General features: G+C 63.9%; 54 protein-coding genes, 1 tRNA gene and 1 pseudogene (2 of these 56 cut by a window edge). 27 read left to right on the top strand and 29 right to left on the bottom strand.

Features of this window, described 5'->3' with window-relative positions; translation table 11 throughout:
• The 7 genes from AC3EMP_RS00315 to AC3EMP_RS00285 form a co-directional block, all read right to left on the bottom strand.
• A protein-coding gene (locus tag AC3EMP_RS00315; RefSeq protein ID WP_023671668.1) for a 3-hydroxybutyryl-CoA dehydrogenase crosses the window boundary here: on the bottom strand, positions 1-856 show its 5' portion. 23 nt of this gene lie to the left of the window's left edge; 856 of the gene's 879 nt are visible here — the first part of the coding sequence; its start codon is at positions 854-856; its stop codon lies beyond the left edge, outside the window.
• A gap of 120 nt (positions 857-976) precedes the next feature.
• Positions 977-1906 carry an electron transfer flavoprotein subunit alpha/FixB family protein gene (locus AC3EMP_RS00310; protein WP_023737457.1) on the bottom strand — a complete coding sequence of 310 codons (930 nt, stop codon included), beginning with the start codon at positions 1904-1906 and terminating at the stop codon, positions 977-979.
• 20 nt (positions 1907-1926) lie between these two features.
• Positions 1927-2676: an electron transfer flavoprotein subunit beta/FixA family protein gene (locus AC3EMP_RS00305; protein ID WP_023737458.1), complete on the bottom strand. Its 750-nt coding sequence runs from the start codon at positions 2674-2676 to the stop codon at positions 1927-1929.
• Between the two features lie 216 nt (positions 2677-2892).
• Complete coding sequence (locus tag AC3EMP_RS00300; protein WP_023737459.1) at positions 2893-3693, bottom strand: rhomboid family intramembrane serine protease; 801 nt, start codon at positions 3691-3693, stop codon at positions 2893-2895.
• 29 nt (positions 3694-3722) lie between these two features.
• Positions 3723-4304 (bottom strand): cob(I)yrinic acid a,c-diamide adenosyltransferase, encoded by a 582-nt coding sequence (locus AC3EMP_RS00295; protein WP_023671672.1) that lies wholly within the window; start codon positions 4302-4304, stop codon positions 3723-3725.
• Positions 4305-4323: 19 nt separating this feature from the next.
• The gene (locus AC3EMP_RS00290; RefSeq protein ID WP_023671673.1) at positions 4324-4515 is read right to left on the bottom strand and encodes a twin transmembrane helix small protein; all 192 of its coding nucleotides are present in this window, start codon (positions 4513-4515) and stop codon (positions 4324-4326) included.
• Between the two features lie 24 nt (positions 4516-4539).
• Complete coding sequence (locus tag AC3EMP_RS00285) at positions 4540-5406, bottom strand: SDR family oxidoreductase (protein ID WP_023671674.1); 867 nt, start codon at positions 5404-5406, stop codon at positions 4540-4542.
• Positions 5407-5466: 60 nt separating this feature from the next.
• Between AC3EMP_RS00285 and AC3EMP_RS00280 the strand changes: the two genes are divergently transcribed.
• Entirely contained in the window at positions 5467-6318 is an 852-nt protein-coding gene (locus AC3EMP_RS00280) for a YihY/virulence factor BrkB family protein (RefSeq protein ID WP_023671675.1), read from the top strand.
• Here the strand turns inward: AC3EMP_RS00280 and AC3EMP_RS00275 are convergent.
• Positions 6315-7190 carry a DMT family transporter gene (locus tag AC3EMP_RS00275; protein ID WP_023671676.1) on the bottom strand — a complete coding sequence of 292 codons (876 nt, stop codon included), beginning with the start codon at positions 7188-7190 and terminating at the stop codon, positions 6315-6317. The genes AC3EMP_RS00280 and AC3EMP_RS00275 overlap by 4 nt on opposite strands.
• 219 nt (positions 7191-7409) lie before the next feature.
• Between AC3EMP_RS00275 and AC3EMP_RS00270 the strand changes: the two genes are divergently transcribed.
• Positions 7410-7697, top strand: coding sequence for a hypothetical protein (locus AC3EMP_RS00270; RefSeq protein ID WP_023671677.1), 288 nt, complete (start codon positions 7410-7412; stop codon positions 7695-7697).
• Here AC3EMP_RS00270 and gluQRS read toward each other — a convergent pair whose 3' ends face one another.
• Positions 7698-8573, bottom strand: coding sequence for a tRNA glutamyl-Q(34) synthetase GluQRS (gene gluQRS, locus AC3EMP_RS00265; protein WP_352713327.1), 876 nt, complete (start codon positions 8571-8573; stop codon positions 7698-7700).
• 74 nt (positions 8574-8647) lie between these two features.
• On the opposite strand from gluQRS, the gene AC3EMP_RS00260 reads away from it, so the two are divergent.
• The gene (locus AC3EMP_RS00260) at positions 8648-9289 is read left to right on the top strand and encodes a DNA-3-methyladenine glycosylase family protein (protein WP_352713325.1); all 642 of its coding nucleotides are present in this window, start codon (positions 8648-8650) and stop codon (positions 9287-9289) included.
• A 128-nt stretch (positions 9290-9417) separates the two neighbouring features.
• Positions 9418-9975, top strand: a complete 558-nt coding sequence (locus AC3EMP_RS00255; protein WP_008874122.1) for an HNH endonuclease — start codon at positions 9418-9420, stop codon at positions 9973-9975.
• 267 nt (positions 9976-10242) lie between these two features.
• On the opposite strand, the gene AC3EMP_RS00250 is transcribed toward AC3EMP_RS00255, so the two are convergent.
• Together AC3EMP_RS00250 and AC3EMP_RS00245 are read right to left on the bottom strand one after the other, a co-directional pair.
• Complete coding sequence (locus tag AC3EMP_RS00250) at positions 10243-10761, bottom strand: disulfide bond formation protein B (protein ID WP_023737462.1); 519 nt, start codon at positions 10759-10761, stop codon at positions 10243-10245.
• Positions 10762-10823: 62 nt separating this feature from the next.
• On the bottom strand, positions 10824-11408 hold the full coding sequence (locus AC3EMP_RS00245) for a YqaA family protein (protein ID WP_023673756.1): 585 nt from the start codon (positions 11406-11408) through the stop codon (positions 10824-10826).
• Positions 11409-11613: 205 nt separating this feature from the next.
• Here AC3EMP_RS00245 and AC3EMP_RS00240 point away from each other — a divergent pair.
• A tRNA-Leu gene (locus tag AC3EMP_RS00240) sits at positions 11614-11698 on the top strand.
• A 188-nt stretch (positions 11699-11886) separates the two neighbouring features.
• Here the strand turns inward: AC3EMP_RS00240 and AC3EMP_RS00235 are convergent.
• The 6 genes from AC3EMP_RS00235 to AC3EMP_RS00210 form a co-directional block, all read right to left on the bottom strand.
• A complete protein-coding gene (locus AC3EMP_RS00235; RefSeq protein WP_023673757.1) occupies positions 11887-12462 on the bottom strand; it encodes a cation efflux transmembrane domain-containing protein in 576 nt (191 codons plus the stop codon).
• 139 nt (positions 12463-12601) lie between these two features.
• Positions 12602-13753: a YncE family protein gene (locus tag AC3EMP_RS00230; protein ID WP_023754192.1), complete on the bottom strand. Its 1152-nt coding sequence runs from the start codon at positions 13751-13753 to the stop codon at positions 12602-12604.
• Between the two features lie 75 nt (positions 13754-13828).
• Positions 13829-15109, bottom strand: coding sequence for a GNAT family N-acetyltransferase (locus AC3EMP_RS00225; protein ID WP_352713320.1), 1281 nt, complete (start codon positions 15107-15109; stop codon positions 13829-13831).
• Positions 15109-16512, bottom strand: coding sequence for a lipopolysaccharide biosynthesis protein (locus AC3EMP_RS00220; protein ID WP_352713318.1), 1404 nt, complete (start codon positions 16510-16512; stop codon positions 15109-15111). Before AC3EMP_RS00220 ends, AC3EMP_RS00225 begins: the two co-directional genes overlap by 1 nt.
• 264 nt (positions 16513-16776) lie before the next feature.
• Complete coding sequence (locus tag AC3EMP_RS00215) at positions 16777-17280, bottom strand: hypothetical protein (RefSeq protein WP_352666217.1); 504 nt, start codon at positions 17278-17280, stop codon at positions 16777-16779.
• 441 nt (positions 17281-17721) lie between these two features.
• A complete protein-coding gene (locus tag AC3EMP_RS00210) occupies positions 17722-17994 on the bottom strand; it encodes a DUF4242 domain-containing protein (protein WP_023673765.1) in 273 nt (90 codons plus the stop codon).
• A gap of 244 nt (positions 17995-18238) precedes the next feature.
• Between AC3EMP_RS00210 and AC3EMP_RS00205 the strand changes: the two genes are divergently transcribed.
• A complete protein-coding gene (locus AC3EMP_RS00205) occupies positions 18239-20827 on the top strand; it encodes a helix-turn-helix transcriptional regulator (RefSeq protein WP_352713316.1) in 2589 nt (862 codons plus the stop codon).
• A 216-nt stretch (positions 20828-21043) separates the two neighbouring features.
• Here AC3EMP_RS00205 and secA read toward each other — a convergent pair whose 3' ends face one another.
• Positions 21044-23776 (bottom strand): preprotein translocase subunit SecA, encoded by a 2733-nt coding sequence (secA, locus tag AC3EMP_RS00200; RefSeq protein ID WP_023672992.1) that lies wholly within the window; start codon positions 23774-23776, stop codon positions 21044-21046.
• 244 nt (positions 23777-24020) lie between these two features.
• On the opposite strand from secA, the gene AC3EMP_RS00195 reads away from it, so the two are divergent.
• Positions 24021-24941, top strand: coding sequence for a peptidylprolyl isomerase (locus AC3EMP_RS00195; RefSeq protein ID WP_023804562.1), 921 nt, complete (start codon positions 24021-24023; stop codon positions 24939-24941).
• 44 nt (positions 24942-24985) lie between these two features.
• On the opposite strand, the gene AC3EMP_RS00190 is transcribed toward AC3EMP_RS00195, so the two are convergent.
• A complete protein-coding gene (locus AC3EMP_RS00190; RefSeq protein ID WP_352713358.1) occupies positions 24986-25573 on the bottom strand; it encodes a TetR/AcrR family transcriptional regulator in 588 nt (195 codons plus the stop codon).
• A 133-nt stretch (positions 25574-25706) separates the two neighbouring features.
• Positions 25707-26936, bottom strand: a complete 1230-nt coding sequence (locus tag AC3EMP_RS00185; protein ID WP_352623486.1) for a caspase family protein — start codon at positions 26934-26936, stop codon at positions 25707-25709.
• A 169-nt stretch (positions 26937-27105) separates the two neighbouring features.
• On the opposite strand from AC3EMP_RS00185, the gene argJ reads away from it, so the two are divergent.
• From argJ to AC3EMP_RS00160, 5 genes are all read left to right on the top strand, one after another.
• The gene (gene argJ / locus AC3EMP_RS00180) at positions 27106-28347 is read left to right on the top strand and encodes a bifunctional glutamate N-acetyltransferase/amino-acid acetyltransferase ArgJ (RefSeq protein ID WP_023727008.1); all 1242 of its coding nucleotides are present in this window, start codon (positions 27106-27108) and stop codon (positions 28345-28347) included.
• Positions 28348-28376: 29 nt separating this feature from the next.
• Positions 28377-29126 carry a GNAT family N-acetyltransferase gene (locus AC3EMP_RS00175; RefSeq protein ID WP_023713717.1) on the top strand — a complete coding sequence of 250 codons (750 nt, stop codon included), beginning with the start codon at positions 28377-28379 and terminating at the stop codon, positions 29124-29126.
• A complete protein-coding gene (gene mutT / locus AC3EMP_RS00170) occupies positions 29123-29539 on the top strand; it encodes an 8-oxo-dGTP diphosphatase MutT (protein WP_023685791.1) in 417 nt (138 codons plus the stop codon). The genes AC3EMP_RS00175 and mutT overlap by 4 nt, the downstream gene beginning before the upstream one ends.
• A gap of 97 nt (positions 29540-29636) precedes the next feature.
• Positions 29637-29945 (top strand): hypothetical protein, encoded by a 309-nt coding sequence (locus AC3EMP_RS00165; protein WP_023694000.1) that lies wholly within the window; start codon positions 29637-29639, stop codon positions 29943-29945.
• Between the two features lie 127 nt (positions 29946-30072).
• Positions 30073-30255: a Flp family type IVb pilin gene (locus AC3EMP_RS00160; RefSeq protein ID WP_023672984.1), complete on the top strand. Its 183-nt coding sequence runs from the start codon at positions 30073-30075 to the stop codon at positions 30253-30255.
• A 12-nt stretch (positions 30256-30267) separates the two neighbouring features.
• On the opposite strand, the gene AC3EMP_RS00155 is transcribed toward AC3EMP_RS00160, so the two are convergent.
• Complete coding sequence (locus tag AC3EMP_RS00155) at positions 30268-31140, bottom strand: class I SAM-dependent methyltransferase (protein WP_352713312.1); 873 nt, start codon at positions 31138-31140, stop codon at positions 30268-30270.
• Between the two features lie 72 nt (positions 31141-31212).
• Between AC3EMP_RS00155 and AC3EMP_RS00150 the strand changes: the two genes are divergently transcribed.
• From AC3EMP_RS00150 to AC3EMP_RS00135, 4 genes are all read left to right on the top strand, one after another.
• Positions 31213-31998, top strand: a complete 786-nt coding sequence (locus AC3EMP_RS00150; protein WP_196814971.1) for a ComF family protein — start codon at positions 31213-31215, stop codon at positions 31996-31998.
• 22 nt (positions 31999-32020) lie between these two features.
• Positions 32021-32302, top strand: coding sequence for a glutaredoxin 3 (gene grxC / locus AC3EMP_RS00145; RefSeq protein ID WP_023672982.1), 282 nt, complete (start codon positions 32021-32023; stop codon positions 32300-32302).
• 86 nt (positions 32303-32388) lie between these two features.
• The gene (locus tag AC3EMP_RS00140; RefSeq protein WP_023748462.1) at positions 32389-33255 is read left to right on the top strand and encodes a carbon-nitrogen hydrolase family protein; all 867 of its coding nucleotides are present in this window, start codon (positions 32389-32391) and stop codon (positions 33253-33255) included.
• Positions 33252-33677 carry a DUF1178 family protein gene (locus AC3EMP_RS00135; RefSeq protein WP_023672980.1) on the top strand — a complete coding sequence of 142 codons (426 nt, stop codon included), beginning with the start codon at positions 33252-33254 and terminating at the stop codon, positions 33675-33677. The genes AC3EMP_RS00140 and AC3EMP_RS00135 overlap by 4 nt, the downstream gene beginning before the upstream one ends.
• A 4-nt stretch (positions 33678-33681) precedes the next feature.
• Here AC3EMP_RS00135 and AC3EMP_RS00130 read toward each other — a convergent pair whose 3' ends face one another.
• Entirely contained in the window at positions 33682-34167 is a 486-nt protein-coding gene (locus AC3EMP_RS00130; RefSeq protein ID WP_023672979.1) for a MarR family winged helix-turn-helix transcriptional regulator, read from the bottom strand.
• 101 nt (positions 34168-34268) lie between these two features.
• On the opposite strand from AC3EMP_RS00130, the gene AC3EMP_RS00125 reads away from it, so the two are divergent.
• Positions 34269-35159: a DMT family transporter gene (locus AC3EMP_RS00125; RefSeq protein ID WP_488494576.1), complete on the top strand. Its 891-nt coding sequence runs from the start codon at positions 34269-34271 to the stop codon at positions 35157-35159.
• 84 nt (positions 35160-35243) lie between these two features.
• Here the strand turns inward: AC3EMP_RS00125 and AC3EMP_RS00120 are convergent, their stop codons facing one another.
• The 4 genes from AC3EMP_RS00120 to AC3EMP_RS00105 form a co-directional block, all read right to left on the bottom strand.
• Entirely contained in the window at positions 35244-35585 is a 342-nt protein-coding gene (locus AC3EMP_RS00120) for an MmcQ/YjbR family DNA-binding protein (RefSeq protein WP_352713308.1), read from the bottom strand.
• A 14-nt stretch (positions 35586-35599) separates the two neighbouring features.
• The gene (gene ubiG, locus AC3EMP_RS00115) at positions 35600-36349 is read right to left on the bottom strand and encodes a bifunctional 2-polyprenyl-6-hydroxyphenol methylase/3-demethylubiquinol 3-O-methyltransferase UbiG (RefSeq protein WP_023672976.1); all 750 of its coding nucleotides are present in this window, start codon (positions 36347-36349) and stop codon (positions 35600-35602) included.
• Between the two features lie 85 nt (positions 36350-36434).
• A complete protein-coding gene (locus AC3EMP_RS00110) occupies positions 36435-36734 on the bottom strand; it encodes an antibiotic biosynthesis monooxygenase family protein (RefSeq protein ID WP_023822812.1) in 300 nt (99 codons plus the stop codon).
• Positions 36731-38572 carry a CHASE3 domain-containing protein gene (locus tag AC3EMP_RS00105; RefSeq protein ID WP_352843060.1) on the bottom strand — a complete coding sequence of 614 codons (1842 nt, stop codon included), beginning with the start codon at positions 38570-38572 and terminating at the stop codon, positions 36731-36733. Before AC3EMP_RS00105 ends, AC3EMP_RS00110 begins: the two co-directional genes overlap by 4 nt.
• Before the next feature lie 245 nt (positions 38573-38817).
• On the opposite strand from AC3EMP_RS00105, the gene AC3EMP_RS00100 reads away from it, so the two are divergent.
• The 6 genes from AC3EMP_RS00100 (at position 38818) to clpB (ending at position 48484) form a co-directional block, all read left to right on the top strand.
• Positions 38818-40071: an aspartate kinase gene (locus AC3EMP_RS00100; RefSeq protein ID WP_023672973.1), complete on the top strand. Its 1254-nt coding sequence runs from the start codon at positions 38818-38820 to the stop codon at positions 40069-40071.
• A gap of 83 nt (positions 40072-40154) precedes the next feature.
• Positions 40155-42425, top strand: a complete 2271-nt coding sequence (gene ptsP, locus AC3EMP_RS00095; protein WP_023672972.1) for a phosphoenolpyruvate--protein phosphotransferase — start codon at positions 40155-40157, stop codon at positions 42423-42425.
• 8 nt (positions 42426-42433) lie between these two features.
• Positions 42434-43513, top strand: a complete 1080-nt coding sequence (prfA, locus tag AC3EMP_RS00090; protein WP_023672971.1) for a peptide chain release factor 1 — start codon at positions 42434-42436, stop codon at positions 43511-43513.
• The gene (prmC, locus tag AC3EMP_RS00085; protein ID WP_352597428.1) at positions 43506-44384 is read left to right on the top strand and encodes a peptide chain release factor N(5)-glutamine methyltransferase; all 879 of its coding nucleotides are present in this window, start codon (positions 43506-43508) and stop codon (positions 44382-44384) included. Before prfA ends, prmC begins: the two co-directional genes overlap by 8 nt.
• A 304-nt stretch (positions 44385-44688) precedes the next feature.
• On the top strand, positions 44689-45669 hold the full coding sequence (locus tag AC3EMP_RS00080; protein ID WP_023698975.1) for a DUF4167 domain-containing protein: 981 nt from the start codon (positions 44689-44691) through the stop codon (positions 45667-45669).
• Between the two features lie 208 nt (positions 45670-45877).
• Positions 45878-48484: an ATP-dependent chaperone ClpB gene (gene clpB / locus AC3EMP_RS00075; protein ID WP_488494575.1), complete on the top strand. Its 2607-nt coding sequence runs from the start codon at positions 45878-45880 to the stop codon at positions 48482-48484.
• Positions 48485-48773: 289 nt separating this feature from the next.
• Here the strand turns inward: clpB and AC3EMP_RS00070 are convergent, their stop codons facing one another.
• On the bottom strand, positions 48774-49418 hold the full coding sequence (locus AC3EMP_RS00070; RefSeq protein ID WP_352597426.1) for a glycoside hydrolase family 25 protein: 645 nt from the start codon (positions 49416-49418) through the stop codon (positions 48774-48776).
• Between the two features lie 25 nt (positions 49419-49443).
• Positions 49444-50046 (bottom strand): hypothetical protein, encoded by a 603-nt coding sequence (locus tag AC3EMP_RS00065; RefSeq protein WP_352597425.1) that lies wholly within the window; start codon positions 50044-50046, stop codon positions 49444-49446.
• A 207-nt stretch (positions 50047-50253) separates the two neighbouring features.
• Between AC3EMP_RS00065 and AC3EMP_RS00060 the strand changes: the two are divergent.
• The 4 genes and pseudogenes from AC3EMP_RS00060 to AC3EMP_RS00045 form a co-directional block, all read left to right on the top strand.
• Positions 50254-50642 (top strand): annotated as a pseudogene (locus AC3EMP_RS00060) (ATP-dependent chaperone ClpB); the annotation flags it as partial.
• A 71-nt stretch (positions 50643-50713) separates the two neighbouring features.
• A complete protein-coding gene (locus tag AC3EMP_RS00055) occupies positions 50714-51070 on the top strand; it encodes an MmcQ/YjbR family DNA-binding protein (RefSeq protein ID WP_023685771.1) in 357 nt (118 codons plus the stop codon).
• Between the two features lie 292 nt (positions 51071-51362).
• Positions 51363-52880, top strand: coding sequence for a L,D-transpeptidase family protein (locus tag AC3EMP_RS00050; protein WP_488494574.1), 1518 nt, complete (start codon positions 51363-51365; stop codon positions 52878-52880).
• Positions 52881-52982: 102 nt separating this feature from the next.
• Positions 52983-54542 carry an MFS transporter gene (locus tag AC3EMP_RS00045; protein WP_023743067.1) on the top strand — a complete coding sequence of 520 codons (1560 nt, stop codon included), beginning with the start codon at positions 52983-52985 and terminating at the stop codon, positions 54540-54542.
• A 172-nt stretch (positions 54543-54714) separates the two neighbouring features.
• Here AC3EMP_RS00045 and AC3EMP_RS00040 read toward each other — a convergent pair whose 3' ends face one another.
• Positions 54715-55851 carry the 3' portion of a M23 family metallopeptidase gene (locus AC3EMP_RS00040; RefSeq protein ID WP_352711802.1) on the bottom strand. The gene runs 834 nt beyond the window's last position, so the window shows 1137 of its 1971 coding nt (coding positions 835-1971); its start codon lies beyond the right edge, outside the window; its stop codon occupies positions 54715-54717.

Below are 55851 nucleotides of genomic sequence, written 5' to 3'. Positions count from 1 at the left end.
CGCCGCGATAATCGTAGAAGCCGCGCCCGGTCTTGCGGCCGAGCCAGCCGGCCTCGACATATTTCACCAGCAGCGGGCAGGGGCGATATTTCGAATCCGACAGGCCGTCATGCAGCACCTGCATGATCGACAGGCAGGTGTCGAGGCCGATGAAATCGGCGAGCTGCAGCGGTCCCATCGGATGGTTGGCGCCGAGCCGCATGGCGGTGTCGATGGCATCGACCGAGCCGACCCCCTCATAGAGCGTGTAGATCGCCTCGTTGATCATCGGCAATAGAATGCGGTTGACGATGAAGGCCGGAAAATCTTCAGAGACGGTGATCGTCTTGTCGAGCTGTTTCACATAGGCCTTGGCCGCCTCGAAGGTCTGATCCTCGGTAGCGATGCCGCGCACCAGTTCGACCAGCTTCATCAGCGGCACGGGGTTCATGAAATGTATGCCGATGAAACGCTCGGGACGGTCGGTCTGCGCCGCAAGCCGGGTGATCGAAATCGACGAGGTGTTGGTCGCCAGAATGGCTTCCGGGTTGAGCTGGGGACAGAGCTGCGCGTAAATCTTGCGCTTGACCGTCTCGTCCTCGGTCGCCGCCTCGATAACCAGATCGGCACCGGCGAGATCAGCCATGGTGGGGGCTGCGGAAATGCGCGCCATCGCTTCGTTACGCAGCTTTTCCTCAAGCTTGCCGGAGCCGACCTGACGGGCCATGTTGCCGCTGACCGTGGCAATGCCCTTCTCGATACGGTCGGGCGAGACGTCGTAGATCAGCACCTTGAAACCCGAAAGTGCTGATACATGCGCGATGCCGCCGCCCATCTGGCCGGCGCCGATGATGCCGATCGTCTCGATCTTGGCCATTTGCAGCGATCCCGTCGAAAAGGCCTTTGCGGCCTGCTTTTTGTGCAGTGCAAACTAAAAGGGTGGGGTAGCTTCGTCTACCCCACCCTTTCACAATTTAATACGCTTTGGCAGAGAGCGTCAAAGCGCCTTTTGCAGTTCCGGCAGGATGACGAACAGGTCGCCGACGAGGCCATAATCGGCAACCTGGAAGATCGGCGCCTCCTCGTCCTTGTTGATGGCGACGATGACCTTCGAATCCTTCATGCCGGCAAGGTGCTGGATGGCGCCGGAAATGCCGACGGCAATATAGAGGTCCGGCGCCACGACCTTGCCGGTTTGGCCGACCTGCCAGTCATTCGGGGCGTAGCCGGCGTCGACGGCAGCGCGCGAGGCGCCGACGGCTGCACCGAGCTTGTCGGCGACCGGCAGAATGACTTCCTGGAACTTTTCCGAGGAGCCGAGCGCGCGGCCGCCCGAAATGATGATCTTGGCCGAGGTCAGTTCCGGACGGTCGGTTTCCGACAGCCTGTTCTCGACGAAGGTGGACAGGCCCGGATTGGACGCGGCCTTGACCGTCTCGACAGCTGCCGAGCCGCCCTCGGGGGCAGCCTGGAAGGAGGCGGTGCGCACGGTGATGACCTTCTTGGCGTCGCTCGACTGCACCGTCTGGATGGCGTTGCCGGCATAGATCGGCCGTTTGAACGTGTCTGGTGAAACCACTTCGATGATCTCGGAGACTTGCGCGACATCGAGCAGGGCCGCCACGCGCGGCGCGACATTCTTGCCCGACGAGGTCGCCGGCGCGATTATGGTGTCGTAGGCGCCGGCCAGCGAGACAACGAGTGCGGCGAGCGGTTCGGCGAGGCGCTCGGCCAGTTCGTCGGCCTCGGCCAGCAGCACCTTGCTCACGCCCTCGAGCTTGGCGGCGGCGTCGGCCGCGCCCTTGGCGCCTTTGCCGGCGACCAGCACATGCACGTCCGAACCGATCTGCAGCGCCGCCGAGAGCGCCTTGGCGGTCTGGTCGGAAAGAGTTGCGTTGTCGTGTTCTGCGATGAGGAGAATGGTCATTTTATCTGTTCCTTCCAGTCTCAGAGCACGCCGGCTTCGTTCTTCAGCTTGTCGACCAGTTCGGCGACGCTCTTGACCTTCACGCCCGCCTTGCGGCCGCTGGGCTCCTCGGTCTTGAGCACCTTCAGGCGCGGCTTGACGTCGGCGCCGTAATCGGCCGGGCTCTTTTCGTCGAGCGGCTTCTTCTTGGCCTTCATGATGTTGGGCAGCGAGGCATAGCGCGGCTGGTTGAGACGAAGGTCGGCGGTGATGATCGCCGGCATTTTCAGCTCTACCGTCTGCAGGCCGCCGTCGACTTCGCGCGTCACCTTGGCCTTGTCGCCGTCGATCACGACCTTGGAGGCGAAAGTGCCCTGTGCCCAGCCGAGCAGGGCGGCCAGCATCTGGCCGGTCTGGTTCGAGTCATCATCGATCGCCTGCTTGCCCAGGATCACGAGACCGGGCTGCTCGGCGTCGACGACGCCCTTCAGCACCTTGGCGACGCCGAGCGGCTCGGTCTGTTCGTCTGTCTTGACCAGGATGGCGCGGTCGGCGCCCATGGCGAGCGCGGTGCGGAGCGTTTCCTGCGCCTGCTGCGGGCCGATCGACACGACGATGATCTCTTCGGCCTTGCCGGCTTCCTTCAGCCGGAGCGCCTCTTCCACCGCGATCTCGTCGAACGGGTTCATCGCCATCTTGACGTTGGCGAGTTCAACCGCCGAACCATCAGCCTTGACGCGAACCTTGACGTTCGCATCCACAACCCGCTTCACGGGCACAAGGATCTTCATTTGCCTGTCACCTCTCCTGAGATATCCGGGCGCGCTATAGCAGCGTGCGCCTCCGCAGAGTTGTCGAAAGCCGACATTCCTGACTGAATTGCGGCCAAACGGAATTCTGGCCGGACGGAATTCTTGTCTTCTGCCGCCTAGCGGTGGCGCTCTCCGTAGTTGTGGAGACGCAACACGTCAATATGCCACGGCAGCGGCCAAACCGCTCAAATCGGTTCAGTTGTGACCGGAAGCGCCACCTCGGCCCCAACGCGTCTCAGGTTGCACGGGAGCGGGACCGGCTGGCGCCGGCCCAGTAGAAGCGGCTGGCTGATCGGCGGGTTCCGGCTCGCCGTCGTCACCGGCGAGCAGCGGCACGCCGCGGCTGCGCATGATGAGCACCAGCACGCCACCGGCAATGATGCCGCCAATATGGCAGGCCCAGGATATCTGGTTTTCGCCGCCGGCGGCAAACATCACCACTTGGAAGCCGATCCACAGGATCAGCGGGATGAAGGCCGGGATACGCAGCGGAATGCGGGCAAAGACCAGCACCCACACTTTCACCCGGGGGTAGAGGACCAGATAGGCGGCGACGACGCCGGCAATGGCGCCGGAGGCGCCGATCAGCGGCACCTCCGAACTCCAGGCGACGAGCCCTTGGAAGAAGGCGCCGGCGATGGCGCAAAGCAGGTAGAAGATAAGGTAGCGGATGTGGCCGAGTGCGTCCTCGACATTATCGCCGAACACCCACAGGAACAGCATGTTGCCGCCGAGATGAAAGATATCGGCATGCAGGAAGGCATAGGTGAGGTAACTCAGGCTCTCCGGAATGACGACGAATTGGGGCGAGAGTTCTGCCGTGTCGTGGACAACCGAAGGGATGAAGCCGAGGCCGAGCACGGCGGCGTTGTTGAAATTTTCGCCGCCGATCGTGGTGATGAGAAAGACCAACACGTTGGCCGCGATCAGGCCGATCGTCACATATTGCAGCCGGATGTGGCGCAACCTGTTGGAGTCGTAAAGCGGGATGAACATGCCCCAAGCCCTTTCCCGCCTTCGAAAATTCAGCGGTTCTTGCCGGGCACCCATAACACGTCGGCATTTCCGTTGTCATTGACCGCACGAGCGGCGACGAACAGAAAGTCCGAGACGCGGTTTATGTATTTCAGCCCCTCGCGATTGACATGTTCGGCCGGGTCCTGCGCCAGTGCCACCATGATCCGCTCGGCCCGTCGCGCCACGGTGCGGGCAAGATGAAGTGCTGCCGCCGCCGGCGTGCCGCCATTGAGCACGAAGGATTTGAGCGGCTGCAGATCCTTGTTGAGAAGGTCGATATCCTTTTCGACGCGGTCGGTCTGCGAGGCGATGATGCGCAGCGGTTCGTAGCCAAGCGGCTTGCCGTCGTCGGGCACGGCGAGATCGGCGCCGAGGTCGAACAAATCGTTCTGGATGCGGGACAGCATGGCGTCGATGGCGGGATAACTTGCCGCTGTGTGCAGGCGGGCGATGCCGATGCAGGCATTGGCTTCATCGACGGTGCCGTAGGCATCGACGCGCAGGTCGGATTTCAGCCTGCGTTCACCGGTGCCGAGGCCAGTGGTGCCGTCATCGCCGGTGCGGGTGTAGATCTTGTTGAGCTTGACCACGTCGCCTCCCGAACGGCCGTCACTTGCGGGTGAAGTACACCACCAGCAGGATCAGTGCCAACGCCAGCGCCTGCAACAGCACGCGCGCCTGCATCAGCTTGTTCGAGCTCACACCGGAGCCGCCGCGCATCATGTTGATGAGGCCGCGGACAAGCACGATCACCACGGCGACCATGACGAGGACGAGGAGGACTTTGATGACGGTTGCCATGATCTGTTCCCAGTTCTGTTGCGGTCAGGCGCGTCTGGCCAGAACGCGGTAGAGCATCGATGCCGGCAGGATGCGCTTGAGCATCACGCCGATCCTGGCCGGCACTGTTACCACATAGTGCGGGCGCGGGCGCCGCGACAGAAGTGCATGGCGCAAGGCCGCATAGACCACCTCCGGCCCCTTTTTCAGCCGTGATGAGCTGCCGCCGGCCCGAAGCCGCGCCAGCTGCGTGGCATAGGCGAGGTGGTGGACGGAATTCTCGTGGTCGATGTTTTTCAGGAACCAGAACAGCCCGTTGCTGGCGATTTTCGAGGTCACCGGCCCCGGTTCGATCAGCGAGACATGGATGCCGCTGCCCCTGAGTTCCTGCTGCATGCACAGCATCAGGCCTTCGAGCGCGTGCTTGGAGGCTGAGTAGGCGCCGCGAAAAGGCACCGGCGCTAGCCCAAGGATCGAGGAACAATGAACGAGGCGGCCATGTCCCTGGCGACGCATTACCGGTACGATGCGTCGGGTGAGGTCGTGCCAGCCGAAGAAATTGGCCTCGAACTGCTCGCGCAATGCCGCAACCGGCAGGTCTTCCACGGCGCCGGGCTGTGCATGGGCGCCGTTGTTGAACAGGGCGTCGAGGCGTCCGCCTGTCCGCTCCAGCACCGAGCCCACAAGGGCTTCGATAGAGTCCGGCTCACGGTAATCGAGGTAAAACGCCTCGATGCCGTCTGCTTCGAGTGAGGCTATGTCTTCAGGCTTGCGCGCCGTTGCAAGCACCCGCCAGCCATCCGCCTTCAGCGCACGGGCGCAGTGGGCGCCTATCCCGGACGAGGCGCCGGTGACGATGATGGTGCGCAACTCTTTGGCAGGCGGCGTCGTGGTTTGAGCAAGGGTTGCCATTTGCCACAATCCCTTCCCATATTCGCGGCGTCGAGACAATCGAAGGGAACGCGGCTCTTGATGCGGAATATCGTCGTGCTGCGCCGCGTGCTCTATGACGCGCTTGGCCATTTCAACACCGATGACGGCTGGGCCATGGCCAGCCATCTGGCGATCACTTCGCTGATGGCGCTGTTCCCGTTCCTGATCTTCGCCACCACGCTGGCGAGCTTCCTCGGCGCGCAGGCGTTCGCCGATACTGCCGTGCACCTGGTCTTCGACACCTGGCCCGAACAGATCGCGAAGCCTATCGCGCGCGAAGTGCTCAACGTGCTGACCGTGCGGCGCACCGATCTTTTGACCTACGGCGTGCTGCTGGCGGCCTATTTCGCCTCCAACGGCATCGAGGCGCTGCGCACCTCGCTCAACCGCGCCTACCGCGTCGCCGAAACGCGCGGCATCATCTACCGCCGGGTGCAGAGCATTTTCTTCGTGCTGATCGCGACGGCCGGTTTCCTGGCGATCAGCGTGCTCCTGGTCTTTGCGCCCTTGCTGGCGCGGCTGGCGGAAGCTCATTTCGAGTGGATCAAACCCTATACGGGCACGATCACGCTGTGGCGTTACGTCATCGCCTCAACCGTCATCATTGGTGGCTTGTTTGCCGTCCACTATTGGCTGCCGGCGGGCAAGCGCCGCTTTGTCTCGCTGGTGCCTGGCATCATTTTCACTCTGGCTGCGTGGCTTGTCGGCTCGACGATGTTCGCGACCTACCTCGACCATTTCTCGTCCTATGTGACGACCTATGCCGGCCTCGCCTCGATCATGATCGCCGTGGTTTTCCTCTATATGCTGTCGGCGATCTTCATCCTCGGCGGCGAACTCAATGCAGCGATCAGCCGCTTTCTCGAAGCGCGCGCGCGTGTCGGCAGCTAGGTTTTGGCTGGCCGAGCCGTGGCCAGCCCGACGCCGAGCGTCGCGATTGCCATGCCGACGATCTGCACGAGGCTGAGCCGTTCGCCGAACAGCGCCCAGGCGATGACAGCGGTGACGGCCGGCACCAGGTAGAACAGCGACGCGACCTTCGACATCTCGCCGTCGCGGATCATCACCATCAGCAAGAAGATGGCGCCGATCGACAGCACCAGGACCAGCCAGGCCATGGCGAAGATCAGTTCGCCGTTGATGATCACCGTGTGGGTCTCAAGGGCCAGCGAAGCCAGGATCATCAGCGAGCCGCCGCCGATATATTGCCACATCGTCGCCGCCACCAGGTCGCCACCCGAGGCATAGCGCTTCTGCCAGATGGTCCCGGCGCTCATGCCCAGCACCGAGACCAGCGACGCCGCCAGCGTTTCGGGCGTAACGCCGCCGCCGAGAGCGCCGAGCTTTGGCCACAGCACGATGATCACCCCCACAAGGCCGACGGCAAGGCCGGCCCAGTGGCGCGGCAGGATGGCCTCGCCGAGGAACCGGCCGGCAAGCACGGCCGTGATCAGTGGCTGCAGGCCGACGATCAGCGCCGAAAGCCCGGCGGGCATGCCCCTGTGGATCGCCCAGAACACCGCGCCGAGATAGATGCCATGCATGAGGATGCCGGAGACCGTGGCGTGAAGCGCTTCTGCCCTTGTGGCTCGCTTCGAGCCAAGCACGAGCATCAGGCCGGCGAGCAGCAAGGCGGCGATGACAAAGCGGGCCGCCAGAAAGGTGAAGGGCTCGGCCCAGGGCATGGCGTAGCGCGCGCCGATGAAACCTGTCGCCCACAGGACGACAAACGAGGCGGGGATGAACCGCTTGAGACTGTGCATTTTCGGGGAAGCCGTTTCCGGTGGAGAGGTCCGATTCGGTGAAGAGACAAATACGGCAATTGCTCTAATGCGGTTCAATCCGGCAAGCAAAGCGAAACAATTGGTACATAAGCTCATCCTGATGTAGGAGGTGGCCGAATTCAAAGGGCGGCGTCAGGGCAATCGACTTCTGTCGATGGATCCGGCGACATGGCGTTTTGGCTTCGACAGGGAGCGCGCATGCTGTTGCATCTCGACACAAGCTGGCTTTTGATGACGGTGGCCAGTGTGGCTGTGTTCGGCTTCTTCTTCGGTTCAGCGCTCGACGCCATCATGCAGGAGGACGGTTTTGGGTCGACCGGCAACACATTGCTGTTCACGCTCGGCTTTTTCGCTGCGGTCATGGCCGCGAACGAACATGGCATCGTCCTGAGAGATCTGAAGCTCGCGGTTGCCTGGGGACTGGGCGGCGCCTTCGCGTTTATAGGCGCGTTGGCGCTGCTCAAGGCGGGGCTGGCCCGGCTTTAGTCAGAGCCCGACCAGCCGCCTGACATCGTCCGGCGACATGCCTGCCGGCCTCAGCGCGGCAAGGCCGGTATCAGCAAAACTCTTCGACAGTTTGCGCCCATCCGGTCCGAGTATGAGACGGTGGTGGAAATACTGCGGCTGGCCGAGGCCGAGCAGTTCCTGCAGCAGGCGCTGGATGCCGGTCGCGGAATAAAGGTCGCGGCCACGCACGACATGGCTGACGCCTTGCAGAGCGTCGTCGACGACGACGGCCAGGTGATAGCTGGTCGGGATGTCGCGGCGCGCCAGAATGACGTCGCCCCAGTCCTGCGGACGCGCCTCGACTCGCTGCGTCGCCGAAAGCGTCTCGTTGGTGAATTCGCGCCAGGACAAATCCGTGCCGACGCGCGCCAGCGCCGCCTTAACGTCGAGGCGCCAGGCGAAGGGCGCATTTTCGGCGATGCGGCGGTTGCGTTCGCTGATCGGCAGCGCCTTGTCGGCGCCGGGATAAAGCGGCACGCCGTCCGGGTCGCGCGGCCAGTCGCGGCCGCGTTTTTCACTGTCGGCGATGAAGGCCCTGATCTCGCCACGGCTCATGAAGGCAGGGTAGACGAGGTCTTCGCGGACCAGCCGGTCGAGCACGGCCTGATAGTCGGAGAAATGCTCGGCCTGGCGCCGCACCGGCTGTTCCCATTCGAGACCTAACCATTCGAGGTCGCGAAAGATGCCAGCCTCGAATTCAGGCGTGCAGCGGATCGTGTCGATGTCCTCGATGCGCAGCAGCAGGCGGCCGCCGGCCGCACGCGCCAGTTGCTGGTTGAGCAGTGCCGAATAGGCATGGCCGAGATGCAGTTCGCCATTCGGGCTCGGCGCGAAGCGGAATGTCAGGAGCGTCATCTCACAAGCGGCAATCGGGTTGTGCAGCGGTTTTGCCAATTGCTACCGTGCGGCCGGTTCAGGAACAAGAAAACATGCAACGCATCGCGACACTGGACGATATTGCGCGCGGGCTGGATGCGCTTTGCGCAATCGATCCGCGCCTGGAAAAGGTGCGCGGCATGGCCGGAGAGGTGCCGCTGCGGCTGTCGGAGCCCGGCTTTCGAAGCCTGGCCTCCATTATCGTTTCGCAACAAGTATCCCGTGCGAGCGCCGATGCGATTTTCGGCCGGCTGGTGAAACTGGTCGATCCGCTAACGCCGCAGGCGATCCTTGTCGCCGGCGAGGACATGTTTCGCGAGGCCGGGCTGTCGCGGCCGAAGCAGCGCGGTCTGATCGCGGTTGCGCAGGCTGTGGTTGAGGGGCTCGACCTGCATCACCTCTGTTCGCTCGACGCCGAAGAGGCGATCGCGGCTATGATCGCGGTGCCGGGCATCGGCCCGTGGACGGCGGAAGTCTATCTCCTGTTTGCCGCCGGCCACCCCGATATTTTCCCCGCTCGCGACGTCGCGCTGCAAAGCGCGGTCGGCCACGCGTTGGGCATCGAACCGCGTCCGCCGGAGAAAACGCTCATCGCCCTGGCCGAATCATGGAGCCCGTGGCGAGGTGTCGCATCGCGGCTTTTCTGGTCCTATTATCGCGAAACCAGGGGCAGGGACGCAGCACCCCCCGCCTGAATCGGCAAAAAAGCGTTAAAATCCTGCATTTTTGCCGCTTTTGACGAGTGACAATCCGCTTCACATCCCTGTCATGTCGGGCTTACAGTATCCGCGCCGATCGGTTCTAGAATGAGGAGGTCAACAAGGTGACGGTTGCCGTATCTCCGGATGGGCTTCCTGCGCTGGTGCTGAATGCGGATTACCGTCCGCTCAGCTATTACCCCTTGTCGCTCTGGTCCTGGCAGGATGCCATCAAGGCGGTGTTCCTCGACCGGGTCAACATCGTCGCCGAATACGAGCATGCAGTGTCTTCGCCGACCTTTTCGATGAAGCTGCCCAGCGTCGTCAGCCTGAAGGCCTATGTGAAGCCGTCGAGGCACCCGGCATTCACCCGCTTCAACGTGTTCCTGCGCGACCGCTTCCAGTGCCAGTATTGCGGCACGCCCGAGGATCTGACCTTTGACCACGTCATCCCGCGCCATCGCGGCGGGGCGACGACGTGGGAGAATGTCGTGGCCGCCTGTTCACCCTGCAATCTGAGGAAGGGCGGCATGATGCCGGCGCACGCCAAGATGTGGCCGCTGCAGAAGCCCTACCAGCCGACCGTGCACGACCTGCACAACAATGGCCGGCTGTTCCCGCCCAACCATCTGCATGAAAGCTGGATGGATTATCTCTACTGGGATGTGGAGTTGGAGCCGTAGGGATTGGCCCGATCGGCCTTGCCATGGCAATCGCCGATGTCGGGTGCTGCCCCTCATCCGGCTGCCGCCACCTTCTCGCCGTATAGTGACGGGGAGATAGGGAATTGGCTGCAAATTTGGCGCCCTTCTTTCAGCGTTCGGGATTGGCGAAACCATTGATGACTGCGCCTTTCTCCCCGTCACTATACGGGGAGAAAGGCCCGGCAGGGCAATGAGGGGCGGTGCCAACATTTAGAGACTGGCCGCATGGCGCGACCTCGCACTTGGTTAATCGCGCGCCATTGCCCCGCGAAAGGCGACGGCGGCGAGGATGAAGCTGGCGATGGCGTTCCAGCCGGCCAGCGACAGGCCGAGGATGCGCAAAGCGGCCTTGTCGCAGGATGGCGGCACGAATTTGTCGAGCGCGTCGAGCACGCCCTTGCCGCCGGTATCGACCGGGCCGGCGCCGGCCGTGCAATCGGCCGGGCCCTGCCACCAGGCCCATTCGACGCCCGAATGATAGACGCCGAGATAGAGGCCATAGAGCATCAGCAGGCCGCCGACGGCAAGCAGGCCGCGCGTCAGCCATGCGGGCGCGCTGAGCATCGAGGCAATCACCGCCAGCAGCATCAGCGGGGCGCCGATATAATAGGGCGTGCGCTGCTCCAGGCACAGATGGCAGGGGATGTAGCCGCCTATGTGCTGGAAGGCGAGCGCGGAGCCGACCGTGGCGGCCATGGCGACGGCGAGAAACAAAGCGGTGCGCGTCCGCTGGCGTCCGGTATCGGCTGTCATCGTGGCTGTCATGTTTCGTCCGTTGAATTCGCCGTCCGCCGGCATAGTCCTGACCCACCGCCCGCCTTGGGCGGTCAGAAGGCGTATTTGACGACGATATAGAGCAAAATCAGGGCGGCGGCGCCGGCGCCGACGATCAATCCCAAACGCTTCTCGATGAATTCCTTGATCTCTTCGCCATAGCGGCGCAGCAGCCAGGCAAGAAGCAGGAAACGAGCGCCACGCGCCAGGATGGCGGAGACGATGAAGACGAAAAGATTGACGTGGAGGGCGCCTGCCAGAATGGTGACCACCTTGATCGGCGGCAGGTGGGCGGCACCCGATGTGACGAGCAGCACCAGCATCAGCCCGGTGCCGGCCGACTGCCACCTCTCGAACGCGTCAAGGCCGCCAAAGTGCTCCAGCATCGGCCGTGCTATCGTGTCGTAGGCATAGTAACCGATCAGCCAGCCGGCAATGCCGCCCAGCACCGACGCGACAGTAGCGGTCAGCGCGTAGCGATAGGCGCGTTCGGGCCGCGCCAACGCCATGGGCAGGTACAAGACGTCGGCAGGTATGAAAAACACCGAGCTTTCGACGAAAGCGATGAAGGCCAGCCACCATTCGGCGGATTTGCGGGCCGCCAGCGACAAGGTCCAGTCGTAAAGTCCGCGAAGCATCGGCTCTCCTGGATGCAGGTTGCCACACGCAACGCGCTTTGATGCGCGTCTGTCTAGAAAGATTTCCCGCGCCGCACAATGGTAGGAGCTTCATGAAACAGAAAGGCGGGCTTTTGCCGCAAGCAGGGCACGGCGGCGCATTTGGCCAGTTGACGAACAGGCCTCCAACCGTATAGTCCGCGCCCATCCAGGCCTTTGGGCCTGAGCCCCTATGGCGGAATTGGTAGACGCGCTCGACTCAAAATCGAGTTCCGCAAGGAGTGCTGGTTCGATTCCGGCTAGGGGCACCATTTTTTATCTCACGCCAGTTCGCTTCGCTCACGGGCTCCGATGGGGCGGCCTGACCGGCCGACGGGCGGTCGCCCTTGCGAACCCTCCGGGTTCGAACAGTGCCTCGAACACAGAGCCAACCGCGGCTGCTGAGGATGACAGCGATAGCGCCAATCAGCGGCGGCCGGTAGCCCCGCTCTACGTGCTCTCAGGCCGCCGCACGGTGTTCTTCACGGGCAGCTTCCCACACTTCGCGGGCCGCGTCGGCGTTCATGACCGCGATCCCCAATCCCACCGCCAAATCGGGCCACGCGGAATGCCAGAGCAAGGCCGTGACCAACCCTGCGGCAATAATGGCGATGTTGGCCAAGGCGTCGTTGCGGGCCGACAGGAAGGCCGCCTTTGTGAGGCTGCCGCCACGATGCCGGTGCGCGGCCAGCATGTAGGCACAGGACAGGTTGACGGCGAGAGCGCCAAGTCCCGCCAAGGTCAAGGCGATGGGCTGCGGCGGCACCGGCACGTTGAACTTCTCCCAAGCCGTCCAGAGCGTTGCCAGACCCGGCATGAGAAGGATGAGCGCCAATGCCATCCCCACCCGCGCACGGGAGCGCACAGACCACCCAAGTGCGAGCAGGATAAGGAGGTTCACGGAAGCATCTTCAAGAAAGTCGATGCTGTCGGCGAACAGGGACACTGATCCAATGGCGAGCGCCACAGCGAACTCGATCCCGAAATAGGCAAGATTGAGAAGCGCGACGATGAGGACGATGCGGCGAAGGTTCATCTTGTGGCAGTATCCGAAACCAGTGTGTGGAGCTACAGCTTCGCGGTTTCCAAGGAAAGCCCCTGCTCGTTCCGGGTCCCGGCCGATGGGCGGTTGCCCTTGCGACCTTTTGCGTTCGAGCCGCGCCTCGAACACGGACTTAGCGCATATTCCCCGTATGCCCTTGCGAATACCGCCCCGGCTGTGGCCACACCGTCAGGCCGTGCGGCTCTGAGCCAACCCGAAACTTGGTCACCGCGCCTGATGTCGTGTCGATCATGTAGGCGGCACTGTCGAAGCGGCCGGACAGCCATAGTTGTTTGCCGTCGGCGCTGACGTTGCCCATGTCGGGGCTGCCGCCGCCGGGGATCGGCCATTGCGTGACGACCGCGCGGGTAGCGAAGTCGATCACCGTCACGCTGCCCGGTCCCTTTGCCTGGCCCTGCTCCATCTTGTGCGAGCCCCGGTTCGAGACATAGAGCCGCTTGCCGTCGCGGCTGACGACGAAGCCATGGGCGCCGATGCCGGTCGGGATGAAGCCGATCTCCTTGAAACTGTCGCCATCGACGAGGAACACGCCGTCATTCATCATGTCGGCGACGTAAAAAACCTTGCCGTCGGGCGAGAGGCGGATGTCCTGCGGCATGCCCATTTTCGAGAAGTCGAGATGGCCAAGCACCTTCTGGTTCTTCAGGTCGATCTTGGCCAACCCGCCATTGCCGTATTCGCAGGTGAAGATCGCGTAGGCGCCGTCGACGGAGAAATCGGCGTGGTTGATGCCGGGACAAGTGGGCGTCGGCAGGGCCGACTTCAGCGCCATGGTGTGAGGATCGCGGAAATCGAGCCGCTCCAGGGCTTCGTCGACGACGATGGCCGCGCCCGGCATGAAATACAAATTGTAGGGATCGTCCACGGCGATCTGCGGGCCGGGCTTGCCGGTCATCGGGTCGATCGGCGTCAGGCTGCCGTTCTTGCCGGTGCCATTGTTGGCGACCCACAGCGTCTTCAGGTCCCATGACGGCACGACGTGCTGCGGTTTGCTGCCGACCGGGAACCTGTCGACTTCCTTGAGTGTCATGGTGTCGATCACCGTGACGCTGTTGGAGGAGCGGTTCGGCACATAGACGCGCGGCAGTGCACCCAGCGTGGCCGGGCTGAGATGGCCGGCGGCGGTGTGGCTGTAGATGTTGATGGACGGCGCGGGCTCGCTGCAATCCTCGGGACAGCTATCGGCCCGGGCGCGGACAGGCAGCAGCGCAAGCAGCGAAAAGGCCGCACGGGGACCGGCGTGACGCAAAAAGGTTCTGATCATCAGGATGGCTTGTCGTGAAGGCCGGCCGAAATTGCCGCGCGACCCATAGCTGGTGTCTTGCCGTTGATCCAGTGGCTATCGCCGTCCCAGCAAACTCTTCACGCGGTTGCGCAGCAGGCGGGCCATGTTGCGGGTTTCGCGGTAGAGGTGCAGCTGCGAGGCGGCCTGGCGGGCGAGGCGGTCGGCATCCGGCGTCAGCCCGATCACCAGCGAGCCCATCGGCTTGCGCTCGCTCCACAGCCGGCTCATCACCGGGTGGTCGGGCACGGCGCAGGAATCGGTCATCATGATATTGGGGTCGTCGAGATGCTGCCTGGTCACCTCGATCATCAGCAGCGTGCCGGGCGAATAGGTCGCCAGCGTCTCGTCATAGGCGGTCTTCCAGGTGTAGGCGACGCCGGCCTCGACGAAGACGACCAGGCAGGCGATCGTGCGGCCGTCCAGCGTCAGCGAATGGATGCGGCACATGTCGTGCTCGGCCAGCCGGTGCACGGCTTCGCGGGCAAAGGCGGCGCGGTAGCGGTCGATGGCCATGGCGGTGCGCTCGCGGCCCTTCCAGCCGGCGGCTTCCAGCGTCAAAAAACTTTCGATGGCGTGGCGGATTTCGTCCGGTCCCCGCGCTACGACATGTTCCAACCTGCCGAGATCCCCCAGGCGCCGTTTCAGGCGGCGGAACTCGCGGTAGTGGTGCGCGCGCAGCGATGCTTTCAAATAGGCCTCGCCGTCGAGCGTGCTTTCGAGCACCGGCCGGTCCGCCTTGCCGGTGGTGACCATTGTCAGGCCGCGCGTCTCGGCAACGGTGGCCAGCACGCTGGCCAACGGGCCGTCGAGGCGCATGTCGGGCAGCACGAAGACCTTCGGCAGCTTGAGATGCGGCCGCGACAGCATGCCGAAGAAATCCTCGACGACGCCGATCGGGTCGTCATGGTCGACCAGCGGTGTGCCGATCGGGCCGAACGGGCTCGACCAGGTGCGCATCACCGGAACGCCGAGCGGCACGGCCGGCCTTTCGACCGAGAACGGCACCAGCAGGCGCAGCCGGTTGCGGTATTCGTCGCCGTCGCGGATCACCGCCAGCTTGACCTCGCGATCTTCCAGCCGGGGCATGGCCGGCGCCAGAAAGCGCGGGTTGAAGAAGACGTTGGGCTCGATCGTGCGGGTGCACAGATAGTCGAGTTCCTCGATCAGTTCGAAGCCGGCCGAAGCCGGATAGATCGCCAGCTTGCGCAGCGGCCGGTTGTTGGCGAGGATCTCGAGATGCGCCGGATCGGCGTCGCGCGCCAGGCCGGCAAGGCCCGACACCATTGCGCCGGCTGGACCGCCGCTGGTTTCCTCGATCAGCGGGATGGCGGCCATCAGGCGGCTCCCTCGGCAGCGGGCACGAAGATCAGCATGACGATGCCGAGCTTGCGCCAGACGGTGAAGGACAGGGCGCTGGCCTCGAAGACCATGGCGAGGCTGGTGGCGATCGCCGCCCCCCACAGGCCGAAGAGCGGGATGAGCACCACGTTGAGACCGATGTTGAAGGCCAGCGTCATGGCATAGACGGCGGCGCAGATGTTCTGGTTGCCGCTCATCGTCAACAGGCTTTCGCAAGGGCCGACGGCGGCGCGCGCCACGACGCCGAACACCAGCAGGAACAACAGCGGATAGCCGGCGGTGAATTCCGGGCCGAACAGAACCAGCATCGGTTCGCCGAGCGCCAGCACCAGCAGCGCCATCAGCAGCGACGGCCAGAACGTCCATGACACGGTCTCGCGGGCGAAGGCGGCGAGCTTTTCCGGTTCGCCATGGGTGAACTGCGCATAACGCTGGGCGACGCCGGCCTTGACGGAGAAATAGACGAAATGCACCAGCGCCAGCGTTTTGACGGTGGCGAAATAGACGGCGACGTCATTGGGCTGGAGATAGGCGCCGACCATCAGCACGTCGGCGTTGGTGAGCAGGAAGAAGAAGCTCTCGACCAGGAAGATCGGCAGCGAAACGATGAACCACTCGGCGAAATGCACCTTCATCGGCCCGGCCGGGATATTCCTGCCCATGCGTGTGGTCACGCCGATGAGCTGGCCGAGCGTGGTGGCGTAGGTGGCGGCGATCGAAGCGAAGATGGCTGTCCTGGCGTCGGGCGCATAGCCCAGCGCCAGCATCAGCGCCATCAGCGCCAGGATCAGCACCGGCCGCACCAGATAGGTCGGCGACAAGGCAAACAGCGCCCAGGAATTGGCCCGTGACTGGCCTTGCAGCAGGTCGCCCATGGCAATCATCGGCAGGCAGAACAGGCCGAGGATGAAGGGCATGACATAGTAGCTCTCGATCCAGTTCGCGCACAGCCAGACGCCCAGTGCGCCAAGCCCGGCGATCGCGGTCGAGGCAATCAGCACGAACAGGCGGCTGGCGACCACGATGCCGCGCAGCTCGGCCAGCATGTTGCGTTCGCGGTATTCGGGGATGAAGCGGATGACCGAAGTGTGGAAGCCGAGGCAGGCGAGGTTGCCGACGATGACCATCGTCACCCAGACGAGGACGAAGATGCCGTATTCGAACGAGCCCATCCAGCGCGCCATCAGCACCTGGCTGATGAAGGCGATGACGGCGCTGACGATGCGGATGGCAAAGGCGATCAGCGACATGCGGCCGGCTTCGCCGCGCTCGTCGGCGGTGAACAGCACCGCATCGATGCGGCCAAGCAACGGCCTCATGCGCAGCGCCAAGCGCTGCGGCAAGAACCGCCCGGCCGTCGTCGCCGCGGAAAAGCGCACCCCGATGTCTCTCCGTTTTCCGCCTGTTTCCAAGCTTTCGATGTATCCGAAACACCTTAAGAAAGGGTGGGCAGGTGCGGGTGCGCTGAGGGGCCAAGGACGGCCGCGTGTGCAAGGTGCGTCATCGTATGCCGGGGCATAATAAAAGGCGAGCGAACGCCGGGGAAGACTGGGGAGCCGGTCGGCGTTTCGCTCGCCCCTCCCCCGCCAAGGGGGATGGCCAGGCACCGGATGTCCGGTGCCCGAGGTGTCACATGTGAGGCGTTACATCCCCTTCATGGCGTCGCACGACACGTTCGGGTTCATGTCGGCAAAGGCGCCCGTCGGGTTCTGTTTCCATGCCCAGACGTGCAGTTCGTAGAACGGGCCGAGGCCGTAGCGATTGGGGGCGCTGTTGAAGTTGAACAGCTGGCCTTCGAGCGAGGCCGGGCCTTTCGAGGTGATGTATTCGACCGCTATCAGCTTCAGGCTGCCGTCGGCCGTCGGCTCGTACATCACCGCTTCGGGCTTGGCGACATCGACGGCATCGTCCTTGAGATAGGCGCCGTTGACATAGTGGATGCCCATGGCGCCGCCGGTGATGCCGCTGGCGCAAGGGATGGGGGCATAGCCTTCGGCGGTGGCGGCTGCCACATTTTCGAAGCGGCTGTTGGCTGCGCGCACCTTTTCGACCAGCGGATTGGCGTCGTGCGCCTGGGCGGCCGCACCCGCCGCGATCGAGATGGCGGCGAAAGCCGCGAAGCGTGTCGTCCAAAGAGTTATGGTCATGGTCTTCCGTCCGTTTGTTGACGCTCGAGGCGACGGCGGCCGATCAGGCTGCCCGAAACGCTGCGGCGTTGGTTTAGGATTTGGTTTGTCCGTCCCGGTTCATGCGATGCGGCTTCCGTTGCCGGGCTTTGGCCGCAGCCCTTAAAAACCGTGCAAAATCAACGATCCCAAAAGTAATATTGCCAATATTCCTGCGGGACGTCCCGCTCCGATAGCCCGATGTCGCGCCTCAGATAGTCGCCTTCCGGGGGCAAGCGCCGCCTTTCAGACAGATACGCAGGCAGCCTCGTCGCGAACCGCCATAGACGGCCGAGCACGGAGGTTGGCCGGACGGTCTTTCCCAGGACAGGCCCGATTCCGCCGAGCGGCAGCCCATCAGGCAGTTCGCCACGGCCGCGAAGGACAGTTTGATGCTCATCATCGTGGCGACCGAACGCAGGATCAGAGGTAAAAGTAAGGGTCAAGAACCCGCACCTCCGTGATCTTGTCGACCGGCAGCGAGTTTTTCTGAGCCGTGCTGCGGATCGCTTCGGGCGTCGGCGCGTCGTAGATGCAGAAGCTGTGCTTCTTGTCGGGCGTGACGAAGGACTGGATCCAGGTGACGCCCTTTTCGGCATTGCGCATGACGACGCCGCCCACCGCGCTGGCGCCGATATCGGTCATCGGTATGTTGAGGCCGTCCGGAAATGTGCGTTCAATCAGGTAGCGAGGCATGGAAGACTTCCTTTTCCATTGGTTCACGCTCGATCGGAGCGCGGCTGGACGTTGACCACGCCGGCCCGGCCCGCGCATCGGAACGATTCCCCATATTGGACGGGACGATTCCCTATATTGGCGTCGTTCTTTGTGGAAAGAGGCACGGCAATGTGTGCAAAGTCACATTGCGGCGCTTTCTTCACGGGCTAATCGTGAGCGGCCCGCCATGGTGGGAAAACTCCGATCCTGTGAGACGATGACAATGATGCTTCTGGAACGGCAGACGCAGCTGCAGCAACTGGAGAGCCTGCTTGGCGATGCAATAGGCGGCCATGGCCGAGTCGCGGTGCTGGCGGGGGAGGCCGGCGCCGGCAAGACGGCGATTGTCGAGGCGTTCGCGGCCCGTGTCGGAGAGAGCGCGGCAATGTTGCGCAGCGCTTGCGAGGATCTGTCGATCCCCGATCCGCTGGGGCCGCTTTACGATCTGGCCCGTGAGGCGCAATGGGCGCTGCCGCGCGCAATCGACGCCCGGCATGGGCAGAGACTGCCGCTGTTTTCCGATGCGCTCGACGCCTTTGCGGCCAAGGGACCGAGCCTGCTGGTGATCGAAGACCTGCACTGGGCCGACGATGCGACGCTCGATTTCGTGCGCTTCCTCGGCCGGCGTATCGCCAACACCCACATCCTGCTGTTGCTCACGGCGCGCACCGACCGCAGCGAGGGACAGATGCGGGTGCGCCGCGCCCTGGGCGAAATCCCGGCCGGCAGCGTGGCGCGCATCGACGTGCCGCTGCTCAGCCAGGCGGCCGTGCTGTCGCTCGCCGATGCGGCCGGCCGCGATGGCGACGCCATCTACCGGGCGACCGCAGGCAATGCCTTCTTCGTCACCGAATTGTTGTGCGCCGAAAACGAAATGGCGCTGCCGGCAAGCGTGCGCGACGCGGTGCTGGCGCGGGCTGAACGGCTGTCGCCAGGCGCCCGCGCAATGCTCGACGCGGTGTCGGTGTTTCCGCGCCGGGCCGATGCCTGGGCCTTGCAAGGCCTGTGCGGCGTCGCCAGCGCCGGCCAGCTGGCCGAGTGTGTCGCCAACGGCCTGCTCGACGATCTCGGCGACGGCTACGCCTTCCGCCACGACATCGCGCGACGCGCCATCGAAATGATGCTGACGACGTCGCACAGGCGGCAGTTCAACCAGCGTGCGCTGGCGGCACTGCTCGAAAACGGCGACGTCTCCACAGGCCGCCTGGTGCATCATGCGGTCGAGGCGCACAATCTGGCGGCGGTGCGCGAACTTGCGCCAATCGCCGCGCGCGAAGCGTCGCGTGTCGGCGCCCATCGCGATGCCGCCGGCTACTACGAGATCGCCTTGCAGCAGGCCGACAGCCTGCCGGTGATCGAGCGCGCCGCGCTCTACGAAAGTCATGCGTTCGAGTGCCATCTCATCGGCAAGATCGACGACGCGCTTGCAGCGCAGGGCGAGGCGCGCCGGTTGCATCAGGCAGACGGCAACAGGCTGAAGGAGGGCGATAGCCTGAGATGGCTCTCCCGGCTGAGCGAAATGGGCGATGACCGCGAGGCGGCGGCCGCCTTCGGCGCCGAGGCTGTGGCGATGCTGGAAGCGGCTCCCGCCGGTCCCGAACTCGCCATGGCCTATTCGAACCTTTCGCATCTGGCGATGCTTTCGGAGAGGGTGGAGGACACGCTGTTCTATGGCGAGAAGGCAGCGGCGCTGGCTGCGCGCATGAACCGTCCCGACATCGCGTCGCATGCCCTCAACAATGTCGGCTGCGTCGAGCAGTGGCTCAATCCGGATGCCGGACGCCTGCGCCTCGACGAAAGCCTTGAAATTGCGCTCCAAGGCAATTTCCAGGAACATGCCGCGCGCGCCTTCACCAACCGCGCCTGTTTCGAGATCACCCAGATGAGCTACGACGCGGCGCGTCCGGTGCTGGAGAGCGGCATCCACTATTGCACCGAAAACGACCTCGGCACCTGGCGCGACTATCTCAGGGGCATGCTGGCCGATGTGCAGCTGCGCCAGGGCCAATGGGATGAGGCCGCCGCGACGGCAAGCGATGTCATCGACAATGAGCGGACAACCACCGTGGGCCGGTTTCCGGCGCTGCTGGCATTGGCGAAACTGCGCCTGAGGCGCGGCGATCCCTCGGCCGAGCCGCTGTTCGCCGAAATGGCGCGCCTGGTCGGAAGCGGCGGCGACCTGCAGATGCTGAGCTCCTATGCGGCCTTGATAGCGGAGCAGGCATGGCTGGGCCTGGCCGACAGGCAAGAGGCGCTGGCGCTGATCACCCGCGCCGAAACGCCGGTGCGCTCGCGTGCCCATGTCGGGGAGCTGGCGCTGTGGCGAACATTGCTCTCTCCCGATATGCCGGCCGGCGACACCGCCGAGATGGCAACACCATACCGGCTGCTCCTGACCGGCGACTGGCGTTCGGCTTCGGCACTCTGGTCCGAATTGAATGCGCCATACGAGCGCGGACTGGCGCTCATCCTCGGCGATGACGAGGGGCAGCGTCTGGCATTGGATATTTTCGACGGCCTGGGGGCAAGGCCGGCAGCCCAGCGCCTGCGCGATATCATGCGCAAGAACGGCGTTGGCGGCATCGCCCGCGGCCCGCGCCGCTCGACGCGCGCCAACCTCGCCGGCCTCACCTTGCGCCAGATGCAGGTGCTGCAGCTGATCGAACGCGGCCTCTCCAACAAGCGGATCGCCGAGCAATTGACGATTTCGCCAAAGACGGTCGATCACCATGTCTCGGCGGTGCTGGGCAAGCTGGATGCGGTGTCGCGCGGCGAGGCGACAGCGACCGCGCGCGATTCGGGGTTGTTGTGAGGTTTTGACGAGGGTTGGACCGAGAGGTCGCGATCCTTCGCACCCCCCTCTGTCCTGCCGGACATCTCCCCCTCAAGGGGGGAGATTGGCTGTCACTGTGGCTTTCGCCAATTGTCGAAATTGAAAGAAGTTACGGCGCCGAAGCTGCTGATCTCCCCCCTTGAGGGGGAGATGGCCGGCAGGCCAGAGGGGGGTGCTGCCCCGCCGACCTAATGATCAAGCAAACGCGCCGTGGCAGTGCTTGTATTTCTTGCCGGAGCCGCAGGGGCAGGCTTCGTTGCGGCCGATCTTGCCCCAGGTCGCCTGGTTGTTCGGATCGCGGTCTTCGGGAGCGACGATGGCGTTGCTCTCCTGGCGGACCAGAAGTGCGGTCTCGCCACCCTCGAAATCGTCCTCGCCCGTGGTGCCGTCAATGTGGCTGCCGAACATTTCAGGCGCTTCGGGCGGCGGCGCTTCGGCGGCCTGGCGGACCAGTTCGACGCGCATCAATTGCGCGGTGACGGCCTGGCGCAGATTGCCGAGCAGAGCCTGGAACAGCTCGAACGCCTCGCTCTTGTATTCCTGCAGCGGATCGCGCTGGGCGTAGCCGCGGAAGCCGACGACCGAACGCAGATGGTCGAGGTTGACGATGTGCTCGCGCCACAGATGATCGAGCGTCTGCAACACCACCGAGCGTTCGACATAGCTCATCACGTCTGGGCCGAACCGCTCGGCGCGCTCCTTGGCGGCGGCGTCGGCGGCCTTGGTCAGGCGCTCGCGGATGTCGTCCTCGGCAATGCCTTCTTCCTTGACCCAGTCCTCGACCGGCAGGTCGAGATTGAGGAATTCGGCGACTTCGGCCTTGAGGCCGGCGACGTTCCACTGCTCGGCATAGGCGTTTTCGGGGATGTTCTTGGTGACGATCTCCTCGATGACGCCTTCGCGCATCTCGGCGATCGTCTCGGACAGGCCTTCGCCGTCCATCAATTCGATGCGCTGCTCGAACACCACCTTGCGCTGGTCGTTCGAGACGTCGTCGTATTTCAACAGGTTCTTGCGGATGTCGAAGTTGCGCGCTTCGACCTTCTTCTGCGCCTTTTCCAGCGCCTTGTTGATCCACGGATGGATGATGGCCTCGTCTTCCTTGAGGCCAAGCTTCTGCAGCATGCCGTCCATGCGCTCGGAGCCGAAGATGCGCATCAGATCGTCCTGCAGCGATAGGAAGAATTTCGAACGGCCGGGGTCGCCCTGGCGGCCGGAGCGGCCGCGGAGCTGGTTGTCGATGCGGCGCGATTCATGGCGCTCGGTGGCGAGCACGTAGAGGCCGCCGGCGGCCAGCGCCTTTTCCTTCAGGCGCTCGACATCGGCAATGATTTCCTTTTCGCGCGCCTCTCGCTCGGGACCAGCAGGCATGTCGCCCAGTTCGTCCTCGATGCGCATCTCGGCGTTGCCGCCGAGCTTGATGTCGGTGCCGCGTCCCGCCATGTTGGTGGCGATGGTGATGGCGCCGGGCTTGCCGGCCTGGGCGACGATGGCCGCTTCGCGCTCGTGATGGCGGGCGTTCAGCACTTCGAAATCCTTGAACCCTTCCTTGCGCAGGCGCTCGGCCAGCTGCTCGGATTTCTCGATCGAGGTGGTGCCGACCAGCGTCGGCTGGCCCTTGGCGCGCGCTTCCTTGATCTCCTTGACGATCGCCTTGTACTTCTCCTCGACCGTCCGGTAGACCTCGTCGTCCTCGTCCTTGCGGATGACCGGCAGATTGGTCGGGATCTCGGTGACTTCGAGGCCGTAAATGTTGCCGAACTCCTCGGCCTCGGTCAGCGCCGTGCCGGTCATGCCGGACAGCTTCTTGTAGAGGCGGAAATAGTTCTGGAAGGTGACGGATGCCAGCGTCTGGTTTTCCGGCTGGATCGCCACATGCTCCTTGGCTTCGAGCGCCTGGTGCAGGCCTTCCGAATAGCGGCGCCCCGGCATCATGCGGCCGGTGAATTCGTCGATGATGACGATCTCGTCGTTGCGGACGATGTAGTCCTTGTCCTTCTGGAACAGCCGGTGCGCCTTCAGCGCGTTGTTGACGTGGTGGACGATGGCGACGTTCTCGACGTCATAGAGCGACTCGCCCTTGAGCAGGCCGGCCGCGCGCAGCAGGTTTTCCAGCTTCTCGGTGCCTTCCTCGGTGAAGATCGAGGTCTTCTGCTTCTCGTCGATCTCGTAGTCGGCTGGGCCGAGCTGCAGCATGAAGGCATCGATGGTGTTGTACATTTCTGAACGGTCTTCGAGCGGACCGGAAATGATCAGCGGCGTGCGCGCCTCGTCGACCAGGATGGAATCGACTTCGTCGACGATCGCGTAATTGTGGCCGCGCTGCACCATCTGCGCGCGCTCATACTTCATGTTGTCGCGCAAATAGTCGAAGCCGAGCTCGTTGTTCGTGGCATAGGTAACATCGGACGCGTAGGCGACGCGGCGCTCCTCGTCGGACAGGCCATGGACGATGACGCCGACCGAGAGGCCGAGGAATTTGTAGACGCGGCCCATCCATTCGGAGTCGCGGGTGGCAAGGTAGTCGTTGACGGTGACGACATGGACGCCCTTGCCGGCAAGCGCGTTGAGATAAACGGGCAGGGTGGCGACCAGGGTCTTGCCCTCGCCGGTACGCATTTCGGCGATGCCGCCATTGTGCAGCACCATGCCGCCGATCAGCTGCACGTCGAACGGGCGCATGCCGAGCACGCGGCGGGATGCCTCGCGGACGGTGGCGAAGGCCGGCACCAGCAGGTCATCGAGCGTGGCGCCGTTGGCGATATCCTGGCGGAATTTTTCCGTGCGGGCCTGAAGCTCGGCGTCGGACAGCGCCCGCATCTCGTTTTCCATGGCGTTGATCGCCTCGACACGCGGCCGGGTCGATTTTACGCGACGATCGTTGGAGGAACCGAAAACCTTACGGGCGAGACCGCCGAGACTGACCATCCGATGGTCCTTTCGATAGAATTCTCAATTTTGAGATGAGCGCCGGCCGGCCCCATCAATTCCGCGTGAAACGCGGACAAACACAAAAAGCGCCCGGAAAACGGTTCTGGACGCAAAGTCGTTGGACAGATAAGAGGGGGCTCAACTGATGTCAACGCCGCGTTAGCCCTATGGGCAGCGCCAAATTCCGCCACAATCCGGCTGATCTGCAAGCCCTACCAATCCCCCCTTGGAGTTAATCTTGATGTCCCTACTGTTTCGCCGTGCGTCGCTCGCCAGCCTTGGCCTGGCTTTCGGCCTGTCGGCCCTGTCGCTGTCTCCGCTGATGGCCCAGGAAGCCGCTCCCGCCCCGGCCGATGCCGCAGCAGCGCCGGCGGCAGCCCCCGTCGATCCGAACACCGTTATCGCTACAGTCAATGGCCAGAAGCTGACCGAGGCGGACCTTGGGCTTGCCGAGGGCGAGCTGTCGCAGCAGTTCTCGCAGTTGCCACCCGAGCAGCGCCGCGCCGCGGCCCTTTCGGCGGCCATCGAAATCCGCGTCATGGCCGCCCAGGCGGTCGCTACCGGGCTCGACAAGGATCCCGAATTCCAGCGCCGCATGGCGTTCCTGCAGCAGCGCGCGCTGCATGGCGAGATGGTCGAGAAGGGCGTCGTCGACAAGGTTACCGATGCCGAGGTGCGCGCCCGCTACGACCAGGAAATCGCCAGCACGCCGCCGGTCAATGAGATTCATGCCCGTCACATCCTCGTGAAGACGAAGGAAGAGGCCGAGGCGATCATCAAGCAGCTCGATGGCGGCGCCGACTTCCAGAAGCTCGCCAACGAGCATACCAGCGATCCCTCGGGCAAGACCAATGGCGGCGATCTCGGCTGGTTCGGCCCGGGGCAGATGGTGCCGGAATTCGACAAGGCGGCAGTTGCGCTCGAAATCGGCAAATACACCAAGGAGCCGGTGCAAACGCAATTCGGCTGGCATGTCATCAAGCTCGAGGACAAGCGCACCAAACAGCCGCCGGCCTTCGACGACGTCAAGGACCAGGCCAAGCAGGCGGTGATCCGCGACAAGTATTTCGCACTGGTCAAGCAGCTGCGCGGCGCCGCAAAGGTTGAAATCCCCGACGCCAATCTGAAGAAGGCCGTCGACACGATGGAAGCCGGCAAGTAAGGCCGGCACCGAAAACATGAAAAGGGCGCCGTTCGGCGCCCTTTTCAATTGCGGGAGATGCCTGACATCACATAGCGGACAGTGGCAAGGATTGTCGCCTCATCTTCGTCCAGCCGGTTGGTCAAAAGGTGTTTCCAGGCATAGGAAGCGATGAGGTCGGCGACCAGCGCTGCGTCGATATCGGCCGCAACCTCGCCGCGCGCTTTGGCGCGCTCGATGATCCGAGCGGTGTGGGACACGCGCCCATCGGCATAGCCAGTCAGGGCCGCGGCCGCCGCTTCGTCCGACTGGGCCTCGGCGATCAGCGAGCGGAATACACTGCCCGAGGATGTGTCGCGCCAATGCGCGAAGAGGTTCCTCAGGAAACCGACGAGGTCGTCTTCGAGACTGCCGGTATCAGGGACGTCGACACGCTTTTGCCGCTTGTAGACCTCTAACAGCAGGGCCGCCTTGCTCGGCCACCAGCGATAGATCGTGGGTTTGCCGGCGCGCGCCCGCCGCGCCACGGCCTCTATGGAGAAGCCGGCATAGCCGGCCTCGACCAGCACCGCCTCCGCGGCGTCGAGAATGGCCTCGGCGCTGTCTGGGTTGCGCCGCGCCCCGATCGATCTGCGCGCCGGATCCTCGCCCATGTCTGTCCTCGCCAACAATGTCTGTCCTCGCCAACAATCTCGCCGGCAATATAGGTGAGCTGGCAGGCAAACGAAACGGCCCGTTTCCAGCGCTTGTAGAAGCAGGCCTCACGTTCGCCCTGCGCGGGGATTTTCAGTTCATCGCTTGCGAGGTTTCCGAGGCGATCCGCCACTGGCCGTCGCTCTTCACCAGCCCAAGCGTGACTCGTGCCTTGCCGGTCATGCGCGCCGCCGATTTGTCTTTCGACATATAGTCGTAGCTCATCGCGAACACGGCTTCGGCGCGGTTCTCGCCCTGCGGCGTCACCTCGAGGCTGCCGGGCTCGAGACTGAACGACCAGGATGCAAATTGCGCGAACCAGTCCGTCTTGAGCTTGACGACGGCGTCGCTGTCATAGCGCGTGCCGAAGATGGTAGCGGAAGGCGCATAGAGCCGCTTGACGGTCTCGCCGATCGCCGCGGCATCGGGCGCAAGATAGTCGTCGCGCAGGAATTTCTCGATTGCGGTCTTGTCGTCGCCTACAGACCGTTCGAGTGCCGCAACATTTGTTTCGGGCGCCGGGGGGACGGCGGGCTTCGGCTGTGCAACCGTTTCGCCGCCGGGCACAAACTCGAACCGTTCGAGCAGCGAACCCTGTTCCCATGGGCGCTGTCCCTCGCGGGTTTCGGAGACCACGTCGCGGCGCACCGCGATCATCATGTCGTTGATGCTCTGGCCGGGCTCGGCCATGTGCCGCAGCAGGGCGGCGGCGAACGGCGAATTGCGTCCGGTGCCGTCCATGGCGACAGCGCCTGGCGCCGTCGAGAAGGCGATGAAGGAGCCGCGCGTCGAATCGAACTGCGCCAGACCGGCAAGCGCCGTTGCCGAGCGCGTGGTGGCGGTGCGGCTCAGGCTGCGGGCAAAGGGATTGTTGCGGCAGGCGTCAAGGAAAACCAGGCTGACCTTGGTCTGCTGCTCCATGATGTCGAGGACTTCGTCGATCGGCACGGCTTCGAGCTGCAGCTTGACCGGCATGTCGAGCCGGGCGTCGACCGGCACGATGTAGTTGCGCCCTTCCACCTGCAGGCCGTGGCCGGCGTAATAGAAAAGCCCGACGCCCGCACCTTCCAGCGCATCGGAAAATTCGCCGATCTTGCGCTCGAGTTCGCGCTTGCCGAGATCGTTGCCCTCGATGACGTCGAAGCCGATCGAGCGGAGCTTGCCGGCAATATCGAGCGCATCGTTGACCGGATTGGTGAGCGTGCCGGCTTCGGCATAGGTGCCATTGCCGATGACCAGCGCCACGCGCCGTTCCGGCTGCGCATCGGCGCTCAGGAGCAAAAGCCCCATAAACGCCACCGCCAAGATCACCAGCCTGCCCATGGCCGATATCATAACGCCAGAGGCCCCGGTGACGCCAACGGATTTGAAATGCAAGCTTAATCCCTGGTGGCTTGCCGACAGCGGCGGCCAAGAAAACGCCCTTGCGCCGGGCCGTGCTATCGGGCAAACCGGCCTTCGCCCAGCGTTTTTCCCTCGCCCGAGGTCTCCAATGTCCGCAACGATTTCGCCGCTCGCGCCGAAGAAATATCCCAAAATGCCTGCCATTGAGGGCGTGCGCATCGCCACCGCAGAGGCCGGGATCAAGTACAAGAACCGTACCGACCTCTTGGCCATAGTCTTCGATGCCGGCACAGCGGTTGCCGGCGTGTTCACGAAGTCGAAATGCCCCTCGGCGCCGGTCGACTTCTGCCGCGAGAACCTTGGCGCCGGCAAGGCGCGGGTGCTTGTGGTCAATTCCGGCAACGCCAACGCCTTCACCGGCAAGAAGGGCCGCGCCTCCACCCAACTGACCGGCGAGGCCGCGGCCAAGGCCGCAGGCTGCACGCCAGGCGAAGTGTTCCTCGCTTCTACCGGGGTAATCGGCGAGCCGCTCGACACCACCAAATTCAGCCATTTGCTGGCCGGACTAGTCAAGGACGGCAAGCCGGATCTGTGGACCGAGGCGGCAAAGGCCATCATGACCACCGACACCTATCCGAAAGTGGCGACAGCGACGGTCAAGCTCGGCGACACCGACGTCATCATCAATGGCATCTCCAAGGGCGCCGGCATGATCGCGCCCGATATGGCGACTATGCTGTCCTTCATCGCCACCGATGCGCCGATCGCCGCCCCCGTGCTGCAGGACTTGTTGTCGCGCGGCACGGCCAAGACCTTCAACGCCGTCACCGTCGACAGCGACACCTCGACCAGCGACACGCTGCTGTTGTTCGCCACCGGAGCCGCTGCCAAGCGCGGCGCGCCCGCCATCAGCGATCCCAAGGACGCGCGTCTCGGCGCGTTCCGCCGGGCGCTGGGCAAGGTGCTCAAATCGCTGGCGCTGCAAGTGGTGCGCGACGGCGAGGGCGCCCGCAAGCAGGTCGAAGTCACCGTTACCGGCGCCAAATCGGCGCGCTCGGCCAAGCGCATCGCTCTGTCCATCGCCAATTCGCCGCTGGTCAAGACGGCGGTTGCCGGCGAGGACGCCAATTGGGGCCGCGTCGTCATGGCCGTCGGCAAGGCCGGCGAGCCGGCCGATCGCGACCGGCTGTCGATCTGGTTCGGCGACAACCGTCTGGCGCATGAGGGCGAACGCGACCCGGGCTACTCCGAGGAAGCGACCTCGGCCTATATGAAGCGCGACGACATTCGCATCCGCGCCGATATCGGTATCGGCCGCGGCAAGGCGACGGTGTGGACCTGCGACCTCACCAAGGAATATGTCGCCATCAATGGCGATTACCGGAGCTGATGGAGTTGGCTTCCAGGCATCCGGCAAGCATGCTCGCCATCGTGCGCCGCTACGAGGCTGCGGGGTTTCGCGCCTGGCCGGCGGCGGCCGTGCATTATGACGGCACCTGGGTGGTGCGGCTGACAGCCGGCCATCCGGCCAAGCGGCTGAACTCGGTCAACCCGCTCGATCCCGGCGACACCCAGCACATTGCCGAGCGCATCGGCCGCGCCAGCCGGCGCTTCGACGCCTATGGCAGGCCGCTGACCTTCCGCATCTCGCCGCTGTCGGGGCCGGACCTAGCCAAGCATCTCGACAATGAGGGCTGGAGCACATTCGACGAATCCCTGGTGATGCGGCTGCCGCTGGCGGACGCGCAACTGGCGCCGGCCATGGACCAGATTCCGCTGAAGGATATCAGCCGCTTTCTCGGCGCGTCGCTCAAGGTCAGCGGCTCGGATGCATCGCTGCGGCCGGGTCTTTCGGAAATCATCGGCGCTATCCAACCCGAAGTCGGGCTGTTTGCGCTGGAGGAAGGGGCCGACCCTCTGGCGGTGCTGATCTGCGTCCATGACGGCGATCTTGCCGGCCTGTTTGAGATCGCCACCGCCAAGTCGGCGCGCAATCAGGGCCATGGCCGCAACCTGATTCTGTCGGCGCTGAAGTGGGCGAGGCTGCGTGGCGCTCGCGAAGCCTGGCTGCAGGTCGAGGCCGGCAATGCGCCGGCGCTGGCGCTCTATCGCTCGCTGGGCTTCGACGAAGTCTATCGCTACCACTATCGCCGGCCGCCGGGCGCATGAGCGAGATCACCGGCAAACGCCTGCTGCTGGTCGCCGCGTGCGCGCTGGTCGATACCGATGGCCGCGTGCTTCTGGCGCAGCGGCCCGAGGGCAAACAGCTTGCCGGCCTGTGGGAATTTCCCGGCGGCAAGGTAGAGCCAGGCGAGACGCCGGAACAATGCCTGATCCGCGAACTGCAGGAAGAAATCGGCATCGAGACTGACATTCCTTGCCTGGCGCCGCTCACCTTCGCCAGCCATTCCTATGATGATTTCCATCTCCTGATGCCCCTGTTCGTCTGCCGCCGCTTCCGCGGCATCGCGCAGCCCAGGGAAGGGCAGGCGTTGAAATGGGTGCGGCCAAAGCAGATGCGCGACTATCCCATGCCGCCGGCCGACGCGCCGCTAATCCAGTTCCTCATCGACCTGTTGTGATACAAAGCCATTTCGCGGTCTGATCTAGCCAGCGTTAATGGAAGATTTATCTCGTCGTGAAAAATTGCGGCAAAGCGGGTTCGCGGGGAGCGATTGCATGAGCCTCGACAGGGAATGGGACTCGATCCGGCCAGATCGCAGCTTTCGCGCCGCCGGCGTCGGTTTATTGCGCGTCACGCTGTTGTTCGGCTCGGCCGCAGTGGCGCTGGCGCTGATCGCGGTCCCCGTGCTGGACAACCAGACGCGATCATCCAGCCGCGATGCTCTTGCAGGCGGTCTCGACCCGATGAGCACCGGTTCGATCGGCTCGCGGGCCACCTATACGCTGCGCAGAAGCGTGCTGCAGCCCTCACCGAGCTCAGTCTGCATCATCCGCGCCGACGGCCAACGCAGCGGCGACTGCTGACCAACAAGGTCGACACCAGCTTGAGAACTTCCTCAACGCAGGCCCATTTCACAGCCTGTTAAGCTTGTGCCGTTAACCTTTCTTAACAGGTCGGCGATATGGTCGGGGATGAGAGGGATCGACGATCATGAAGCCATTGCTGCGCCGATTTTTGCAGGACGAAACAGGCGCCACGGCCATTGAATATGGCCTGATCGTTGCGGTGCTGTCGCTTGCCATCGTCGGGGGTGTCGGCAAGGCCAGCAATGCGATCCAGTTTCTGTTCAGCGACAACAACAGCAGGCTCGCAAACGCCTTCGCCGAGCACTGATCCGGAGCGCCGTCACCGCTCGCCGGGGTTTTCCAGTATCGTCTTCAGCGAGACCTTCGCCGAACCCGGTTTCAAGGGCTTTTGCTGCGAGGCATCGGGCGCCCAGCCCGACATCCAGACGATGGAAAAGCTTGCCCTGATGCGGCCATCAGCGTCCGAAAAGCGTTCGGCATAGATTTCGGCGGCACGGGTAAAAAGCTTTCGCGCTCCCGGTCGCCGGCTGCGATCAGTCAGCGCGCTGGTTTCGCCCATCGCCCTGAGATCGGCAATGAGGTCGAAGAGGGTATCGTAGCGGACGGTCACCGTTTCGACGTCGGCCACCGGCAGCGCCAGTCCGGCGCGCTGCAGCAGTGCGCCGGCGTCGCGAACATCGGTGAAGGGGATGACACGCGGGCTGGCGCCGCCATAGAGTTCGGTCTCGGCGGCGAGCAGGCTTTCGCGCAATTCGGAAAGCGTGCCGGCGCCGGCAAAGGCGCCGAGGAAAAGCCCGTCGGGCCGCAGAGCGCGGCGGATCTGCACCAGCATGCCGGGAATGTCGTTCATCGCCTGCAACGACAGAAGTGAAACGACGTGGTCGAGGCTTTCCGGCTGGAACGGCACTGTTTCCAGCGGTGCTATCAGCCCTGGCCGGCCGTCCAGAAACGCTGGATCTGCCTCGACGCGCACGATCTCCGCTGCCTTGCCGCTTGCAGCGACCACGTCCGTTGCGTCCGGCGTCTGGCAAAACAGCACCGCGGCCTTGCCGAATTTCCGCTCGACCGCGCCGAGCCGGTCGGCAAGGTCTTCCGCCGCCCGCCGCATCAGAAAATCCGCGCCGGCTACGGGGTGGGCCAGCGCCCTGCGCTTGCGCACCAGCCAAAGTTCAGTATCGATGATCGGCTGCAACGGTAGACATCCCTGTTTGTCCGTCTAGTGATATCCTGGCGCGGACGACAAAACCACGTGGCCGATCCGGTGATGGAGATCAAGAGCCTCGCTCAAACCATGTTGAAACTGGCCATGTTGGACTGGCCGGCGCGGATGCTGTTCCCGCCGGTCTGTGCCGGCTGTCGCAGGCACGTCTCGCAACCCGGCGTTTTGTGCGGTGCCTGCTGGCCGAAACTCAGGCTGCTGGAGCGGCCATGGTGCGCGGTGATGGGCACGCCATTCACGCACGATATGGGCGAGGGATTCCTGTCGGCCGAGGCGATCGCCGATCCGCCGCCGTTCGAGCGGGCGCGGGCGGCCGTGGCCTATTCAGGTGTCGCCCGCCAGATGGTGCAAGGTCTGAAATACCAGGATCGCACCGATCTGGCGCCGTGGATGGCGCGCTGGATGCTGCGCGCCGGCGCTGAGCTAATTGCAGACGCCGATGTCGTCGTACCGGTGCCGCTGCACTGGCGGCGCTTCTTTCGCCGGCAGTTCAACCAGTCGGCGGAGTTGGCAAGGGCGGTTGCGCAGCTTAGCGGGCTGCCTTTCTCGCCCTCGGCGGTCCGGCGCGTCAAGCTCACGCGCCAGCAGGTCGGGCTGGAGCGGCAGGAGCGCGAGGCCAATGTCCGCGCCGCCTTCCGTGTGCCTGCGGAAGCCGAAATCGAGATCACTGGGCGCCGCGTGCTTCTGGTCGACGATGTCTACACCACCGGCGCCACCGTGCGCTCGGTCGCCAGGGCGCTGAAGAAGGGCGGCGCCGGAGCGGTCGATGTGCTGACCTTCGCGCGTGTCCTGCCGGGGGACTTTCGGGCCGACGAGTCCGCGACTATATAAGGTCGAGGAAAGGCACGGACCGATGCTCGATGTGACGATTTACACCCGTATGATGTGCGGCTATTGCGCGGCGGCCAAGCGGCTGCTCGACCGCAAGGGCGTCGCTTACACCGAGCATGACGCTTCGTTTTCGCCGGAATTGCGCCAGGAAATGATTTCGCGGGCGCATGGCCGCTCGACCTTTCCGCAGATTTTCATCGGCGACACGCATGTCGGCGGCTCCGACGACCTCCACGAGTTGGAGGCACGGGGGCAGCTGGATAGGCTGCTTGCCAACGGCTCGACGACAAAGAGCGGTTCGTAGCGCCGCTCTATGTCTTTGTTTTTACGCAATTCCGGACGGAAAACCGTTACACACTTTTCCTGGAATTGCTCAAAGAGGACGTGACGATGGGTATTTTCAAGGCGGCGGCGATCCAGATGCGTTCGGGCGAGAGCCCCGAGCGCAACGCGGTCGATCTCGAACGGCTGGTGCGCGAAGCGGCAGGCCTCGGTGCAACCTACATCCAGACCCCGGAAATGACCGGTGCGCTGATCCGCGACAAGGAAGCCAGGGCTGCTTCCTTCACCTTGGAAGACAAGGACATCGTCGTGGCGGCCGCGCGCAAGCTCGCCAGCGAACTCGGCGTCTTCCTGCACATCGGCTCGACCGCCATCCTGCGCACCGACGGCAAGCTCGCCAACCGGGCGCTGCTGTTTGGGCCGGACGGCGCCACCCTTGCCACCTACGACAAGATCCACATGTTCGATGTCGACCTCGACAATGGCGAGAGCTGGCGCGAATCCGCCGCCTATGAGCCGGGCACCGAGGCCGTCGTCACCGAGATCGACGGCGCTAGGCTCGGCTTTGCCGTCTGCTACGATCTACGCTTTCCACAGCTGTTCCGCGCCGAGGCGATGGCCGGCGCCGACCTCTTGTCGGTGCCTGCCGCCTTCACCCGCCAGACCGGCGAGGCGCACTGGCATGTGCTGCTGCGAGCCCGTGCCATCGAGAACGGCGCCTATGTGGTTGCTGCAGCACAAGGTGGCCTGCATGAGGATGGCCGCGAAACCTATGGCCATTCGCTGATCGTCGACCCATGGGGTCGAATTCTCGCCGAGGCCGACCATGACGATCCGGAGGTGATCATCGCCGAGATCGACACGGCGCAGTCGTCGGCCGCGCGTAAGAAAATCCCCAATCTCAAGAACGCGCGTGATTTTGCCGTCAATGCCGGCGCAGTGGAAGCGCCGCGGCTCAGGGGCGCGGCTTCGTGATCCGCTTTGCCCTGATCTGCGAGCACGAGCACGAATTCGAGGGCTGGTTTCGCAGCAATGACGATTTCGACACGCAGAAGAAGCGCGGCTTCGTCGATTGCCCGAGCTGCGGCTCGCACAAGGTGCAAAAGGCGCTGATGGCGCCAGCCGTCTCCACCGCGCGGAAGCAGGAAACAATTGCGCTGGCCATGGGCGAAACCCAGAAGCAGGCTTTGGCGCAACTGAAGGCGATGGCCGAGAAGGTGCGCGAGAATGCCGACTATGTCGGCGACAAGTTTGCCGAAGAAGCGCGCAAGATCCATTTCGGCGAGAGCGATGCGCGCGGCATCTATGGCGAGGCGACGTTGGACGAAGCCAAGAGCTTGGCCGAGGATGGCATCGATTTCATGCCGATCCCGAGTTTTCCCGAGGAGCGCAATTGAGCGATCAGCTGGCGCTATCGATCAATTTGCCAAGCAACTGAGCCAGTGCCCCCCGCTCCGTGCCGGTGAGCCCGGCGAGGATTTCATGCTCGTTGGCGACGTGGGCGGTCAGGGCTTCGTCGATCAAGGCCAGACCTTTTTCGGTCAGTTGCACGACAATGCCACGCCGGTCGTTGGGGTGCGGGCCGCGCAGGATCAGTCCGGCCTTCTCAAGCCGGTCGAGCCGGTTGGTCATGGCGCCGGAGGTCACCATCGTCGCCTCGTAGAGAGCGGTCGGTGTCAGCGCGTAAGGCTGGCCGGAGCGGCGCAGCGTCGCCAGCACATCGAATTCGCCGGCCTGCAGTCCGAAACGGGCAAACAGCGGGGCGAGGCGCTCGCGGGCGATTAGCGAGGAGGCTTCGTTCAGCCGCCCAAGCACCAGCATCGGCGACACCTCCAGGTCCGGCCGTTCCCGCTTCCATTGCTCCACCGCCTTTGCCGCGCGATCCATCTGTCTCACCGCTAAGTATCTTGACGTTAAGAATCTTTGTGGTATGCTACCTCAAGATACAGTTTCGACCCAGTGCCGCAAGTGAGTGACGGGACCATCCGATGAAATTTCTCTGGGAATTGGCGCTTGGCCTGCTGGTCGTCACCGGCGGCCTGCTCGGCCTGACCCTGCCGTTCGGCAAGCTGGCGACGGCTGCCGGCGTTCCGGCCATGGTCTGGGCCTTCGTCATCTCGTTCGGCGCCGGGGGCGTGCTGCTGTGCGCGTTGCTCGCGAACGGCGAGCGCATGCGGCTCACGTCGCACAGACTGCGCTATTTCTTCATCACCGCCGCCGTGTCCTACGCCGTGCCCAATCTGCTGATGTTTTCGGCTATCCCGCATCTCGGCGCCGGCTATACCGGCATCATGTTCACGCTGTCGCCGGTCATCACACTGGTGTTTTCGATCCTGCTCGGCGTTCGACGGCCAGATACGCTCGGCAGTATCGGTATCGCCGTCGGCTTCATCGGCGCCGTCATGGTGGCGGTGACGCGCGGCGAGGCCGGCCAGCCGGCCGATGTCTACTGGGTGCTGGCCGGACTTTTGATCCCGGTCAGCCTTGCCGCCGGCAATATCTATCGCACCGTCGACTGGCCCGAAGGCACCGGTCCGATCGAACTGGCCGTCGGCAGCCACCTGGCCTCGGCGACGCTGCTGCTGATCGGCATTCTCACGCTGTTCGGGGTCGGCGCCTTCGCCCCGCTTGGCGCCGTGCCGCTGGTCGTCGTGGCGCAGGTCGCCTCGGCCTCGGCGATGTTTGCCTTCTTCTTCCGGCTGCAGGCCGTGGGCGGTCCGGTCTATCTCAGCCAGATCGGCTATGTGGCGGCGGCCGTCGGCCTGTTTGCCGGAACCATCTTCCTCGGCGAGCACTACCAGTTGCTAACCTGGGCCGGCGCGGTGATCATCACCATCGGCGTGATCATCACCACCAAGGCGCAGAGCCAGAAGGCATAGGTTCTTTGTTTACGCAATTCCCTAGGCAAAGCGCTATGCGCTTTCCCGGGAAACCGCTTCACACTTTGCTCGAACTGCTCAAGCTTAAATTTGGCTCGCGTCGAGGCGCTTCCGTAGCGCCGGCGGGGCGACGTTTCGCCAGGCCGTCCGAACGGCGCTGCGGAATGTCTGTTCGTCGCAGGCTTCGAGCATGATCGACGTCCATCCCTTTTGGCCCCAGCCGCCTGTCACGGGCCTGAAAACCGATGGCTCAGCCGCGGCCATCATCTCTTGCTGGTCCCGGTCGAGCTTGACGACAGCACGGTCGGCTTCGGGCAGCGAGACGAAGATACGGTTGCGGACGCGGAAGTCAGCCTTGCCGAAATGCGATTGCTCGACCGTTTCGGGAAGATCGAGCGCCAGCTCTCGGGCCCTGATAGTGTCCACGGCCGCCCCTTCGTTCAGACCGATCGTTTTTCCGCCAGCACCATATAGTTGACGTCCATGTCCTTGGAGCGTGCCCAGCGGTCGGCGAGAGGATTGTAGGTCACGCCGGTGCGGTCGATGATGGTCATGGCGGCGCTGCCGAGCGCCTTTTCAAGCTCTTCGGGCCGCACCAGCTTGCCGAACTGGTGGGTGCCGCGCGGCAGCCAGCGCAGCACATATTCGGCGCCGATGATGGCCAGGCCCAGTGCCTTCAGCGTGCGGTTGATGGTGGCCACGAACATGATGCCGCCGGGCTTGACCATCTCGCCGCACTTGCCGATGAACAGGTCGACATCGGCAACATGCTCGACGACTTCCATGTTGAGGACGACGTCGAATTTCTCGCCGGAATCGGCCAAATCCTCAGCGGTCGTAGCGCGATAATCCACCGTCACGCCGCCTTCGGCCGCGTGCAGCTTCGCCACCTCGATGTTGGTTGCCGAGGCGTCGGCGCCGACCACTTCGGCTCCAAGCCTTGCCATCGGCTCGCACAACAATCCACCACCGCAGCCGATATCGAGGAAACGCAGGCCTTCGAACGGCCGCGCCGCCCGCGGATCGCGGCCGAAGCGCGCCGCCACCTGGTCCCGGATATAGGCCAGCCGGACCGGGTTGAATTTGTGCAGCGGACGGAATTTGCCGTTCGGGTTCCACCATTCGGCGGCAAGCGCGGAAAAGCGTTCCACTTCTCCGGCATCGATTGTCGATCGTCGGGCCTCTGGCATGGGGCGGGTCTCCTCGGACGCTAGGAAGTCGGGTGCCGGGGCAAGAAAGTCAAGGCCGGTTTTATGCGACTGCTGGCAAGTCGACCTAGGGCCTCGAGATCACAATCGCCGCATGTCCCATCTCAACACTCGCGGGATCGATGGCCCGCATCGCTTCGCAATCGCCGATCTCGGCCATGATGCGGCCCGCGGCGGCGAGAGCCTGCTCGCGACTTCGCCAGCGCACGACATCGACCCAGCTGCCATCGTCCCGCCGCGCCAGGCAGCGGTTTACGAAACCAGGTTGCCGCGCCAGCCAGTCGGCGACCAGGTTGTTGGCGGCGGCAAAGCCCGCTTCCGCTCCAGGCTTGAGGCGAAAGGTGACGATTTCCAGGGTCTCGGTCATTTTGCGTCCAGCACGTCGCGCAATTTCGCCGCCAGCTGCTCGATGGTGAAGGGCTTGGCCAGGAAATGCACGTCATGGTCGAGCACGCCATTGTGGACGACGGCGTTCCTGGTGAAGCCGGTGGTGAAGATCACCTTCAGCTTCGGCATGCGCGCCAGCGCCTCCTCCGCGAGCTTGCGGCCATTCATCACCGGCATGACGATATCGGTGAACATGAGCGCCACACCGGGGTTGTCGCCCAGCTTTTCCAGCGCTTCCTGGCCGCTTGCGGCATGAATGACGGTGTAGCCGAGTTCGCGCATGGCATCGGCGGTGGAAGCCCGCACGCGTGGATCGTCCTCCACGACAAGGATGGTTTCGGTGACCGGCACGGCAGGATTTCCGGCTCGTTCCGAAGATATGGCGGCCTCTTCCGGGCCGAAGAAGCGCGGCAGGTAGATCCTGATCGTGGTGCCTTGGCCGGGTTCCGAGTAAATCTTGACGTGTCCGCCGGACTGTTTGACGAAGCCGAACACTTGGCTCAGCCCGAGGCCGGTGCCCTTGTCGACCGGCTTGGTGGTGAAAAATGGCTCGAAAGCCCGCTCCATGACGTCCGCCGGCATGCCGGCGCCGGTGTCGCTGACCGCGATCATCACATACTGGCCGTCTTTGACCTCGGCATGGGTGGCGGCGTAGCTCTCGTCGAGGTGGCTGTTGGCGGTCTCGATGGTCATCTTGCCGTCCTCGCCCATGGCGTCGCGCGCATTGACCGCCAGATTGAGAATGGCATTTTCGAGCTGGCTCGGATCGGCATGGGTCTTCCACAGGCCGCCAGCCAGCACGGTTTCGATGCGGATGGTTTCGCCGAGCGCCCGCCGAAGCAGGTCCGACATGCCGGCGACCAGACGATTGGCGTCTACAACCTGAGGCGCGAGCGGCTGCTGGCGCGAGAAGGCAAGCAGCCGTGACGTCAAGTTTGCGGCCCGGGTCGCCGCATCGGTCGCCGCTTCGATGAATTTCATGATGTCGTGCTCGCCCCGCGTCAGCTTGCGCTGGGCGAGGTTCATGGCGCTGATGATCACCGCCAGCATGTTGTTGAAATCGTGGGCGATACCGCCGGTCAGCTGGCCCACAGCCTCCATCTTCTGCATCTGGCGGATCTGCGATTCGGCCTTTTCACGCGTCTGGATTTCGTTGCCGAGCTCGATGTTCTTGCGCATCAGCTCTTCCTGGGCGATCGCCACTGCGCGGAACCGGCGGCGCGAAAGGCGAACCGTGTAGGCGCCAAGCAGGAAGATCGCCAGCAGCGCCGCTATCGAGCCGATTCGCAGCCAGTTTTCGACCAGGTCGGTATGAGCGTCGCGCGCGGCGATGGCTGCGCCGCCAATGCGCCGGATCGTGTCCATGCTGGCCCGGATCTGGTCCATGGCGGCCTTGCCCTGGCCGCTGCGGACCAGTTCCAGAGCTTTTGCCGCATCGCCGCGATCGTAGAGTGCAATCGTCTCAGCCAATTCGGCCTGGTTTTGTGAAAGCGCGTCCTTGACGTGGTTGATCTGCTGCACGAGTTCGTCGTCGGGCGCGGTCATGCCGTCGATGCGGGCAAGCTGGCCCGGAATGGCGTCGACCGCCTGCCGATAAGGCTGGAGGTAGGATTTCTCGCCGGTCAGGAGATAGCCGCGCTGGCTGGTCTCGGCCTCCTGAGCCATCGTAAGCAAACCGGAAAGCAATTCCTGATACTCGACCGCCTGGCGCGCGGCCTCACGATTGGCTCTCTGGGTCTCGACCAGCACGGCGCGTGTGCCGACGATCAACGCCAGCACGGCGAAGCCGATGAACAGCGGCAGCGATTGCCACCGCATGGCGCGTCGAAGGCGAACAATCATTCGATATGCCGGACCAAAAGGAGTTTCCCGCGGGCAGCATTTGGTAAGCGGCGGCGGGGCCGAACGCAATATGCCGCGATCCTGAAGCCGGCATCCGCCGCCAGCCTTGCGAAACCGTGATCATTTGGCTAAGGAGGCGCGCATTCAGCGGCCGGCTTCTGTCGAGCGCTTACTTCCCCTTTCGGTCCTGGGCCGGCTTCAGTCAAAGGCATTTCGCTTCCATGGCGCGCATCGTGATGAAATTCGGCGGAACCTCCGTCGCCGACATCGCCCGCATCCGCAATGTGGCGCGTCACGTCAAACGCGAGGTCGATGCCGGCCATGAGGTCGCTGTCGTGGTTTCGGCGATGGCGGGCAAGACCAATGAACTGGTTGGCTGGACGCGCGAAGCCTCGCCCATGCACGACGCGCGCGAGTATGACGCCGTGGTCGCCTCGGGCGAGCAGGTGACTGCCGGCCTGCTGGCGATCACACTGCAGAATATGGGCGTCCATGCCCGCTCCTGGCAGGGCTGGCAGATCCCGATCAAGACCGACAACGCGCATGGCGCGGCGCGCATCCTCGAAATTGACGGCGCGTTCCTGATCAAGCGCTTCGGCGAGGGCCAGGTGGCTGTCGTCGCCGGCTTCCAGGGCATCGGCCCGGACAACCGCATCGCCACGCTCGGCCGCGGCGGCTCCGACACAAGCGCGGTGGCCATTGCCGCGGCGGTCAAGGCCGACCGCTGCGACATCTACACCGATGTCGACGGCGTCTACACCACCGATCCGCGCATCGAGCCGAAGGCGCGGCGGCTCAACAAGATTTCGTTCGAGGAAATGCTCGAAATGGCCTCGCTCGGCGCCAAGGTCTTGCAGGTGCGCTCGGTCGAGCTTGCCATGGTGCACAGGGTGCGTACGTTCGTGCGGTCGTCCTTCGACGATCCCGATGCGCCCGGAATGGGGGATTTGCTCAATCCTCCGGGAACGCTCATTTGCGACGAGGAAGAGATCGTGGAACAGCAGGTCGTCACCGGAATTGCCTACGCCAAGGACGAAGCGCAGATTTCTCTGCGCCGCGTCGGCGACCGCCCGGGCGTTGCCGCCGGCATTTTCGGCCCGCTGGCCGAGGCCAACATCAATGTCGACATGATCGTCCAGAACATCTCCGAGGACGGCAAGTTCACCGACATGACCTTCACCGTGCCGTCCGGCGACGTGGACAAGGCGTTGGCCGTGCTGGAGCGTCTGAAGGCTTCGATCGGCTATGACGTGGTGCAGTCGGAAGCCGGCATGTCGAAGGTTTCGGTCATCGGCATCGGCATGCGCAGCCATGCCGGTGTGGCCGCCACCGCTTTCAAGGCGCTGGCCGACAAGGCGATCAACATCCGCGCCATCACTACCTCCGAGATCAAGATTTCGATACTGATTGACGGTCCCTACACGGAACTCGCGGTTCGTACTTTGCATTCCGTGTACGGTCTGGATAAGCAGTAGCGAGAGCGATTTGAGTTGTTGCGTGTGCGCCGGTGGCAGTGGAAACTGCGGCGGGCAAAATGCCCATTGGAGAAGAAGCCGCGATGCGTGATACGGCCAGTGGCCCGCGCGTTCTGCTGAAACGGCTCCGCGAGCTCATGCAGGAGCCGCTGGAGCCGCAGGAGCGGCTCGACCGGATCGTGCGCGACATCGCCTCCAACATGGTCGCCGAGGTCTGCTCGCTCTATGTGCTGCGCGCCGATTCGGTGCTCGAACTCTATGCCACCGAAGGTCTGAACCCGAACGCCGTCCATTTGGCGCAGCTGCGGCTGGGGCAGGGCCTCGTCGGCACCATTGCCGCCAGCGCGCGGCCGCTCAACCTCTCCAATGCGCAGGAACATCCGGCCTTCGCCTACCTGCCGGAGACCGGCGAAGAGATCTACAATTCCTTCCTCGGCGTGCCGGTACTAAGGGCAGGGCGCACGCTCGGCGTGCTGGTGGTGCAGAACAAGACCATGCGCCACTACCGCGACGACGAGGTCGAGGCGCTGGAAACGACCGCCATGGTGATCGCCGAGATGATCGCCACCGGCGATCTCGCGCGCCTGACCCGGCCCGGCCTCGAACTCGACCTGCGCCGTCCCGTCAGCTTTACCGGCCTGTCCTTCAACGAGGGTGTCGGCCTCGGCCATGTCGTGCTGCATGAGCCACGCATCGTCGTCACCAATCTGTTCAACGAGGACAGTGAGGAAGAGGTGCGCCGGCTGGAGACGTCGCTCGGTTCGCTCAGGCTTTCCATCGACGACATGCTGGAGCGGCGCGATGTCGCCTTCGAGGGAGAACATCGCGAGGTGCTCGAGGCGTATCGCATGTTTGCCAACGACCGCGGCTGGGTGCGCCGGCTGGAAGAGGCGATCCGCAACGGCCTGACGGCGGAAGCGGCGGTGGAAAAGGTGCAGAGCGACATGCGCGCCCGCATGCTGCACATGACCGATCCTTATTTGCGCGAGAGGATGAGCGACTTCGACGATCTCGCCAACCGGCTGCTGCGCCAGCTGATGGGGCGCGGGCCTGACGACGTCGCGGCGTCACTGCCGAAGGATGCCATCCTGGTCGCGCGCTCGATGGGCGCGGCCGAACTGCTTGATTATCCCAGGGACAAGCTGCGCGGCGTGGTGCTGGAAGACGGCGCTGCCACCAGCCATGTCGTCATCGTAGCGCGCGCCATGGGCATTCCGGTCGCCGGCCAGATGAAGGGCGCCGTTTCCATGGCGGAAAACGGCGATGCCATCATCGTCGACGGCGAGGAAGGCACCATCCATCTGCGGCCGCAGCCCGACCTCGAAGCTGCCTATGCCGAAAAAGTGCGCTTCCGGGCGCGCCGGCAGGAAGTCTACCGGGAACTGCGCAAGAAGCCGTCGGTGACCAAGGACGGCGTCCAGGTCGACCTGCTGATGAATGCGGGCCTGGCCGTCGACCTGCCGCAGCTGGCCGAGGCGGGTGCGGCCGGCATCGGCCTGTTCCGCACCGAATTGCAGTTCATGGTCGCCTCGACCTTCCCGCGCGCCGAGGCGCAGGAGCGGCTCTACCGCGACGTGCTGGACGCGGCGCGTGGCAAGCCGGTCACCTTCCGCACCATCGACATCGGCGGCGACAAGGTGCTGCCCTACTTCAAGGGCGCTGTCCAGGAAGAAAACCCTGCGCTCGGCTGGCGCGCGATCCGGCTGACGCTCGACCGGCCGGGTCTGCTCAGGACCCAGATCCGCGCTCTGCTGAAGGCCTGCGGCGGGCGCGAACTGAAGCTGATGCTGCCGATGGTGACCGAGCTCGGCGAAATCGCCCAGGCGCGCGAGATCATCGACCGCGAAGTGCGGCATCTCTCCCGCTTTGCCCACCATCTGCCGACCAGCCTCAAGGTGGGCGCCATGCTGGAAGTGCCGTCGCTGCTGTTCCAGCTCGACGAGTTGATGAAGGCGGTCGATTTCGTCTCGGTCGGCTCCAACGACCTGTTCCAGTTCGTCATGGCGGTCGATCGGGGGAACACGCAGCTCTCCGACCGCTTCGACACGCTGTCGACGCCGTTCCTGCGGGTTCTGAAGCAGATCGCCGACGCCGGGGTTCGCAACCACACGCCGGTGACGCTGTGCGGCGAGCTTGCCGGAAAACCCATTTCCGCCATGGCGCTGATCGGCCTCGGCTACCGCTCGATCTCGATGTCTCCAGCCTCGATCGGCCCGGTCAAGGCGATGTTGACCGAACTGCCACTGGAGGAATTGGAGGCTTTCTTTGCCGACAATCTGATGGCGCCAGCTCAAGGGCTGCCGATGCGGGCGCTGCTGCAGGCCTTCGCCGACGACCGCTCCATCCCGCTATAGCATTAGCCATGGTCAATCTTCCCCGCGAGCGTATGGATCAGGTCGTCAAGCGTTTCGAGATGCTCGAAGCGCAGATGTCGGCCGGCCCGGCAGCCGATGCCTATGTGAAGATGGCTTCCGAATATGCCGAGCTGCAGGACATGGTGGCCAAGGTCAGGGAACTGCGCTCAGTCGAGCGCGAGCAAGCCGACCTCGAGGCGATGCTTGCCGACAAGGGCACCGACGCAGAGATGCGGGCCCTGGCGGAGGCAGATTTGCCGGGCGTCGAAGCGCGAATCGAAGAGCTGCAGAAGGACATCCAGATCCTGCTGTTGCCCAAGGACGCGGCCGACGACAAGAACGCCATCCTTGAAATCCGCGCCGGCACCGGCGGCGATGAGGCGGCATTGTTCGCCGGCGACCTGTTTCGCATGTATGAGCGCTATGCCGCCGAACGCGGCTGGCGCTTCGAGACGGTGTCGGCCAGCGACGGCGATGCCGGCGGCTTCAAGGAAATCATCGCCACCATTTCCGGTAGGGGCGTCTTTGCCCATCTGAAATTCGAATCCGGCGTGCACCGCGTGCAGCGCGTGCCGGCGACCGAGGCCAGCGGGCGCATCCACACTTCGGCGGCGACGGTGGCCGTTCTGCCGGAAGCCGAAGAGGTCGACATCGACATCCGCGCCGAAGACATCCGCATCGACACGATGCGCGCCTCGGGTTCGGGTGGCCAGCACGTCAACACCACCGATTCGGCCGTGCGCATCACCCATTTGCCGACCGGTATCATGGTGGTGCAGGCGGAGAAGTCGCAGCATCAGAACCGGGCGAAAGCCATGCAGATTCTGCGTGCGCGGCTTTACGACCTCGAGCGCAGCAAGGCGGACGAGGAGCGCTCGGAGTCACGCAAATCGCAGGTTGGTTCGGGCGACCGTTCGGAGCGCATCCGTACCTACAATTTCCCGCAGGGCCGCCTTACCGACCATCGTATCAACCTGACGCTCTACAAGCTCGACCGGGTGATGATGGGCGAGCTCGATGAGGTCATCAATGCGCTGATTGCCGACCATCAGTCGAAGCTGCTCGCCGATATTGGCCTCGATGGCTGACATGTTGCCCGGCGCGCTCGGGCCGTTGTTGCGGGTGGCGCGGGAGCGGCTTGCCGCGGCCGGCCTTCCCGACCCGGCGCTGGATGCCAGGCTGATCGTCGAGCATTTTTCCGGCACGGACCGTACGCAGGCGATCGCCGACCCGCAACGGACGGTCGATGCGGGTGCGGTTGCCGCAATCGGCGCTGCTCTGCAGCGCCGCATGGCCGGCGAACCGGTGCACCGCATCCTCGGGTTTCGCGAGTTTTACGGCCTGCGGCTGTCGCTGTCGCCGGAAACGCTGGAGCCGCGGCCGGACACCGAAACGCTGGTCGAGGCGATCCTGCCTTTTGCCGGCGCGACGGCCGAAAGGCTGGTGGAATGCCGTATCCTCGATCTCGGCACCGGTACCGGCGCGATTGCGCTGGCGCTGCTCAGCGCGGTTCCGGCCGCGACGGCCACCGGGGTCGATATTTCACAAGGCGCGCTGGCAACCGCGATACGCAATGCCGAGCAACTCGGACTCGCCGGCCGGTTCGTGGGGCTGCAGTCCGACTGGTTCGAAAAAGTTTCGGGCCGATACCATGTAATTGCCGCAAACCCTCCCTATATACCGACTGGAGACATTGGAAATCTGCAGGACGAGGTCCGCGATTTCGATCCGCACAGAGCCCTTGATGGCGGTGTGGACGGTCTTGGCCCCTACAGGATCATCGCTGCCGAGGCGGCAAAGTTTCTGGAAGCACAAGGCAAGATAGCGGTCGAGATCGGCCACACGCAGCGCAATGAGGTCAAAGACATATTCGCGGCAGCCGGCTACAGGCTGGCCGGGGCATTTGTCGATCTTGGCGGAAACGACAGGGTTCTTATGTTTGAACAGGGAAAGCCTTGACGCAGTGCAAAAAAGCGCTTGGCAATGCCGGGGAATGCGGCTAGGGTCCGCCCTAACCGGATGAGACGAAGCAGGCAGTGCTCTTAGCGATTCGGTTTTCCTTGGAAATAGCTGCCTTCTTGCGCAAACGACGCCCAAGCTTCGTGCGGGAATCGTCCGGCAAGTGATGTAACCGGAACAGGATGACACGTGGCGCCAACGCAATTGATGCGGGCGAACGCCGGTGAAGAAACGAAACGGCTGGCTGCATGAGCGCCTCCGTTCGTGAAACGTTTTTCGAAAATTTCAAAATGAAGAGAGTCTTATGAGGCCACAACAGCAGAACAGGCGCATGCGCGGTCGCAACAACAATGGCGGCGGCGGTGGCAACAACAATAACAATAACAACAACCGCAAGGGCCCAAATCCCCTGACGCGCAACTACGAGAGCAACGGCCCGGACGTGAAAATCCGTGGATCGGCTCAGCAGATCGCCGAAAAATACGCCACTCTGGCCCGTGACGCGCAAAGCTCCGGCGACCGGGTTATGGCGGAGAATTACCTCCAGCACGCCGAGCACTACAACCGCATCATTGCCGCCGCACAGGCGCAGATGCCGATCCAGAATGCCCCGCAGAACCGCGACGAATTCGACGACGATGAAGATCGCGACGATTTTGACAATGCCGGCAGCGGCAATGGCGGCGAGACGCAAGCGCCGATGGCCAACCACGGCAACGGTCCGCAGCCGACGATTGAGGGCACGCCGGCCGAACTCGCATACGGCCAGGAAAACGGCCGCGAGAACAACAGTGGCCGTGACAATAATGGCCGCAACAATAACGGCCGCGACAACAATGGCCGCAACCGTGACCGCCGCCCCAATGGCGGCTATGGCCAGAACGACCAGCGTGGCGACTTTGCCCAGCGTGGCGAGCAGAACGGCCAGCGCGGCGACCAGCAGCGCTTCACCGAAACCCCGGCACAGGCGGAAACCGTTTCCGCGGTTGAGCCCGAAGCCGAGAGTGGTTTCTCCGAGCCGGCGCCGCTGTACGAAAACCTGTCGCCGGCGGCTCTTGCCGCCCGGGCCGAACTCAATGAGGCAGCCGCCGAGAGCGGCGCTGCCCGTCGCCCGCGGCGTCCGCGCCGCCCGCGCAACAATGCCGATCAGGTCGGTGACGAACAGTCTGGTGGTGGCCAGGTGGTGGATGGCGCCGGCGAGACCGCTGCCGCTGTTGACGTGGTTGATGCGGCGCCGGCCGAAAGCTCTGCCGGCGACCCGTTCGCCGTCGACGCCAACAACTGACCCACAAGACATAAGTCGATGAAACGGCGGAGAGAAATCTCCGCCGTTTTCGTTTGCTCGGCCATGCAATATCATCAGCCGGACGTCTTGAGCGGCAATGGCTTGCGCCCCATATCTGGCGTGAACTGGACCCGGCTCGGATGAGCGGGTCCGTCACCGCAATCTGATCCGGTGCCGCAAAGCGGGCCGGTGATGGAAGGAGACAGATATGAACCTCGAGAAATACTCCGAGCGCGTCCGCGGATTCATTCAGTCCGCCCAGACCATGGCGCTCTCGCGCAATCACCAGCAATTCACTCCCGAACATATGCTGAAGGTCCTCGTCGATGACGACGAGGGGCTGGCCGCCTCGCTGATAGAGCGCGCCGGCGGCAACGTGCGCGACGTCAAGCTTGGCGTCGAGACCGCCCTTGAGGCCATGCCCAAGGTGGAAGGCGGCAACGGCCAGCTTTATCTGGCGCAGCCGCTGGCCAAGGTGTTTTCGACCGCCGAGGAATTGGCCAAGAAAGCCGGCGACAGTTTTGTCACGGTCGAGCGGCTGCTGCAGGCGCTGGCGATGGAGAAGTCGGCCAAGACGGCCGATATCCTGTCCAAGGCCGGCGTCACAGCGCAGGCGCTGAACCAGGTGATCAACGACGTCCGCAAGGGCCGAACCGCCAATTCGGCGAGCGCCGAGCAGGGCTATGACGCGCTGAAGAAATACGCGCGCGACCTCACCGCCGATGCCCGCGCCGGCAAGCTCGACCCTGTGATTGGCCGTGACGACGAGATCCGCCGCACCATCCAGGTGCTGTCGCGGCGTACCAAGAACAACCCGGTGCTGATCGGCGAGCCGGGCGTCGGCAAAACGGCGATCGCCGAAGGTCTGGCGCTGCGCATCGTCAATGGCGACGTGCCCGAATCGCTGAAGGACAAGCAGTTGATGGCGCTCGACATGGGCGCGCTGATTGCCGGCGCCAAATATCGCGGCGAGTTCGAGGAGCGGCTGAAGGCCGTGCTCAACGAAGTCACCTCGGCGGCCGGCGGCATCATCCTGTTCATCGACGAGATGCACACGCTGGTCGGCGCCGGCAAGGCCGATGGCGCCATGGACGCTTCGAACCTGTTGAAGCCGGCGCTGGCGCGCGGCGAACTGCACTGCGTCGGCGCGACCACGCTCGATGAATACAGGAAGCATGTCGAGAAGGACGCGGCCCTTGCCCGCCGGTTCCAGCCGGTCTTCGTCAACGAGCCGTCGGTGGAAGATACCGTGTCGATCCTGCGTGGCCTGAAGGAGAAGTACGAGCAGCACCACAAGGTGCGCATCTCGGATTCGGCGCTGGTCGCGGCGGCGACCTTGTCCAACCGCTACATCGCCGACCGTTTCCTGCCGGACAAGGCGATCGACCTTGTCGACGAAGCCGCGTCGCGGCTGAGGATGCAGGTCGATTCCAAGCCCGAGGCGCTGGACGAAATCGATCGCCGCATCATGCAGCTCAAGATCGAGCGCGAGGCACTGAAGGTCGAGAAGGACGAGGCGTCAAAGGACCGGCTCGCGCGTCTCGAAAAGGAACTCGTCGGCCTCGAGGAGGAATCGACCGAGATCACCGCCAAATGGCAGTCGGAGAAGCAGAAGCTTGGCCTCGCCGCTGACCTCAAGAAGCAGCTCGACGCGGCCCGCAACGACCTCGCCATTGCCCAGCGCAAGGGTGAATTCCAGCGCGCCGGCGAGCTTGCCTATGGCAAGATCCCGGAACTGGAAAAGAAGCTGAAGGAAGCCGAAGCCCAGGACGGCAAGGCCGGCATGGTCGAAGAGGTGGTCACGCCCGACCACGTCGCCCATATCGTGTCGCGCTGGACCGGCATTCCGGTCGACAAGATGCTGCAGGGCGAGCGCGACAAGCTGCTGCGCATGGAAGACGAGATCGGCAAGCGAGTCGTCGGCCAGGGCGAAGCGGTGCAGGCGGTGTCCAAGGCCGTGCGTCGTGCCCGGGCCGGGCTGCAGGATCCGAACCGGCCGATCGGCTCGTTCATGTTCCTCGGACCGACCGGCGTCGGCAAGACCGAACTGACCAAGGCGCTGGCCAATTTCCTGTTCGACGACGAGAGCGCCATGGTGCGCATCGACATGTCGGAATACATGGAGAAGCACTCGGTCGCCCGGCTGATCGGAGCGCCTCCCGGTTATGTCGGCTATGAGGAAGGCGGTGCGCTGACCGAAGCGGTGCGGCGCCGGCCCTATCAGGTTGTGCTGTTCGACGAGATCGAGAAGGCGCATCCGGATGTCTTCAACGTGCTGTTGCAGGTGCTCGACGACGGGCGGCTGACCGACGGGCAGGGCCGCACGGTCGACTTCCGCAACACGCTGATCGTCATGACGTCGAACCTCGGCGCCGAATATCTGGTCAATCTCGGCGAAGAGCAGGACGTCGATGCCGTGCGCGACGAGGTTATGAGCGTGGTGAGAGCCTCGTTCAGGCCGGAGTTCCTCAACCGCGTCGACGAGGTGATCCTGTTCCACCGGCTGCGCCGGCAGGATATGGGCCGCATCGTCGAGATCCAGCTCAAGCGGCTGGAAAGCCTGCTCGCCGACCGCAAGATCACACTGTCGCTCGACCAGGATTCGATCGACTGGCTGGCGGCGAAGGGCTACGACCCGGCCTATGGCGCGCGGCCGCTGAAGCGGGTGATGCAGAAGGACCTGCAAGATCCGCTGGCGGAAAAAATCCTGCTTGGCGAGATACTCGACGGCTCGACCGTCAAGGTCACCGCCGGCTCCGACCGGTTGAATTTCCGGGCGAAACCGGCGGTCGTGAAGGACGCCGAAGCGGCGTGAGCCGGGCTATTGCGAAGACAGAGCGCCTCGCCGTATCGCGGGGCGCTCCCGATCCGGCCTGACCAGTTGCGTGGCGGGGCCGGCATCGCCGACAAGCCATCCTTAAAGCGGCACGCTTTAATCAGTCTATCGACGGCCGCCTGACTTTATCAGTTAATGCATGTCGCTCAAAAGTGGCCCCGTTTTGAGAGAACGACATGCATCAAAACAACTTAAAAGCGCGTCGCCTGAATCCGTTTCAGCGCGACACGCTTTAGGCATGCCGAGGCATTTGGCCGCCTGACGGACTCTACGATGCCCAGTCCTGCGCGAGTCGCGCCGCCGTGCCATCATAGTGATCGCAGTCGAGCCGACCGGCGCTGTTGCCCGGGATGCCGGGCACGGTCTTCGGGGCCGGGTCGTTGGGTCCGCCGTCGGTATATTGCCAGAGCCAATAGTTGTTCCAGCTCGCCTGCGGCACCGGCGTGGCGCTGTAGTGCGCGAGCCAGAGCCGATGGCTGCCGAGGAACGCGTCCTGCGTATGGCCGAGTTGCCCCTTCAGCAGACCGCCGCAGTAGAGCACCGGCTTGCGGCCGAGGCGCTGGGCCAGCTTGTGCAGGAAATCGCGCGCCTGATTGAGCGTCATCTGGTTGCCGGAGGTCTTCTCGTAGTCGAGCGCTACCAGCGTCCTGTCGTCCGGCTCTGCCCAGCCAAGGAAATTGTCGATCTGCTTGTCGACATCCACCGCGGTTCCCCAGTGATAGGCGCCCCAGAGCAGCCCGGCGGCTTGCGCGGCCGTCCGGCGGCCTTTGTACATCGGGTCCTTGCCGGTTCGTCCGGTGGTGGCTTTGTGGATCACGCCGATAAGTCCATTCGCCTTGGCAGTGGCGAAGCTGGTCACGTTGTCGCCGCGATAGATGTCCGTCACGCGTACAGGATTGCTTGGCGCAGGCATGGCATTCCTCCCTCAAAGTCAGGTTTCAGGTCGGCTCGCCCTCGACGACTGCGTGGGCATTCGGAATCTTCCGGTTGTTCGACGTTGGAAACTGGTTGCCGAGGAACTGCTTCATGTCGTCGAGCAGGGCGATGACGCGGGTGCGGCTGTCACCCCATTTAAGGTTGTCGTCTGCTGAACCGAGCGTCGTTCCCGGGTTGAAGCAGCCGATGCTGTAGAGATATCCGGCGCCCGGATGCAGCAGGATGCCGCTGCGGGCGCCCGTGCCGAGAAACCGGAAGCAGGGCCGCGGCCGCGCTTTCAATCCGGGGTCCGTCGAGTAGCCGATGGTCTGGTATTTGTCGTTGGATGCACCGTCGTGGGTCGACAGTTCGTAGGTGCCCGCGGCAATTCGGCGGTGATTGGTGACGCCGCTCTGTGTATTGTCGCCCGGACCCTGCCTTTCGGCGAGCATGCCGCTGAGCGCTGCGACCTTGGTTCCGTTGTGGAACACTTGGTAGTCTCCGACGGTTCGCGCGTAGCTCTTGTTCGCTCTCTTGTGCTGCTTCTTGCGGGTTATGAGAATTTCCCAACCGTTTCCTGAAATAGCCAATCGAACCTCCCCAATCTTCTCAACCAACACTGCCATGTCATGCCGCCCTGCCGCCAGGCTGACAATGCAAACCGGCACCGTACGAGAATTGCGCTCCTACGAAGTTCATTCCCCAACACCTGGAAATAGATCTACGAGGTGGCCGCTATCGTTGCATCGCCGGCTTGTCGCTTCTGTGAGCCACTTCACAGTATTGGCATATTTTTACTACGTCAATTCTGTGGCGCGCCCCAGAAACTGATAGAGGTGATGAATGTCGTCAAGGCGTCGTTCCGGCCGGAATTCCTCAACGCGTCGACGAGGTGATCCTGTTCCACCGGCTGCGCCGGCAGGATATGGGCCGCATCGTCGAGATCCAGCTCAAGCGGCTGGAAAGCCTGCTCGCCGACCGCAAGATCACACTGTCGCTCGACCAGGATTCGATCGACTGGCTGGCGGCGAAGGGCTACGACCCGGCCTATGGCGCGCGGCCGCTGAAGCGGGTGATGCAGAAGGACCTGCAAGATCCGCTGGCGGAAAAAATCCTGCTTGGCGAGATACTCGACGGCTCGACCGTCAAGGTCACGGCCGGCTCCGACCGGTTGAATTTCCGGTCCAGGCCCACTGTGGTGCCGACCGACGCGGCAGCCTGATCCAACGCCGCGCGTCCGACCGGACGCGCGGCATTTTCTTATGAAACAACAATCCTTTGACGGGGGTGCAGATGACGCTGGACGACTACAACAGCTTCTGCGCCTCGCTGCCGCAGACGACGCATGTCGTGCAGTGGGGCGGGGCCGATGTCTGGAAAGTCGGTGGCAAGGTCTTCACCATCGCCGGCCATGACCGGGAGGGTGGCGTCTTCGTCACCTTCAAATGCTCTGAAATGGCTTATGACGTGCTGAAGGATCAGCCCGGCTGCCGGCCGGCGCCCTATCTCGCCTCGCGCGGCATGAAATGGATCCAGCGTCAGACAAGCCAGAGCATGGATGATGATGCGCTGAAGGACTATCTCGGCGAAAGCCACCGCCTCGTCGTCCTCAAGCTGACGAAGCAGACGCGCAAGGAATTGGGCCTGTAGCAACCAGTAATCCGCCATCTTCATGCCCGGTTCATGTTGGAAAGCTTATGTTGTGGTTTGCTGGCGAAGGGGTTTGCCTGCAGGCTTTTGACGATCAGGGCGTTCCTTGCGCATCCAAACGGTGGCGAGAACGTTCTGGTGGGAACACTGCCGGGCGGCGGCAATTACGCATGACCCCGAAAATCGAAATTCGATTTTCGGAAAGGATCATGCGCAGACATGAAGTGTTACAGCGTCCTTTGCGCGTCCAAACGGACGCGCGGCGCTGTAAGTACCGGAGAGTTTGACCACCATGTTCCGCACGATCCTTGCCTTTTCGGTGCTCGCCGCCGGGCTGCTCACGTCCAGCGCCATGGCATCGCCGACTGTGGACAACGCACTGCCGGCCGTCCGCGCCGCCGATAGCGGCGGCATTGTGCTTGCCCAGGACGGCAATCTCGACATCTATTACGACGCCAGGGGCAACCGCGTCATCGTCGATGCCGAGACCGGCAAGGTCATCGCCATCCAGCCGCCGCAGACCAGGCTCGACCGCCGCGCGCTGCGCCGGGAAATGCGGGCACGTGAGCTTGGACGCGCACCGGTCGAAGACGACGACCGCTACTATCTCGACGATCCCGAAGACATGGCGCGTTTCCGCCGCAGGCAACTGGACGATCAGGGACGAATCCCCGGCCCGCCGGTTGATGAATACGATCCTGAAAGCGACAAATTCCTGGGGGCCGCTCCGCAGGATGATGCCAATGACAGCGACACCTATCCGGAAGCGCCGAAATCCGCTGAACCGCGGCCCGTCAAGCGCCAGCCGCTGAACGAAGCCTCTATCGATCCCGCCGAACCGGCGGCGCCCGCCGGCCAGGCCGCGCTGCCGCCGAAAGCCGGTGGCAAGACCGTGGTCGATCCCTCGCTTTCACTCGGCGCACGCCAGGATGTAGCCGCCTTGCAGGTGCTGCTCGACCGCGCCGGCGCTTCACCCGGCGTCGTCGACGGGCGCTTCGGCTCCAATGTCGACAAGGCGCTTGCCGCCTATAACCAGATCACCGGCAGCAATCTGCGCTCGACCGACGCGGTCGGCATCCAGGCTGCGCTGGCGCAAACCGGTGGCGATGCTTTCGCCAATTATACGATCACGCCCGAAGACGCGGCCGGGCCTTATGTCGCCTCGATACCGGAGGATTACAGCCAGAAGGCGCAGCTCGACCGCATGGCTTACACCTCCGTCACCGAAGCCTTGGCCGAACGGTTCCACATGGACGAGAACTACCTGAAGGGGCTCAATCCCGAGGCCGACTTCAGCCGTCCCGGCACCATCATCAAGGTCGCCAATTTCGGCAGGCTGGTGGCGACGCCGGTTGCCCGCATCGTCGCCGACAAGGACAAGAAGCAGGTGTTCGCCTATGACGCCGGTGGCAAGCTGGTCGCGGCCTATCCGGCCACCATCGGTTCAGCCGACACGCCCTCGCCGACCGGCACCCATACGGTGTCGCGCGTCGCGCTCGATCCGAACTACACCTACAATCCCAGCATCAATTTCAAGCAGGGCCAGAACGACAAGATCCTGACCATCCCGCCGGGTCCGAACGGCCCCGTCGGCTCGGTGTGGATCGCGCTGGACAAGCCGACCTATGGCATTCACGGCACGCCCGATCCCTCCAAGATCGGCAAGACCGAAAGCCATGGCTGCGTGCGCCTGACAAATTGGGATGCGCGTGAACTGGCCAAGCTGGTGTCGCCGGGCGTCACCGTCGAGTTCGTCGGCGGTCCCTCGGCCGATGATGTTGCGGAGCAAGTGAGCGCTCCAGCGCAGTGATATCGGCCTGCCCATAAGGCAGGCCGATATCCAAAGCTGGATTCATGAGCGCAGGGTGCTGGCTGGTTGTTGCCGGCCCGCAACAAGTCTAAGCAGACGCTCATGAAGTCTCCGAGCGAAGCCGCAGCCGTTCCCCTGACCAGGGCGCTTTCCAACGGTACATTTTGCCCGCAGTCGCAGCGCAAGTTCGTGCTGGTAGCGGCGATCCTGGCGTCAGCGCTCGGCTTCATCGACGGGTCGATCCTGGCCATTGCCATGCCGGCAATGCGCGTCGACCTCGGCGCCAGCCTGGCCGAGGTCCAGTGGATTTCCAACGCCTATGCGCTGACGCTGTCGGCGCTGATTCTGGCCGGCGGCGCCGCCGGCGACCGGTTTGGCCTCAGGCGCGCCTTCGTTGCCGGCATTGCGCTGTTCATCGTCGCTTCGCTGGCCTGCGCGGTGGCGCCGAATGCGCTGGTGCTCATCGCCTTTCGCGCCATTCAGGGCATTGGTGCGGCGATCATGGTGCCGGGCAGCCTCGCCATCATCGCCAAGGCCTATCCGAAGAAGGAGCGCGGCCGGGCGATCGGCATCTGGGCCGCCGCCTCGGCGCTGACGACGGCGCTCGGTCCAGTGCTCGGTGGCTTCGTCCTGTCGGCCTTTGGCGGCGGTATCTGGCGGGCGATCTTCGCCGTCAACCTGCCGCTCGGGCTGATCTCGATCTATCTCCTGCTGGCCAAGATTCCCGCCGACGCGCCGACGGAGAAGCGAAGCCTCGATCTCGGCGGCGCCGCTCTCGCCACGCTTGCCTTCGGGGCGCTTGCCTACGGACTGACCTCGATGAGCGCCGAAGGCAGGGGGTTGATGTCGGGGCCGAGCATCGCCGCAGGCGCCGTGCTGCTTATCATCTTCATCGTCTTCGAGCTTCGGCAGCGCGAGCCGATGATCGATCTCAAGCTGTTTCGGATCGGCGCCTTCGCCGGCGCCAACCTCGCCACCTTCTTCCTGTATTTCGCGCTGTCGGCCAATCTGTTCTACCTGCCGATGCTGTTGATCGCCGGATGGGGGCTGAGCACCAAAGAGGTCGGTTTCATCTTCCTGCCGCTGTCGGCGTCGATCGCGCTGCTGTCGGGTCTCGTAGGCCAGTGGTCGGATCGCATCGGTCCGCGTTTTCCGATCGCCAGCGGCTGCCTGGTGGTCGCCATCGCCTTTGCCGGGCTGGCTTTGCTCACTCATGCCGGCATGCACAATTTCTGGACCGGTATCTTTCCGCTGATGGCGGTGATGGGGCTCGGCATGGCGCTGGTGGTGTCGCCGCTGTCGACGGCGGTCATGACCGCGGTCGAGGACAAGGATACCGGCGCCGCTTCCGGCATCAACAATGCGGTTTCGCGCATTGGCGGGCTGATTGCTGTGGCGGCGATGGGCTCGCTCGCGGCCTGGGTCTATTCGACGATGCTCGATACCAGCGTCAGGCCGGGCATTCCGGGATTCGGCGAACCGGCATTGGCCGGCCTGGCGCCAGACCTTGATGCAACACGGCTCGCCGCCAGCGATGCGGCGTTCGCGGCCGTGTCGACAGTGACGGCCGTGCTTTGCCTCCTTGCCGCTGTTATCGCCTGGGCCACCGTTTCGGGGCAAAAGCTGCCTTGGTCACGAGCCGAAGAGGAGCAGTCGACCTGATTCGGAGCCGACCCGATTCGGAATGCTCTGATGGGGCGATTATGATTCGCCGGCGTCGAGTGTGACGGCTTAAAGCGCGTCGCGCTGAACGGATTCATACGACGCGCTTTAAGTCTTTGTTTTGACACATGTCCTTGTCCCAGAGCCGCGGCACACTTCTGGGCGACATGCACTAGCCTTCGATCTTGGCGCTCGCGACCTTCAGCGGATTGCTGTCTTCCTGCTTGAGCAGTTCATCGATGCGCTCGCGCTCGCGCTTGAAAGCGACCATGTCGTCGCCCTTCAGCACCTTGCCGACCGGCAGGCGCACGCGCATCGGGTCGACCTTGGTGCCGTTGACGATCAGCTCGTAGTGAAGATGCGGACCGGTGGAGAGGCCGGTCTGACCGAGGAAGCCGATGGTCTGGCCCTGGCGGACATGAACGCCGGGTTCGATGCCTTTGGCAAAGGCGCTCTGGTGATTGTAGGAGGTCTCGTAGCCATTGGCATGGCGGATGATGATCTGTTTGCCGTAGCCGCCGGCCCAGCCGGCCTTTTCGATGGTGCCGTTGCCGGCGGCGATGATCGGCGTTCCGATCGGCGCCGCCCAGTCGACGCCGGTATGCATGCGGACATAACCGAGGATCGGATGTCGGCGGGCGCCGAAGCCGGAGCGGAATTTCCCGGCGGGCAGGGGGTTGCGCAACAGGAACTGCTCGGCGCTAGATCCGTCCTCGTCGAAATAGTCGGTCGAGCCGTCCTGCATCTGGAATCGGTAGAAATTGCGCGTCTGGCCGCCGAAGGTCGACGAGACATAGAGCAGTTCCGATTCGTCGGAGGCCTGGTCGTCGCCGTCCGGCTGCGAGAACAGGACGTCGATGCGGTCCGACGGATTGAGCCTGGACTGGAAGTCGACGCCGGAGGCCAGGAGCTTGACCAATTGCTGGGTCAGCTTCTTCGACATGCCATAGGAATAGGCGGCGCGGTAGATGCCGTCATAGACGTTCGGCAGATTGCCGCGCACCACCACCGGTGCCGACGAATCGTCGAACGCGGTCAGCAATTCGGGGTTCGGCTCCGGTTCCTGCGCCGGCACATACTGGCCGCGGTCGTCGAGCGCGATGGTGACGATGTGCGTTGTCTTGTCATAGACGCTGGTGCGAACGACCTTGGCGGCGTCGCCATGTACCTCGAGCCCGACCCGCAGCACGGTTCCGGCCTTCAGCGCCGGTGCGTTGAGCAGCTTGCCGATCGCCTCCGCCATGCCGGTGGCGTCATCGCCCGTATAGCCCGAATCAGCGAAAGCCTCGGCAATGTCGCGGTCCCTGGT

Source organism: Mesorhizobium sp. P160219 (assembly GCF_057786095.1).
Note: the sequence above shows the minus strand (reverse complement) of the source record. Positions and strands in the feature narration are given on the sequence as shown.

Bases quoted from the DNA above. Each gene is read 5' to 3' on its own strand.
- AC3EMP_RS00310 (WP_023737457.1), bottom strand. From the start codon at position 1,906: ATGACCATTCTCCTCATCGCAGAACACGACAACGCAACTCTTTCCGAC.
- AC3EMP_RS00305 (WP_023737458.1), bottom strand. From the start codon at position 2,676: ATGAAGATCCTTGTGCCCGTGAAGCGGGTTGTGGATGCGAACGTCAAG.
- AC3EMP_RS00300 (WP_023737459.1), bottom strand. From the start codon at position 3,693: ATGTTCATCCCGCTTTACGACTCCAACAGGTTGCGCCACATCCGGCTG.
- AC3EMP_RS00290 (WP_023671673.1), bottom strand. From the start codon at position 4,515: ATGGCAACCGTCATCAAAGTCCTCCTCGTCCTCGTCATGGTCGCCGTG.
- AC3EMP_RS00285 (WP_023671674.1), bottom strand. From the start codon at position 5,406: ATGGCAACCCTTGCTCAAACCACGACGCCGCCTGCCAAAGAGTTGCGC.
- AC3EMP_RS00280 (WP_023671675.1), top strand. From the start codon at position 5,467: ATGCGGAATATCGTCGTGCTGCGCCGCGTGCTCTATGACGCGCTTGGC.
- AC3EMP_RS00275 (WP_023671676.1), bottom strand. From the start codon at position 7,190: ATGCACAGTCTCAAGCGGTTCATCCCCGCCTCGTTTGTCGTCCTGTGG.
- AC3EMP_RS00270 (WP_023671677.1), top strand. From the start codon at position 7,410: ATGCTGTTGCATCTCGACACAAGCTGGCTTTTGATGACGGTGGCCAGT.
- gluQRS (WP_352713327.1), bottom strand. From the start codon at position 8,573: ATGACGCTCCTGACATTCCGCTTCGCGCCGAGCCCGAATGGCGAACTG.
- AC3EMP_RS00260 (WP_352713325.1), top strand. From the start codon at position 8,648: ATGCAACGCATCGCGACACTGGACGATATTGCGCGCGGGCTGGATGCG.
- AC3EMP_RS00250 (WP_023737462.1), bottom strand. From the start codon at position 10,761: ATGACAGCCACGATGACAGCCGATACCGGACGCCAGCGGACGCGCACC.
- AC3EMP_RS00245 (WP_023673756.1), bottom strand. From the start codon at position 11,408: ATGCTTCGCGGACTTTACGACTGGACCTTGTCGCTGGCGGCCCGCAAA.
- AC3EMP_RS00235 (WP_023673757.1), bottom strand. From the start codon at position 12,462: ATGAACCTTCGCCGCATCGTCCTCATCGTCGCGCTTCTCAATCTTGCC.
- AC3EMP_RS00230 (WP_023754192.1), bottom strand. From the start codon at position 13,753: ATGATCAGAACCTTTTTGCGTCACGCCGGTCCCCGTGCGGCCTTTTCG.
- AC3EMP_RS00225 (WP_352713320.1), bottom strand. From the start codon at position 15,109: ATGGCCGCCATCCCGCTGATCGAGGAAACCAGCGGCGGTCCAGCCGGC.
- AC3EMP_RS00215 (WP_352666217.1), bottom strand. From the start codon at position 17,280: ATGACCATAACTCTTTGGACGACACGCTTCGCGGCTTTCGCCGCCATC.
- AC3EMP_RS00210 (WP_023673765.1), bottom strand. From the start codon at position 17,994: ATGCCTCGCTACCTGATTGAACGCACATTTCCGGACGGCCTCAACATA.
- AC3EMP_RS00205 (WP_352713316.1), top strand. From the start codon at position 18,239: ATGATGCTTCTGGAACGGCAGACGCAGCTGCAGCAACTGGAGAGCCTG.
- secA (WP_023672992.1), bottom strand. From the start codon at position 23,776: ATGGTCAGTCTCGGCGGTCTCGCCCGTAAGGTTTTCGGTTCCTCCAAC.
- AC3EMP_RS00195 (WP_023804562.1), top strand. From the start codon at position 24,021: ATGTCCCTACTGTTTCGCCGTGCGTCGCTCGCCAGCCTTGGCCTGGCT.
- AC3EMP_RS00190 (WP_352713358.1), bottom strand. From the start codon at position 25,573: ATGGGCGAGGATCCGGCGCGCAGATCGATCGGGGCGCGGCGCAACCCA.
- AC3EMP_RS00185 (WP_352623486.1), bottom strand. From the start codon at position 26,936: ATGGGCAGGCTGGTGATCTTGGCGGTGGCGTTTATGGGGCTTTTGCTC.
- argJ (WP_023727008.1), top strand. From the start codon at position 27,106: ATGTCCGCAACGATTTCGCCGCTCGCGCCGAAGAAATATCCCAAAATG.
- AC3EMP_RS00175 (WP_023713717.1), top strand. From the start codon at position 28,377: ATGCTCGCCATCGTGCGCCGCTACGAGGCTGCGGGGTTTCGCGCCTGG.
- mutT (WP_023685791.1), top strand. From the start codon at position 29,123: ATGAGCGAGATCACCGGCAAACGCCTGCTGCTGGTCGCCGCGTGCGCG.
- AC3EMP_RS00165 (WP_023694000.1), top strand. From the start codon at position 29,637: ATGAGCCTCGACAGGGAATGGGACTCGATCCGGCCAGATCGCAGCTTT.
- AC3EMP_RS00160 (WP_023672984.1), top strand. From the start codon at position 30,073: ATGAAGCCATTGCTGCGCCGATTTTTGCAGGACGAAACAGGCGCCACG.
- AC3EMP_RS00150 (WP_196814971.1), top strand. From the start codon at position 31,213: ATGGAGATCAAGAGCCTCGCTCAAACCATGTTGAAACTGGCCATGTTG.
- grxC (WP_023672982.1), top strand. From the start codon at position 32,021: ATGCTCGATGTGACGATTTACACCCGTATGATGTGCGGCTATTGCGCG.
- AC3EMP_RS00140 (WP_023748462.1), top strand. From the start codon at position 32,389: ATGGGTATTTTCAAGGCGGCGGCGATCCAGATGCGTTCGGGCGAGAGC.
- AC3EMP_RS00130 (WP_023672979.1), bottom strand. From the start codon at position 34,167: ATGGATCGCGCGGCAAAGGCGGTGGAGCAATGGAAGCGGGAACGGCCG.
- AC3EMP_RS00125 (WP_488494576.1), top strand. From the start codon at position 34,269: ATGAAATTTCTCTGGGAATTGGCGCTTGGCCTGCTGGTCGTCACCGGC.
- ubiG (WP_023672976.1), bottom strand. From the start codon at position 36,349: ATGCCAGAGGCCCGACGATCGACAATCGATGCCGGAGAAGTGGAACGC.
- AC3EMP_RS00110 (WP_023822812.1), bottom strand. From the start codon at position 36,734: ATGACCGAGACCCTGGAAATCGTCACCTTTCGCCTCAAGCCTGGAGCG.
- AC3EMP_RS00105 (WP_352843060.1), bottom strand. From the start codon at position 38,572: ATGCGGTGGCAATCGCTGCCGCTGTTCATCGGCTTCGCCGTGCTGGCG.
- AC3EMP_RS00100 (WP_023672973.1), top strand. From the start codon at position 38,818: ATGGCGCGCATCGTGATGAAATTCGGCGGAACCTCCGTCGCCGACATC.
- ptsP (WP_023672972.1), top strand. From the start codon at position 40,155: ATGCGTGATACGGCCAGTGGCCCGCGCGTTCTGCTGAAACGGCTCCGC.
- prfA (WP_023672971.1), top strand. From the start codon at position 42,434: ATGGTCAATCTTCCCCGCGAGCGTATGGATCAGGTCGTCAAGCGTTTC.
- prmC (WP_352597428.1), top strand. From the start codon at position 43,506: ATGGCTGACATGTTGCCCGGCGCGCTCGGGCCGTTGTTGCGGGTGGCG.
- AC3EMP_RS00080 (WP_023698975.1), top strand. From the start codon at position 44,689: ATGAGGCCACAACAGCAGAACAGGCGCATGCGCGGTCGCAACAACAAT.
- clpB (WP_488494575.1), top strand. From the start codon at position 45,878: ATGAACCTCGAGAAATACTCCGAGCGCGTCCGCGGATTCATTCAGTCC.
- AC3EMP_RS00070 (WP_352597426.1), bottom strand. From the start codon at position 49,418: ATGCCTGCGCCAAGCAATCCTGTACGCGTGACGGACATCTATCGCGGC.
- AC3EMP_RS00065 (WP_352597425.1), bottom strand. From the start codon at position 50,046: ATGGCAGTGTTGGTTGAGAAGATTGGGGAGGTTCGATTGGCTATTTCA.
- AC3EMP_RS00055 (WP_023685771.1), top strand. From the start codon at position 50,714: ATGACGCTGGACGACTACAACAGCTTCTGCGCCTCGCTGCCGCAGACG.
- AC3EMP_RS00050 (WP_488494574.1), top strand. From the start codon at position 51,363: ATGTTCCGCACGATCCTTGCCTTTTCGGTGCTCGCCGCCGGGCTGCTC.
- AC3EMP_RS00045 (WP_023743067.1), top strand. From the start codon at position 52,983: ATGAAGTCTCCGAGCGAAGCCGCAGCCGTTCCCCTGACCAGGGCGCTT.